Origin of the sequence: Roseibium salinum (genome assembly GCF_026240905.1) — a bacterium.
GTDB classification, from domain to species: domain Bacteria; phylum Pseudomonadota; class Alphaproteobacteria; order Rhizobiales; family Stappiaceae; genus Roseibium; species Roseibium salinum.
This window is the reverse complement of sequence record NZ_JAPEVI010000003.1, coordinates 2060614-2117462: the sequence shown is the minus strand read 5'-3', so window position 1 is coordinate 2117462 and position 56849 is coordinate 2060614. Positions and strand designations below refer to the sequence as shown.

Genomic DNA, 56849 nt, shown 5'->3' with positions numbered 1-56849 from the left:
CCCAGGGCATGCTTGCGCTGGAAATGGTGCTGGTGCGGGCCTTTTCCGACCAGCGCTTCGAAAAGGTGGCCAGCTATGGCCAGTTGGCCTCGCAGATGGGCGTCGTTCTCGGCCCTCTGACGGCGGCTTACCTGATGGCCATCTGGCCGTGGGAGGCAGTCGTGGTGGTGGCAACCGTGCTCTTCGTTCTGTCGGATGCCATGTTCATGCTGTGGCCGGGCAAGGCGCGGATGGAGGCGCTGCCCGCCAGGCGTGAGCACCGCCACCCGATCGCCGATCTCAGGCACGCGCTGCTGCTGGTCTGGACGTTGCCGGGCCTGATGCGGGCGATCCTGCAGGCGGCCGGCGTCAACCTGATCATCGGTGCGACGCTTGCCACCGCTGCCGCGATGGTGACCGGCCTGTTCGCCCAGAGCGAGCAGGTCTATGCCTGGCTGCAGGTGGGTGGAGCCCTCGCGACCCTTGCGGTACTGACGCTGACCGCGCATGTGCATCTGGGGCTGAACACGCTCGGCCGCACGGCTTACGGCCTCATCTGCCTGGGCGCGGTCCTCACCGGCCTCGGTGCCCATCCGCTCGTCTACGCTGCCGGTTTCCTGCTGATTGCCGGTTTCGACAAGATGTTCAACATCTATGTACGCACCCTGCGCAAGGAGATCATCCCGGCGGAGGAGTTCGGCAAGACCACCGGCGTGATCATCTGCCTCAACAATCTTTCCCAGCCGCTGGCCGGGCTGGTCGTGGCGCTGTTTGCCGCCGGTGACGACGCCAGGGGCGTGCTTCTCGGCCTTGCCGCGACAATGGCCGTGCTGGGAGTGGCAACGTTCCGGCGGGGCGCATTGGTCCTCGAGGCTGATTAAATCCAAGGATCCTCATTCGGAGGAAGCGCGAATCGTTGTCTCGAAGGATAGGCCACTGGCACCGAAAATGCCGCCCATGCTTCGAGACGGACCTTCGGTCCTCCTCAGCATGAGGGAGAGGCGAGGCGACGCCGTATCGGCCTGAAAGGCCGGCTCTCCACATGTCTAAAGTGTCGACGCCGGTTCTGACCGCAAAAACCGCGGGGCATTTTAGACCCGCACAGGCTGCCTATCGGTCTTCGCCGCCGCCCGCCGGACAATTTCCGAGATCTCGCGAAGCTGGCTCCCCAGCGGGCTCTTCTTCCGCCATACCATGCCGATCGTCCGGGTCGGTTCCGGAGCTTCGAACCGCGCGATTGCAACTGAGGCGGAGCGGGTCTCGACGGGAACCGCCATTTCCGGGATCAGGGTCACCCCCAATCCCGCACTGACCATCTGGACGAGGGTGGAGAGCGAACTGGCATCGAGCACTTCACGCGGCGGGGCGGATTGCAGGCTGCAGAACGAAAGCGCCTGATCTCGGAAACAGTGGCCTTCCTCCAGCAGCAGAAGCCGCATTTCCCTGAGACTTTCCGCGCTTGGCAACGGCGCATTCGCTTCCTTGGCCGAGCGCACGAGAACGAAGCGTTCGTCAAACAGCGGTGTTTCGGAAAGTGTACCTTCGGATACGGGAAGGGCGACGATGGCGGTGTCAAGACGGCCTTCGCCAAGCTCCTGGATCAGTTTCGGCGTGACCGTTTCGCGCACATGGATGTCGAGGCCCGGATAGGTTTCGGTCAGGTCGCCGATGACCCTCGGCAGGAGATACGGCGCGACCGTCGGGATGACGCCGATGCGCAGCCGGCCGACGAGCCGGTCCTGGGAGGCGCGGGCAAGATCGCCGAGTTCATCGGCCGCGCGCAGGATTTCCCGGGCGCGCTCCACGGCCACTTCGCCGAAATGGCTCAGCCGCAACTGGCGGGCGCTGCGTTCGAACAGCGTGACCCCCAGGGCCTCCTCCATCTCCCTGATCTGCATGGAGAGTGCCGGCTGGGAAATCGCACAGGCCTCGGCGGCTTTTCCGAAATGGCCGTGGCGGGCCAGAGCCTCGAAATAGCGAAGCTGTTTCAGGGTGATGTTGATCATAAGTATATCTTATCGAACTGATCAGAAAATTCAACTTCCTCTGATGGCTGTCCTTTGATAGCGTACGCCTGCAAAGACGGATTGTATCGACCTGCCATGTGCCGGGCGCGATACCGCACCTTCTTGCGCTACAGAATTTTTGGGGCCGAGAACCGCATTAGTCCGCGGGATGCCGATTTCCAGCAGAACAGGCCGAACGCCGGATTTCACGGACCTTTGACGCAGCCCGAATGACCGATCGTTTTGAGACGAAAGTGGAGAGAGTTATGGACGCAACAGCAACCGACAAAGCCGGCAAATGCCCGATCATGCACGGCAAACCCCTGGCGGCCAGGTTCGGGGTTCGCTCCAACCGCGACTGGTGGCCCAACCAGTTGAATCTCGGCATTCTGCGTCAGAACACCGCTCTGTCCAATCCGATGGGCGGGGCGTTCGACTATGCGGAAGAGTTCAGGAAACTTGACCTGAAGGTCGTCAAGGAAGACCTGACCGCGCTGATGACCGACAGCCAGGAATGGTGGCCGGCCGACTATGGCCATTATGGCGGCCTCTTCATCCGCATGGCGTGGCACAGTGCCGGAACGTACCGCACCGCGGACGGCCGCGGCGGCGCCTCCACTGGCACGCAGCGCTTCGCCCCGCTCAACAGCTGGCCCGACAACGGCAACCTGGACAAGGCCCGCCGACTGCTGTGGCCGATCAAGCAGAAATACGGCAACAAGATCTCCTGGGCCGACCTGATGATCCTGGCGGGCAACGTCGCTTTGGAATCCATGGGCTTCAAGACCTTCGGCTTCGGCGGCGGACGTGCGGACGTCTGGCATCCGGAAGAGGATATCTACTGGGGTTCGGAAACCGAGTGGCTGGCAACCAGCGACAAGCCGAACAGCCGCTATTCCGGCGACCGTGAACTGGCCAATCCGCTCGCAGCCGTGCAGATGGGCCTCATCTACGTGAACCCGGAAGGCCCGGACAGCAACCCCGATCCGCTCGCTTCCGGCCGTGACATCCGCGAAACCTTTGCCCGCATGGCCATGAACGACGAGGAAACCGTCGCCCTGACCGCCGGCGGCCACACCTTCGGCAAGACCCACGGCGCAGGCGACGCTGCCCATGTCGGTCCGGATCCGGAAGCCGCCCCGATGCAGGAGATGGGCTTCGGCTGGATCAGCACCCATGGCAGCGGCAAGGGCCGCGACACCATCACCTCCGGCATCGAGGGCGCCTGGACGCCGACGCCGACCCAGTGGGACATGAGCTATTTCGACGTCCTGTTCGGCTATGAATGGGAACTCGTCAAGAGCCCGGCAGGCGCCTGGCAGTGGACGCCGAAGGACCTGAAGGAAGAAGACATGGCGCCGGATCCGGAGGATCCGAGCAAGAAGGTGCCGATCATCATGACCACCGCCGACATGGCGATGCGCATGGACCCGATCTATGGCCCGATTTCCAAGCGCTTCCATGAAAACCCGGAAGAGTTCGCCGATGCCTTCGCCCGCGCATGGTTCAAGCTGACCCACCGCGACATGGGCCCCAAAGCCCTCTATCTCGGCCCGGAAGTGCCGGAAGAAGACCTGATCTGGCAGGACCCGGTCCCGGCTGTCGACCACGAGCTGGTGAGCGATGCGGATATCGCCGGCCTGAAGGCGAAGATCCTGGCATCGGGTCTGTCCGTTTCCGAACTCGTCTCCGTGGCGTGGGCGTCCGCGTCCACCTTCCGCGGGACCGACAAGCGCGGCGGCGCCAATGGTGCGCGCATCAGGCTTGCTCCGCAGAAGGACTGGGAGGTCAACAATCCGGCACAGGTCACGAAGGTCCTGACCGTCCTGGACGGCATTCGCGAGGAGTTCAACGCAAGCGCATCCGGCGGCAAGAAAGTCTCTCTGGCCGACCTGATCGTTCTGGGCGGCTCGGCTGCGGTCGAGCAGGCTGCGAAGAACGCGGGTTTCGACATTACGGTACCCTTCGCTCCGGGCCGCACGGATGCGACCCAGGAGCAGACCGATGCGGACTCCTTCGCACCGCTGGAGCCGGAAGCGGACGGCTTCCGCAACTACCGGAAGACCGAATACACGACGCCTGCCGAGGAATTGCTGGTCGACAAGGCTCAGCTGCTTGCCCTCTCGGCGCCGGAAATGACCGTTCTCGTCGGCGGAATGCGCATGCTGGGCACAAACTACGGCGGCTCCAAATACGGTGTCTTCACCGACAAGGCCGACACGCTCAGCACCGACTTCTTCGTCAACCTGCTGGACATGGGCACGGTCTGGAAGCCGACTTCGGAATCCGAATATGTCTTCGAAGGCCGCGACCGCAACACCGGCAACCTGAAATGGACCGCCACGCGCTTCGACCTGATCTTCGGTTCCAATTCCGAACTCAGGGCGCTGGCCGAGGTCTATGCCCAGGACGACAACAAGGAGAAGTTCGTCAAGGACTTCACTGCTGCCTGGACCAAAGTGATGAACGCGGATCGTTTCGACCTGAAATAGTCCGGTATCACAGGTCGGGTTGAATGAAAAAGGCGGCGCTTCAGTATTGGAGCGCCGCCGTTTTTTTTGCGGGGGGCAGGGAGCATCGCCGACAGAGTGCCAACCCTGCACAAATGTCATTCCGGGCGAACGAAGTGAGACCCGGAACCCACTCGTTTCCAGAGCGTTCCTGCCGGGAGCAGGGTGAACATATGTAAACCGGTCATTTGCTTTTGCAATCGGAGCGGCGAGTGGGCCCCGGCTCTGCGCTTCGCTGGGCCGGAGTGACACATGAGTGACCTACGCGAAAAATGAATTGGGGCGCCCGGGCCTCTCGGGCGCCCCCAGAGCCCCCTGGATTATTAGTGGAGTTAGGCTCTGATCCTGATGGATGTCCGGCGTCGAGAATGTTACTCAATTGCCGCAAGACATTTTGCCGAACACGCTGGTTTCGGCGATCAACTGGTGCATTGTGAAAATTTCCTACGCTAGAATAGCAAGAACGGCGGGCGCGGCAAGCCCATTGAAGAAATTGTTGGCGGCACCGAATGTTTGACTGGGCTTACAAACGACGCCTGAAAGACGACCTGGAGGCCTGGGTTGCAAAGGGCTGGGTCAGTTCCTTGGCGGCGACCGCGATCCTCAAGGAGCAGGAACGGGACGACGGCCAGTCCCGGTTGCCCATGGCGCTGGCCGGGATGGGGATGATTTGTGTTGCCCTGGCCGTTTTCGCCTTTATCGCCGCGAACTGGGGTGCGATCCCCAAGTCGCTCAAGCTTGGGGGCATCGCCGTTCTGGTTGCCGCCAGCCATTGGCTCGCGGCGCTTGCAGCCGCAAGGGGTCGAAGAGGCCTGCCGGATCTTGCGACCGGCTTCGCGACGCTGGTCTTCGTCGGCGGCATAGCCCTGGTTGGGCAGATCTTCCATCTGCCGTCGGACTGGGCGGGCGGGGCTTTTCTCGTCACGGTCGGCGGGCTTGCCGCCGCTTGGGTGACGGGCTCGCGGACTTCCTCGTGGTGGCCGCGGTTGCGGCCATTACTTGGCAGGTCGCCCGCTCGGAAATCGGCTCCTCGGGCCTGCTGGAGAATTTCATCGGCCTGACATTTCTGCTCGCGGTCCTTGCGCATGCCGTTTTCCATCCGGTTACGGTGTCGCGCTGGGCGGCCGTCTGCCTGCTCTGGGTGACCTATGGCAGATGGTTCGGCGACACCGCGGATCTCCTCAACGCCAGCGATGCTTTCCTGACCGCCATGGCGCTTGCCGGAGGCGGCGGTCTGGCCGCTGTCCTCGTTCAGATCGATCCAGTCGCGGACCTGTTCGTCAAATGGTCCAGCGCAAGGCCGGCCCGAAGTCACGGTCACTGGCTGATGGCGCGTTCCCTGCAGGATGCCGGATTTCTGACCCTTTGCGTGTTGATCGTGCTCGCGCTGATCCTGGTGCCGGAACTCTCCGATGATCCGGTCATGGGCGGACTGTTGGCCCTGCCGGCCCTGATACCTTTCGGGTTGGCAGTGATCCTGTGCGGCACCGGACTGCTGCTTTCCTTCAAGACCGTCAAGGCCCGGGCGTTTTTCGCAGCAACGGGATTGGCGCTTTTTGCCGTCCTTCTGCCGGTGCTCAGCGGCAATGTCCTGGTCCAGGCTGCTGTCAGCCTTGCCGCGCTCGTGGCTCTGTGCGCCCTCGGGACCTGGTACAACAACCGTTTCTGGATGCTGTGCGCCTATCTCGGCCTGACGGCGGTGTCGCTCTGGCTGCTGCAGGTCACGATCGGCTCGCTGCTCGGGCAATCCCTCTTCTTCCTGGTCGCAGGCGTCCTGCTGCTCGCCGTGGCCCTGTGGCTCGCAAGGCTGTTCAGGAAAGGGCCAGGCGATCCCGGCGTGCCTGCAGAAGGGCAGGAGATGCAGTCATGAGCGTTACCTCGAACGCTGACGCTCCAGGTACCGTCTCCGGTGCAAGATCCGTCTTTCGCCTGCCGTTCCTGCGCTGGGGCCTGGTTGCACTCCTTCAGCTCGGTCTGATCGCCATACCGCTCGCCGACCGGCTTCAGGTTCAGATGACCGGAACCGTCGTGCCGCTGGAACTCATCCCGGTCGATCCGCGGGACCTGCTGCGCGGGGACTATGTGATCATCAACCTTGCTATCGGACAGGTTCCGGCAAACCTGCCGGGAGGAGAGACGGTCGAAGCCGGTGACCAGGTTTTTGTCGGTCTGACGAGGGACGGAGACAAGCCTGCCGAGCCGGCAGTTCTGGCAAAAGCCAGGGAGCAAGCCGGATCGCTGGCCATCTCCGGTACGGTGCTCTCAAAAAGCGAGGAAGAGATTCGCATCGACTACGGCATCGACGCCTTCTTCCTTCCGGAAGGCGAGGGCAGGATCATAGAGCGGCTGGAGACGGCCCGCGTGCTCCTGGAAGTGTCGATCGCGGAAGACGGTCGCTCGCTGCCCGTCACGCTTCTCGTCGATGGAAAAGCGTTCCGGTCCGACAGCATCTTTTGACGGATGGCCTCTGTGGCGCTATGAGCGCTGCACGCTTTATCAATTCAAGGCCCGTCATGTCCGATCCCGCGCTGGAAACCCTGTTGCTGCCACTTGAAACCGGGGCCGTTGAGCTTCGTCCCGATGCTCAGGTGCTGTTCCTGCGCGCCCGGGCGGGACGCAGCCTGGAGGCGCTCGGGGAGTTTAACGTCCTGTGCGTCCAGAGCTTCGCGCCCGACAGGGACGCTCTGCAAAAGGCAGGTTTCAAGGTCGAGGCCGAAACGGAGACGTCGGGCTTCGACGCGGTTCTCGTCCTTCCCGGCCGCCAGCGCCAGGAAGCCCGGGCGCAGCTTGCAAACGCTGTCGCCAAGGCAAGAGAAGGCGGTCTCGTCATGGCCTGCGCGCCGAACACGGAGGGTGCAAAGACCCTCGAAAGCGATCTGGCCGAGCTTCTGGGCGGCGCCGGCAAGATGACCAAAAACAAGTGCCGCGTCGTCTGGGAGACGGTTCGCGCCGACGCGTTAGACCGCCAGCGGTTGTCCGACTGGCTGGCCCTTGATGCGCCGCGTCCGGTGCTGGACGGCACCTATGTCAGCCGGCCCGGTATCTTCGCCTGGGACCGGATCGACCCGGCCTCGAAACTGCTGGCCAGCTTGCTTCCTGAAACCCTGAAGGGCAGGAGCGCGGATCTGGGCGCCGGCTTCGGCTATCTGGCCCGGGCTGTCCTTGAAAAGGCGCCGAATGTTGCCGGCATGGATCTCTACGAGGCGGAAAAACGCGCGCTGGATCTGGCGGAACAGAACCTTGCCGCCTTCAAGGGCAAAAAGACCATGACCGGCATCTGGTCCGATGTGACCAAGGGGATTGAAGGCCCCTATGATTTCATCGTCTCCAACCCGCCTTTCCATCAGGCCGGCAAGGCCGACCGCACGGATGTCGGCCAGGGCTTCATCCGGGCCGCGGCCGCAGGCCTGCGGTCCGGTGGTGACTTCTACATGGTCGCCAACCGCCACCTGCCATATGAGCAGACGCTCACTGAAGTCTTTGCCCACGTCGTCCAACTGGCCGATGAAGGTGGCTACAAGGTGATCAAGGCCGTCAAGGCAAAGGGAGGGCGCTGAGATGCGGTTGGTGAAACTCCTGGCCAATCTGGGCTACGGCAGCCGGAAGGAAGTCCAGACGGCGATCCGCCATGGCTGGGTAACGGACAAAGAGGGCAATCGCCTGAAGGCGGACAGCAAGACCCCGCACGAAGATATCCTCTTCGACGACGAGCCCCTGGACCCGGCGCAAGGCGTGGTTCTGCTCATGCACAAGCCGCTCGGCTATACCTGCTCCCTGAAGGACCAGGGCCGTCTGGTCTATGACCTTCTGCCGGACCGGTTCCGCATGCGCAAACCGGTTCTTTCCACGATCGGCCGGCTCGACAAGGAAACCTCCGGTGCGCTGCTCTTCACCGATGACGGGACCTTTCTGCACAGGGTGATATCACCGAAGTCGGAGGTCCCGAAAGTCTACGAGGTGACGCTGGACCGGCCTCTGAAAGGTGACGAGGGCGCGCTGTTTGCGTCGGGTGAAATGATGCTGGAAAGCGAAGTCAAACCGCTGAAGCCGGCCGAACTGGAGGTGCTGGACGACACCCACGCCCGCCTGATCCTGCACGAGGGCCGCTATCACCAGGTCCGCCGCATGTTTGCGGCAGTCGGCAATCACGTGAACGAACTGCAGCGCAGCCGTATCGGCGGGCTCGGGCTTGACGGCCTCGAGGAAGGCGGTTGGAGGGTTCTCTCCGAGGACGACAAGGCGCTGATCTTCGCCGGGGAGTAACTACCTCGCCGCCCGCGCGGCCAGCGCGATGGCGATATAGCTCCAGCCGTTGATCAGCACGGAAATGCCGGCAACCAGGCCGAGTGCCCAGCCCGCGGAGCCCGGCAGTTCCAGCCAGATCATGACGCCGGCGGCAAGCGAGACGATGCCGGCGATCAGCACCCAGACCCAACCCTCGTGCGGACGCAGCTTGGAGGCGAGCAGCACTTGGCTGATACCCTGAGCAATGAAGATTGCCGCGATAACCAGGGTCAGCGCGAACGTCCCCGCAAGCGGGTTGGTGTAAATGAGAATGCCTCCGACAACGGCGATGATGCCGGCGACCAGATGCCAGAGGAAGCCTGAGGTGCCCGAGGTCTTGAAGGCGTTGTAGATCTGCACGAGCCCGCCGACAAACAGGACGAAAGCGATCAGGATCGTCACCGCTATGGATGTCGCCAGGGGCGCCGCGATCAGGATGACGCCGCCGAGGACGAGGGCGATGCCGAGCGCCAGGAACCAGCCCCAGTTTTCCTGGATCTTCAACTTCATGTCTTCCACTGCCTGAACCGCGTTTGCCATCTCGACTTCCCTCACGTTCCGGTTGCCGTATGCGACGGCACCTGCTTCGCGGACGCTAATGGGACTTGGTAATTTGCGCAAGTTCCTCTTGGGGATCGGCAACTTGACTTTCGGTGTGTATATGCACACATAGTGGCCCATGGAAGAAGACGATCTGTCGCTCTGCGTTCTCGACAATGCCCGCAAGGCCGCCCGCGCGGTCAGCCGCCACTATGACCGGCTGGCCCGGCAGGCGGGCATGACGGCCGGACAGTTTTCCGTGCTGGCCGCCATCAAGCGGGCACCGGAAAAAACGACCGGCGATTTGGCAGAGCGCTTGTCGATGGAGCGCACGACCCTTGTGCGCAACATCGCGCTTCTGGAGCGCAAGGGCTTGGTCTCGTCCTCCAATTCGGCGGCCGGCAGGGGAAAAAGCTATCGGCTGACCGGCAAGGGCGAGGACTTCCTGGAACAGGCAATGCCTCTTTGGCGCAGGGCACAAGGCGACGTGATGGCCCATTTGGGCGATGATGATTTCTTCAGGACTATCAATGTTTTGAAGAGGCTTTCGCAACTCTGACACTGCTTTTGGCGCGAAGGTGTGCACGTGGCAGCCCGCGCGAAGAGACCCTATGTGCCATGGCACATGATCGGACGCTAACTCAGGTGAAGGACAAGACATGCGGCGTGTAGTTGTAACTGGAATGGGGATCGTATCGCCCCTCGGCACCGGTCTGGAGGCCTTCTGGCAGCGCGTCACGGCAGGTGAAAACGGCATCCGCAGGATCACCCATTTCGACGCCGGCGAGCTTGCCTGCCAGATTGCCGGTGAAGTCCCGACAAGGGAAGAAGACGAGCATGGCTTTGACGTCGATGCGGTGATGGATGCGCGCGAGCAGCGGCGCACCGACCGGTTCATCCATTTCGCAATGGGGGCGGCGCAGGAAGCTCTCACCCATGCAGGCTGGGCACCTGCCACGGACGCGGAAAGGGAACGCACCGGAACGATCATCGCAACCGGTGTCGGCGGCTTTCCCGCCATGACCGCCGGAACCCGGCTCGTGGATGAAAAGGGTCCGCGACGGGCGTCGCCTTTCCTGGTGCCGTCCTTCCTTGCCAATCTCGCCGCCGGTCAGGTCTCCATCCGTCACGGCCTGAAGGGACCGATCGGTGCGCCGGTCACCGCCTGCGCCGCCAGCCTCCAGGCCCTTGGCGACGCCGCGCGCCTGATCCGCTGCGGCGAGGCCGATGTCATGGTGGCGGGGGATCCGAAGCCTGTATCGACAAGGTCTCCTATGCCGGCTTCTGCGCGGCCAAGGCCATGTCCTCCAGGCGCAACGACGATCCGGCCCACGCATCCCGCCCCTTCGATCAGGACCGCGACGGCTTCATCATGGGAGAGGGCGCCGGCGTTCTCGTCGTGGAGGAATACGAGCATGCAAAGGCGCGCGGCGCCAATATACTGGCTGAGCTCACCGGATACGGTACAGCCGCCGACGCCTATCATGTCACCGCTTCGCCTCCGGACGGGGAAGGCGGCCTGAGGGCCATGCGGCTGGCCTTGTCGACCGCCGGCCTGACCCCGGACGATATCGGCTATGTCAACGCCCACTCCACCTCCACTCCGGTTGGCGATGCTGCGGAAATCGCGGCGCTGACAACGCTCTTCGAAGGCCGCGGCAAGGACCTTGCCGTATCGTCGTCGAAATCCATGTTCGGCCACCTGCTCGGTGCGGCCGGTGCCGTTGAGGCGATCGTCTGCGTGAAGGCCCTGACGACCGGCCTGCTGCCGCCATCGCGCAATCTCGAGAAGCCAGACGAAGCCGTGAGCCGGTTCGAACTGATCCCCGGCAAGGCGATTGCCCGCGAGGTCGATCACATTCTGACCAACGGCTTCGGCTTTGGCGGCGTGAATGCCAGCGCGGTGTTCTCGAAAATCTGAGCCTGCCTGATTTTTCGGCTTGGCATTGCGCGGAATCTCATTTACGAGAAAATTCTCGAAAGTGAGATTTTGCATGCCGAACCTGGATGAAGATCTGGCCCGAAGGCTGACCGGGCTGCGCCGGGCCAGAAACTGGCCGCTGGAAGAGCTGGCCGAGAAAACCGGCATCAGCCGGGCGACCCTGTCGCGGATCGAGCGTGGCGACACGAGCCCGACCACAAGTGCCCTCGGCCGCCTGGCCAGCGCCTTCGGGCTATCCATGGCCGAGCTCTTCGGCGCCGCGTCCGGCACTGCCGAGCGCCACATTCCCAAAGAGGCGCAAGCCGTCTGGGAAGACCCGGAGACCGGTTTCATCCGCCGCGCTCTGACGCCGGCCGCCAGCGGATATCGTGGCGCGGTGATCGAAGGGCTGTTGCCCGCCGGCGCCACCATATCCTATGCAGTGCCTCCCATCCCGGATCTGGAACACCATCTGGTGCTTTTGAGCGGCACTTTGCGTGTCGCCCTCGGCTCCGACTTTCATGACCTCAGTCCCGGCGATGCGCTCCGCTTTCGCCTCAACACTCCCAACAGCTATCGGGCCACCGGTGACGAAGCGGCCCGCTACATCCTGACGGTAATCACACCATGACTGTCTCCGGCATTCTTTCCCCTGGCCTTACGGCATCCGGTTTCCGCCCCGAGGCACCCGTTTTTCTCCTGACGGCAGACGAGGCCCGCGGGGCGGTGCAGGAACTTGGATCGCTGTTGAGGGCCTGCGTCGAAGACGGCGCCGGCATCGGCTTCATCCTGCCGATGCCCCGGGAAAAGGCCGAAGCCTTCTGGGAGGGCCGGTTGCCGATGCTGGAAAGCGGTGAGGCGTTTCTGATGGCGGCGAAGGACGGCAACGAGATCGCAGGTGTCGTGATGCTGATGCTGGCGCCCCAGGACAATGGCCGGCATCGCGCCGAGGTCGCCAAGCTGATGGTTCATCCCGGGCACCGCCGCAAGGGGCTCGCCCGCAAACTGATGACTGCCATCGACGGCCTGGCGCTTTCTTTGGACCGCTGGCTGCTCGTCCTCGACACTGTCACCGGAGACCGGGCCGAAAAGCTCTACCCGACCTGTGGCTACAGCAAGGTCGGCGTCATTCCGGATTACGCCTATGGCAGCCACGGCCAGCTGGATTCGACCACCGTGTTTTACAAGGACCTGAGGTGAACGGGCGCCTTATGTCTGCGCAGGAGGCTGCTGCCATGGCGGCACTCAGCCTTCGCTCAGCATCTCCAGCTCAAGCCACTGTTCCTCGGCGGCTTCCTTTTCCTGAGTGAGATCAGTGATTTGCTGCGATAACTTGGCAAATTTGTCAGGATGCTTCGCATAAAGGTCCGGGTCGCTCATTTCCGCCTGAAGCGCTTCGAGCCTTGCTTCAAGTTTCTCGATCGTTCCGGGCAGGGTCTTAAGCTGATGCTGCTGCGTGAAGGTTAGCTTCGACTTCTGCTGCGGCTTTTGCGAAGAAGAGTCTGAGGGCGCAGGCTTTTCCTTCTTCGCCGGAGCCGCCTTTTCGATCCTGCGGGCCGTCACGCCTTCGCCGCGTTGGGCAAGCATGTCGGAGTAGCCGCCGGCATATTCGCGCCACAGGCCGTCGCCTTCCGACACGATCACCGACGTGGCGACGCGGTCGAGAAAGTCGCGGTCGTGGGAGACGATCAGCGCGGTGCCCGGATAGTCGGCAAGCAGTTCCTGCAGCAGGTCGAGCGTCTCCAGGTCGAGGTCGTTGGTCGGCTCGTCGAGCACCATCAGGTTTGATTTGTTGGCCAGCGCCCGGGCCAGCATGGCGCGGGCGCGCTCCCCGCCGGACAGGACGCCGACCGGCGTGCGGGCCTGCTCGGGCGAAAACAGGAAGTCCTTCATGTAGGACATCACGTGCTTCGTCTCGTCGCCGATGACGACCGTGTCGCCGCGCCCGCCGGTGAGGACGGAGGCGAGGCTGTCATCGAGATCGAGGTTTTCGCGTTTCTGATCGAGGGTGACCATTTCCAGGTTGGTCCCCAGCCTTGTAGTGCCGGTATCCGGCTCCAGTTCGCCGGTGAGCATCTTCAGCAGCGTCGTCTTGCCGGCGCCGTTCGGACCTACGAAGCCGACCCGGTCGCCGCGCTGGATGCGCGTGGAGAAATCCTTGACGATGTCCCGCTCGCCAAAGGTCTTGGAAATGCCCTTCGCCTCGATGACCAGCTTGCCGGAAACTTCCGCGTCCGTGGCACTCAGCCTGGCCGTTCCCTGCGGCCCGCGATGCTCGCGCTTCTGCTTGCGCAGGTCCGCCAGTTCGCGTACCCGGCGCATGTTGCGTTTGCGGCGTGCGGTCACGCCATAGGTCATCCAGTGCTCTTCGCGCTTGATCTTCTGGGCCAGCTTCTGCTGGTCGATCTCCTCCTGTTCGAACACCTCGTCACGCCAGGTCTCGAAGTGCGCGAGATCCCTTGTCCAGCCGCCGGGTAACGCCCCGGTCGATCCAGATGGTGGCGCGGGACAGATTTTCCAGGAACCGGCGGTCGTGGGAAATCAGGACGAGGGCCGACTTGAGGCTTTTCAGCTCTTCTTCCAGCCACTCGATGGCGGGCAGGTCCAGATGGTTGGTCGGCTCGTCCAGCAGCAGCACGTCCGGCTCCGGCGCCAGGGTGCGCGCAAGGGCGGCGCGGCGGCCCTCGCCGCCGGAAAGTGACTTCGGGTCTTCCTTGCCGTTGAGGCCCAGAACGTCGAGCAGATAGGCGCCGCGATACGGGTCGTCGCCCTCCGTCAGGCCCTCGTTGACGTAGTCGAGTGTCGTCTCGTAGGCGGAAAGATCGGGATCCTGCGGCAGATAGCGGACCGTGCGTCCCGGCTGGAAGAACCGTTCTCCCCTGTCCATCTCCACCATGCCGGCAGCGATCTTGAGCAGCGTCGACTTGCCGGACCCGTTGCGCCCGACGAGGCACAACCGTTCGCCATCGGAAACGGAAAGCTCCGCTCCATTCAGAAGCGGTGTGCCGCCGAATGTCAGATGAATGTCGCGCAGGATCAGTAGGGGCGGGGCCATGGATGCCTTTTGATGTGAGTGATTGCCGATTTGCAGGCCGGCGCCCGGTTTACTGGCGGGACCGGGGCGGCGCAAGCGTAATATGGGGCCGTACCCCAGGGCAGCCATGTAGGAAAATGGTGGGCCATTTTTGAGTCGGACCTCGAGATTTTCCATCTAAACTCGGCTATAATTCCTGAACGTGGACAGGGGCGCACCACCAGAGCGCAGCCATCGGGGCTGCCGGGAGAAGCACCATGCCTGATCTGACAAGACGGATTGAAAAGCGTTCAGCCTTTTTTCGGCGTATGACCAGTGGCCTGAAGTCCTGCGCGGTTGCCGCACTGCTCGTTGTCACGGCCGGCAGTCTCACCACTGTCAGCGGGACGGGGAGCGCCCGCGCGGACGGGATCTATTTCAGCGGCGGCGGTATCGGCTTCTCGTTCGGAACGGGCGGTTACCGGGCCTATCGCGGCTCGTACTTTTACGGTCCGCGCGGTTTCTACGGCCCGCCCTACAGGCCCTACGGCGCCCCCAACTACTACCACCCCTACGATATGCGGGCCTACCCGTACCGCTCCCGCGTTTACGTGAACCCGCCCCGGTCCCGGATCTACCTGAACCCGCCGCGCTACAGCTCGCAGCCTCAGCGGGTGCCTTATACGAAGACGGGCCTGGCTCCGTTCACGCCGCAATGGGTGGCCTATTGCTCCCGCAAGTTCAAATCGTTCAATCCGAATACGGGGACTTATCTGGCCTATAGCGGAAAATATCGTTTCTGCCGCTAGAAGTGAAAGAAAATTTCGTGCGCGGTTGGACAAATTTTGACTTCTCGGTCAAATTTTGGAAAAATATTCTCGAAAACCTATCGGGCAGGCAAAAACATAGCCTAATTTGAGCTGAGGTTGGAATATGCCGTTGGGGAATGCTTGATTGCGCGCATAGAGCGTGGAATCTTGTGACGCATCGTTCCTATTGCAACTATAACCCAAAGGGGAGAGCGATATGTTGAAGTCCATGCGTGTATCAGCGCTTGCGGCTGCTTTGATGGCTGCCACATCTCTAACCGCGTTTGCCGAGGTGGTGTATCACCGCGGCAATACGGCCGACCCGGAAACCCTCGACCAGCACAAGACCTCCACGGTCTATGAGGCCCATATCCTTCGCGACCTTTACGAAGGGCTGGTAACCTACGCGGCCGACGGGCAGATCATTCCCGGCGTCGCCGAAGACTGGACCATCTCCGACGACGGCACGGTCTACACGTTCACCCTGCGCGACAACGCCAAGTGGTCCAACGGCGACCCGGTGGTTGCCGGCGATTTCGAATATTCGCTCCGCCGAATCATGACCCCGGACACCGGCGCGAAATACGCGACCGTTCTTTATCCGATCATGAACGCGGAAAAGGTCAACAAGGGTGAGGCGAAGCCGGAAGAGCTCGGCGTGAAGGCGGTCGATGACAAGACGCTGGAGATAACGCTCGAAAGTCCCACCCCGTTTTTCGTCGACCTGCTGGGCCACCAGACGGGCCTTCCGGTTCATCCGGCGACAGTTGAAGAGCACGGCACCGACTTCGTGAAAGCGGAAAACTTCGTTTCCAACGGCGCCTACACGCTGACCGAGTTCGTTCCCAACGCCCATATCAAGGCCGTCAAGAACCCGCATTTCCACGATGCGGCCAATGTCCAGGTCGAGACCATCTTCTACCATCCGACCGAGGACCGCGGCGCGGCCCTCCGCCGTTTCCAGGCCGGTGAACTGCATACCAACAACGACGCGCCGACCGAGCAGGTCGACTTCATGCGGGAAAATCTCGGCGACCAGTTCCGCGTCGCGCCGTATCTCGGCACCTACTATTACGCCCTGAACCACGAAGACGAAAATCTCGCCAAGCCGGAGGTTCGCCAGGCGCTTTCCATGGCGATCGACCGAGAGTTTCTCGCCGACGAGATCTGGGGCTCGACCATGGTCGCGGGTTATTCCTTCGTTCCGCCGGGCATCGGCAACTATGGTGAACCGGCCTATGCGGACTACAAGGACATGTCCCAGATCGACCGCGAGGAAAAAGCGGCCGATTTGCTGGAAGCGGCCGGCTACGGTCCGGACAAGCCGCTCAAGCTGACGATCAACTACAACACGTCAGAAAATCACAAGAACACGGCCGTGGCGATTGCCGACATGTGGAGCCCGCTTGGTGTTGAAGTATCGCTGGTCAACACCGATACCAAGACCCATTACGCCATGCTGCGTGACCGTCAGGATTTTGACGTCGCCCGGGCCGGCTGGATCGGTGACTATTCCGACCCGCAGAACTTCCTGTTCATGGTTGAAAGCGACAATACCGGCTTCAACTATGCCCGCTACGAGAACCCGGAATACGATGCGCTGATGGACGAGGCTGCGGCCACCATCGACCTGGAGAAGCGTGCCGGGATCCTGAAGCAGGCTGAAGAGATCTTCATGCGCGACCTGCCGTTCATCCCGCTGATGTACTACGGGTCCATGAACCTGGTCTCCGACAAGGTCTCCGGTTTTGAAGACAACCTCCTCAACATCCACCCGACCCGCTGGATCAGCATCTCCGAATGAACCCGCAAACCACGAGACCGGCAGGGATTTCCCTGCCGGTTTTCGCAAGGCGGCAGCCATTTCGACCGTGTTTGATCATGTCTCACCTGTCAGAGCTCGAGCGCATTGCCGGCGCAGTGCGGGCCTGACAGGATGTGACCTTATTGGGCATGGCCGGCATCAAGTCCGCCATGAAAAACGACAAGGGCAGAGCTTATGCACCGGTACGTGCTCGGTCGATTGCTCGGGGCAATCCCGACCCTCTTTCTGATTGTAACGATGGCGTTCTTCCTGATCCGGATCGCTCCGGGCGGACCGTTTGATCTCGAGCGGCCGCTTGAAGCAAAGGTGATGGAGAACCTGAACAGGATCTACCATCTCGACGAGCCGCTGTGGAATCAGTACCTGCTCTATCTGAAGAGCATCGCGCAGCTCGATTTCGGGCCGAGTTTCTATTTCCGCGACTTCACGATCAACGAACTGTTCGCGAGAAGCCTGCCGATCTCCATGCAACTGGGTCTGTCGGCCCTGTGCCTGGCCCTGGTCGTCGGCGGGACGATGGGTGTCTTTGCGGCACTGCGCCAGAACCGGCCGCCCGATTACGCGGTCATGGCGGCCGCGACGCTGGGCGTGACGATACCGAACTTCGTCGTCGCGCCGATCCTGACGCTGATCCTCGGGGTCTGGCTCGGCTGGCTGCCGGTGGGCGGCTGGAACGGCGGCGCTTTCGTCAATGTCATCCTGCCTGTCGTGACGCTTGCCCTGCCGCAGGTTGCCGTTATCGCGCGCCTGACCCGCGGCTCGATGATCGAGGCGATGCGCTCAAATCACGTCCGCACGGCGAGGGCCTACGGCCTGACCAGCTACATGGTGATTGTCGTACATGCACTGAGGGGCGCGATCCTGCCGGTCGTGTCCTATCTCGGTCCGGCCGCGGCCGCCCTGCTGACGGGCTCCGTGGTGATCGAAACCATCTTCGGCATACCGGGCATCGGCCGCTATTTCGTGCAGGGTGCCCTGAACCGCGACTACACCCTCGTCATGGGAACGGTCGTGATCGTGGCCTGCTTCGTTATCCTGTTCAACCTCGTCGTGGATCTGCTTTACGCGCTGCTTGATCCGCGTGTGCGCTACGATTGAGGAGGAGCCTGACGTGACCATGACCGTGACAACCGGCGACGCACCGGCAAAGGGCCGTTCGCTCTGGGAGGATGCGCGCGACCGGCTGTTTGCCAACCGGGCCGCCGTCGCCTCCATGATCGTACTGGCGGCTATCGCGCTGATTTCGATCTTCGGGCCGATCCTGTCCCCCCACGATTACGACGCCGTCTACCAGAACTACGTGAAGGTTCCGGCGAGCCTGGAAGCCTATCCGCGGCCCGAGCAGGTGGAGCCGGGCCTGGAGTCCGCGCTGAAGCGTGCACGCATGACGGTCGAAAGCTACGAGCGGGACGGCGATACCGTCATTGCAAGGGTGTCCTCGAGCCGTGAAATCGATCCGCGCACCACGCGCTATGTCGACCGGAGCGATCTGTTCAGGAACGCTGAACTGACCGACATGTCGGCCGACAGGAAATCCGCGACCATGCGGGCCGAAATCAACCACATGCATTTCTATTTCGGCACGGACTCCAACGGCCGTGACATGATGACCCGGACCTTCATCGCCGGCCGCGTGTCGCTGACCATCGGTCTGCTGGCAACGATCGTGGCCATCTCGATCGGCGTCCTCTACGGGGCGACGTCCGGCTATCTCGGCGGGCGCGCCGACCAGTTGATGATGCGCGTCGTCGACATTCTCTATTCGCTGCCCTTCATCTTCTTCGTGATAATGCTGGTGGTGTTCTTCGGCCGCAATTTCATCCTGATGTTCATTGCCGTGGGTGCCGTGGAATGGCTGGACATGGCGCGCATCGTGCGTGGCCAGACGCTCACCATCAAACGCCAGGAATACGTGCAGGCGGCCGAGGCCATGGGCGTTAGCGACCGCGGCATCGTGCGCCGGCACATTATTCCCAATACGCTCGGACCCGTGGTGGTGTACATGACGCTGCTGGTCCCCAAGGTCATCCTGCTGGAGAGTTTCCTGTCCTTCCTGGGGCTCGGCATTCAGGAGCCGATGACCAGCTGGGGCGTTCTGATTTCCGAAGGCGCCCGCAACCTTCAGGGAGCCGCCTGGATGCTCATCTTCCCCTCCATCTTCCTGACATCGACCCTGTTCGCGCTGAACTTCATCGGCGACGGGCTGCGCGATGCCCTGGACCCGAAAGACCGGTAGGAGATGACCATGACCACGAAAAGCAACAAGACGGTCCTCTCCATCAAGGACCTGACGGTCAATTTCGACACGCCGACCGGCACGGTCGAGGCCGTGCGCGGCGTCGATATCCATGTCGAGGCGGGCGAGACCGTCGCCATCGTCGGGGAGAGCGGTTCGGGCAAGAGCCAGGCCATGATGGCCGCCATGGGGCTTCTGGCCTCCAACGGTCGCACCGGAGGCGAAGTGCTCTTTGAGGGGCGCAACATTCTCGGACTGCCCATCAGCGAGCTGAACGACATTCGCGGCGCCAAGATCACCATGATCTTCCAGGAGCCGATGACCTCGCTCGATCCGCTCTATACGATCGGTCGTCAGCTGGCCGAGCCGATGGTCGTGCATGGCGGGCTTTCCTGGAAGGCGGCCCGCGCCAAGGCCCTCGACCTGCTCAGGCTCGTGAACATTCCCGATCCGGAGCGCAAGATCAAATCCTATCCTTACGAGATGTCGGGCGGTCAGCGTCAGCGCGTGATGATCGCGATGGCGCTCGCCAACGATCCGGACGTGCTGATCGCCGATGAACCGACGACCGCGCTGGACGTGACCACCCAGGCCCAGATCCTGGATCTTCTGGCCGATCTTCAAAAGCGCCTCGGGATGTCGGTGATCTTCATTACCCATGACCTCGGCATCGTCCGGCGCATTGCCGACCGCGTCTACGTGATGAAGACCGGGGAGGTGGTCGAAAGCGGTGAGACCGACAAGATCTTCACCCTGCCCGAGCATCCCTACACAAAGATGCTCCTGGACGCCGAGCCGACCGGACACAAGAAGCCCGTTCCCGCCAGCGCGCCGGTCCTTCTGGAAGCGCAGAAGGTCAATGTCGAATTCGAACTCTCCTCCGGCTGGCTGAAACCGGCGCACATCCTGAGGGCTGTCGACGATATCAGTTTCTCCCTGCGCAAGGGCCAGACACTCGGTATTGTCGGCGAAAGCGGTTCGGGCAAGTCGACCCTCGGCCGCGCGGTTCTCAACCTGCTTCCGGCCAGCGGCCGCGTGGTCTTCCAGGGGCAGCAGATCTCGGGCAAGGACCGCGCCTCAATGCGCGGCCTGCGCAAGCACATGCAGCTGATCTTTCAGGACCCGTTCGGCTCCCTGAGCCCGCGCATGACGGTCGGCCAGATCATTTCCGAAGGTCTCCTGGTACACGAGCCGTCGCTGACGGCCAAGGACAGGGACGCCAGGGCGTGCCAGGCACTTGAGGAAGTTTCACTCGACCCTGCCACGCGCAACCGCTACCCGCACGAATTCTCGGGCGGACAGCGCCAGCGCATAGCGATTGCGCGCGCCATGGTGCTGAAGCCGCAGCTGGTGGTGCTGGACGAACCGACCTCTGCCCTGGACCGGACGATCCAGAAGCAGGTCGTCGAACTCCTGAGGGAATTGCAGAGGGCGCACGGCCTGACCTATCTGTTCATCAGCCACGATCTTGCCGTGGTGCGGGCCCTGTCCGACACGGTGATGGTCATGCAGCGCGGCAAGGTGGTCGAAGCCGGCACGACGGACGAGATCTTCGAAGCGCCGAAGAGTGGATATACGAAGGAACTGATCGCGGCGGCCATGCTGACCCAGCGGCAGATGATGGAAACCGCCTGACCGCGCCGTTCCGGCTGGTCCGGTTTTCCGGGAATATGCGTCAATATTGTCGGGAAATGCTCTAAATGCGGCGCGCTCCGCCCATCCCGAGGGGGACGTCATCATATTCGCCATTCAGATCGTCTAGATCCGTGCCGTAGAAATGCGGTGCCAGCAGCACGGCACTGGAAAGGATGTGCGCTTTCAGCGCAGCCAGGGTCCGCTGAACGTTCCTGGCTTCCAACGCCTCGATGATCACGCGGTGGCGGGTCACGGAAGGGTCCCTCCAGTCGGATTCCGACCGGCGTGTCGGCAGCATGACCCTTTGCACCATGGTGATGGTTCGAACCAGCATGGGTTCCAGAACCGGCATCCGGGCGATCCGGAAAAGCTTCAGGTGAAATGAGAGATCGATTTCCGCGCAGCCGAAAACGTCGCGGTTTGCATGGCATCTCTCAAACTGGCGGTCGAGCTCGCGCAGCTCCGCAAGGTCCTCGGGCGTAACGTTGCCGACTGCCTCGGCAATCCCGGTTGTTTCAATGTCGATGCGTAGTCTCAGCATCAGCCGGGCTTCAAGCTGGCTCGGGTTGGTGACGAAAGTTCCCTGATAGCCGAGACGGACAACCAGGCCGTATTCCTGGAGAAGCATCAGCGCTTCACGGATCGTGCTCTGGGAACAGCCGTAGTCCTGGGCCAGCGATTGTTCGGTGATCGGGCTCTCGGACGTCAGTTCGCCCGTCAGGACCTTCCGCCTGAGATCCTGAAATACCGCTTCGGACTTGCGCGCCCGCTTGCCGTCTGACGCGGAATTTCGCGGCGGAACCTTGTTCGCGGTTTGTTGCATATTCAGGTCGTTGCCCCCGATGGCATCGCGTTGGCAGGCAACGCCCGACGGGGCGTGCCTGCTGTCCGCAGCCGCCGGTCCCCGATTGTTGGCACTTTGCTCGCACCTGAACGCTGTTTAAAACCGAGGTTTAAGTTGCGCAATTAAGTACGATGCCGGACTTGGCAAATTGACGGCTGCAGGAATTAACTATGCATGCATTGTTTTCCGCCGGCCCGCTAAAATCAATTGTTCATTTGCGAGCGCTCGGTCACAAGTTTGCGAGTTCGTTTCTCTCGGAAAAAGGCACTGGGCCATACTCTACGCAGCCGACCTTTCCAGGGCGGACAGCCAGTTCTTGTAGGCGATTTTCTCCAGGACCTGCGCATTAAAGCCCCGCGCGTCCAGGGTTTCCATCAGCCGGCCCAGACCGGTCACATCGCCAAGGTCCGCAGGCAGGACACAGCCGTCGAAATCCGATCCGAGCGCAACGCAATCCTCGCCGAGCCGGTCCACCAGATAAGCGGCGTGATCGGCAATGGTATTAAGGGAAGTGTCCCGCGAATGACCTCCATCCGGACGCAGGAAGGCTACGTGGAAATTGATTCCGACCAGCCCGCCGCTTTCCCTGATGGCGTCCAGCTGCTTGTCTGTCAGGTTGCGGCTGTTCGGGCAGATGGAATGGACGTTGGAATGGCTCGCAACGATCGGCCGTTCGGTGATGCGGGCAACATCCCAGAAGCCCTTTTCGTTGAGATGCGAGACATCGAGCAGAATGCCGAGCTGGTTGCACGCCCTGACAAGGTCCCGTCCTGGGCCGGTTAATCCTGGCCCGATATCAGGAGATGCCGGATTGGCCATCGGCACCCCGTATCCGAAGGCGTTTTCCCGGCTCCAGACGAGGCCGAGGGACCGCAATCCGCGCTTGTGGAGTTCTTCGAGCGCATAGAACTGCGTATCGATCGCTTCGGCCCCTTCGATGTGAACGCTCAATGCCAGCTTCCCGGCTTCGATGGCGGCGCGGATCTCGTCCGGTGACCGGCAGATCGTGACAGCACCCGCCGAGTCCGCCGCAATCCGCTCTGCCCGCTCCAGAAGCCGGTAGGTGAAATCCAGTGCCTTCTTCTGGGGAACCGGCTGGAAGTTGACAGGATCGTTCGGGTTGAACGGTCTTGTGAAATCCTGGTCCGGATTGGAGGGCACGAACATGGCGAACAGCCCGCCGGCGAATCCCGCCTCCTGTGCTCTTGCAAGATCCAGGTGACCTGAGTTCGAGCGCTCGAAAAAGCTGTCTTCGATACCCTTGATGCTGCTGATTTCAAGCTTCAGGAGAGTATCGTTGTGACCGTCAAACACGGGAAAGGGCGATCTGACAGGGGCGTTCTGCACGGAATATCCTTGGGTGGTGGAGGGAGGGACGCAGGTGAACGGGCACCGGGCCGGGTGCAACGGTAATCTAATTGTTCCTTTGGAGAATGTAAGCCACTTTGATTGAAAGTGACTTGCAAGTGGCGAAAAGCTGCCTCAAAGAAGGGAACCGGATTTCTGGAGGTCCCATGAAGCGTCACTATTCGCCGCACGAACCCGCCCCTGCGCGCGAGCGCGGTCTGCTCGACCGCCGCACGCTGCTTGCGGGCGGGCTGTTTCTCGCCGCGGCGCCGCTGGCCGGCTGCCAAACCGTCGTTGGGCTGCCTGGCCAGCCGGCGCTGCCGGACGAGAGTTTTGACTACGCGACAGCCTATGCGGCGCTGCCTGACGGCGATTTCACCTGGCCGGCGATCAACTACAAGAGCTTCGACGAGAAATACTGGCGGCAGGTGGTCGAATACAAATCCCGTCAGACGCCCGGTACGGTCGTCGTGGACCCCTACAACAATTTCCTCTATTGGACCCTTTCCAGAGACAAGTGCCTCAGATACGGGATCGGCGTCGGCCAGGCTGGATTTGCATGGTCGGGAGAGGCGTTGATCCGCGTCAAACGCGAACATCCCCTCTGGCGCCCTCCGCGGGAAATGATCGCCCGCAAGCCGTCGCTGGAACGCTACTGGGTGGAAGGCTATCCGCCCGGCCTGAAAAATCCGCTCGGCGCACGGGCCATGGACCTGTGGCAAGGGTCCACGGACACGCTCTACCGCATTCACGGTACCAATCAGCCGTCCTCGATCGGCAAGAGTGTTTCCTCCGGCTGTATCCGCATGTGGCAGCAGGATGTGATCGACCTCTTCAACCGTGTTCCGCTCAGGACAAAGGTGGTCGTCCTCGACAAGGCCCCGCAAACCACAGCTTGAGCCCCCGGCACGCCGCCGGTCAGCTGCTACACGTTCTGCATCAGCGCGACGTCATGGAAGACGGCGCCGAAATGGCAGACCGCGGCGGCCAGGACAAAGGCGTGCCAGATGGCGTTCTGGAAGGGCAGGCGTTTCCAGGCATAAAAGAGCGTGCCGATCGTGTAGAGCAGTCCGCCTGCCAGGATCATGTAGAAACCGAAAGGCGTGGCCTTCTCGATGAGCGGTTTGGCTGCGAAGACGGCGACCCAGCCAAGAGCGAGATAGATCGGCACGGTCAGCCGTTCGAGGCCGGTCAGATGAACCAGCTTGATGATCGCCCCGGCCACGGCACCGGTCCAGACGAATGCCAGCAGGATCCCGCCCGTCCATCCGCCGATCATGATGGCGGCAAGGGGCGTGTAGGTTCCGGCGATCATCAGGAAGATGGCGGCGTGGTCCAGGCGCCGGAGAATGCCGGATCTATGCTCTCTTGCGAACATGTTGTAGAGCGCCGAACAGATCAGCATCGCCATCAGGCATCCGGCATAGATCATCACGGTCACCTGGCGCGCGGGATCGCCGGCATCCCAGAGCGTGACGGCCAGGACCAGGGTTGCCGTCAGTCCCAGGCAGATCCCGATCATATGGACGGCGCCGTCGGCAACGAATTCCGCCAGCGTCTGAGGTCTGGGCGTCTGCGTGGTCGGCATGGAATGTAACCTCGATGGTATTGAACACGTGAAGGCGGCAACGCGGCCTCTCGAAGACCAGTTATGCTGGCGAACTTGCTAAAATTTGGGCAAGGCAAGTCCGATCTGTGGATAGCTTTGCATGGCGCAATAGCGAACGAAAACTACGCATTTATCCTTCCCTTGCTCTGATGGCGCAGACTTGCTTTAAAAGTCTTCCCTTTTGAAACACGCCTTGCAAACGTTCGCAAATCCGGAACTTCTCAATGAGCAACCACCTGTTTGATGCCCTGACCGCCTATATTCCGGATCCGGACAAAATGTTCCTGGAAACCGCGGACGGCACCGGTCTCAGCTACCGGGAAATGCTCGCCCGCTCGGCGCAGTATGCAGGAGCCTTGCACAAGCTCGGCGTAAAACCGGGGGACCGGGTGGCCGCGCAGGTGGAGAAATCCCCCGACGCCCTGATGCTCTATCTCGGTACGATACGGGCAGGCGGGGTCTTCTTGCCGCTCAACACCGCGTATACGCCCGCCGAAGTCGGCTACTTCGTCGGAGACGCGGAACCCTCCGTCTTTGTCTGCGACCCTGCCAGGGCCGATGCGCTGGCCGGCGTCGCGCAGAAGGCGGGGGCGAAGCTGCAGACCCTCGATGCGGACGGCAGGGGCGGTTTGAGCGAGCTTGCCGACACAATGCCGGGCCAGTATGGCAACCGGGCGAGGGCGGCGGAGGACCTTGCCGCGATCCTCTACACCTCCGGTACGACCGGCCGGTCGAAGGGCGCCATGCTCAGCCATGACAATCTCGCCTCCAACCCCTATGACGGCGAGCGCCGCCCGGGAACCGTCGGCTTTGCACTGCCCGGCGTCGGCCTGCGCATCGTCGACTCCAGGACGGGCCGGGAAGTGCCCCGGGGCGAGGTCGGCATCATCGAAGTCAAGGGATCGAACGTCTTTCAGGGTTATTGGCGCATGCCTGAAAAGACGGCGCAGGAATTTCGCGTCGACGGCTATTTCATCACCGGCGACATGGGCCGCGTCGATGAGGACGGCTACGTTTCCATCGTCGGCCGGTCGAAAGACCTGATCATTTCCGGCGGATTCAACGTCTACCCCGCCGAAGTCGAAGCTCTGCTGGACGAGGTGCCGGGCGTTGCCGAAAGCGCTGTGATCGGCGTACCGCACGCCGATTTCGGCGAAGCTGTGGTGGCCGTCTTGGCGGCTAAACCCGGTGCGGCAATCGACGAGGAAACCGTCCAGGCATCCCTGGCGGACCGGCTCGCCAGGTTCAAGCAGCCGAAAAAGGTGCATGTGCTGGACACACTTCCCCGCAACGCCATGGGCAAGATCCAGAAGAACGTCCTGCGCGACCAGTTCAAGCATGATTTTGCCTGACCGCTGACGACGCCGGTCGGCCGTCCGGTCTCCTTCAGGAGCCGGAAGATCGCGTGCCGAAGGCAAGGGTGGACAGAGCACGGTCGGTCTTGCGGCTCCATGAGGCAAGTGCCGCGGCCAAGCGGGCGGACGGACTGCCGTCCGGGTCTGACGCCCGCCTCACGCACCACCAATCCATCGACACGCCTTCCTCGCTGATCGGCCGGGAGATGAGCGTGCCATCTGCAAGCTCCGGCTCGATCGCCCATTTGCTGAAGATGGCAACGCCGAAGCTGGCCCGGACCAGGTCGATCACGGCCTCGGGCGTCGGCATCGGAGTGAGCCGGCGGAACGGCTTGGAGGGCGCGCCAAGCAGGGTCGTCCAGTCGAAACCGGGTTCGGCGGTGAGCGGATAGATGAAGAAGCGCTCGTCGCCCATGTTCAGGCTGTTGACGACCGTCTCCGAAGCAAGCGGATGGTTCTTCGACAAAACGGCGACAATCGGGTTCGAGCCCAGCTTGATGCTGTGGAAGCGGGTCGACGCGGGTTCCCTGCCGAAGATCAGCGATACGTCGACCGAGCCGTCGAGAAGCGAGGCCAGGGGATGCGCGGTTGCCCTTCCCGACAGATCCACGGAAAGGCGCGGATCGGCCGTCTCCAGGTATTCGAGAAACGCCGGAAACCAGTGATAGCGGCTGTAGGTCGCCTGGCCGAGGCGCACGAGTATCCTGGCCTGGCGCGCGCGTTCCTCCAGTTCCTGCTCCAGCCGGAACAACTCGCCGAGAAACGTCTCACCCAGATGCCGCAGCCGCTCGCCCTCAGGCGTCAGCTCGAAGCCCGTCTCAATGCGCTGCACCAGGGGAAGGCCGATCCGGCGCTCGGCCTCGCGCAGCCTGTGCGAGGCGGCGGACTGGGTGACGCCGAGGCGCGCGGCGGAGGTGGTCATGCTGCCGGTCTCGGCAATCGCGGAGAGCAGGGTCAGATGATGGATGGCAAGGCGCGGTATCATGAGTGCATGAAAGCATTTCATGAAAAGAATGAAAACTAAGAATTTTATTTATGTAATTTGCGGCGTTATCGACGTTGCATGATGATTTCCACGCTTCCACGTCCGGCTCTCGGCCCAACAGGGGCAACCCTCGTCATTGCCGCCTGCGCGGCCTGCTTCGGCCTGGTTCCGTTGTTCGTGCGGGACTTGCAGGCGCTCGGAGCGGGTCCGGCGACGATTGCGCTCTACCGCTTCGGCTTTTCCGCGCTGTTCCTTCTGCCTTTCGTGCCGCTGGAGCGGCACAAGCGCGGCGGAGCACTTCTTCTGGCCGGAGCCGGGGCGGTGCTCGGCCTCAGCCTGATCGGCTATCTGGAAGCGATGACCCGGGCGCCCGTCGCTGCCGCTGGGGTCGTCTACATGTCCTATCCGGTGTTCGCGGCGCTGTTTGCCTGGGTGCTGTTGCGGCAGGCTCTCACATGGCGGTCGTTTCTCGCGGCAGGTCTCGTGCTTGGCGCAGCGGCGCTGTTGCTGGATCCGTCGTCCCTGTCATCGGAAATCCTTTCCGCGCTTCTCTGGGCCATCCCGGCACCGATTGCCTTCGGCTTTCTGCTGGTGGTGCTGAGCGGTCCGGCCGGACAGCTCAATTCGCTCGAGCGGACCGTATGCGGTCTTCTCGGCTCCGTTGCCGGGCTGCTGCCGCTGGCGCTTCAGGAAGGCCAGGGCACGGTCCTGCCATCCTCTCCGGAGCAATGGGGACTGATCGTGGCGATGGGTCTGATGACGGTGCTGATCCCGCAGGTGCTTTTCACAATCGCCTGCCAGCGGGTCGGTCCGGTTCGCACGGCCGCTGCCGGAAGTCTTGAACTGCCGGCCATGTTTCTTGTCGGCTGGCTGGTGTTCGGCGAAGAGGTCGGTCTGCGCGAAGCCGTGTCGGCTTTGCTGGTCCTGTCCGCAATCCTTGCCGCACCGGCTATCCGTGCAGGGCAGGGCCCGTCGAGCGTAGTCCTCAGGCCAGGATAATAACTTGATATAAAGTATCTTGACATAAAGATAATTGATCCTATCTCCATGCCATCAGTGGGCGAACGGCCCTCGTAGCGACATGGAGAAACCCGTATGACCGCCAGAACACCCGATCATCCCGTCCAGGATCTGTTTTTGAACCGCTGGTCGCCGCGCGCATTCGACGGCTCGGAAATGCCGGAAGCGGATCTGAAGACCATTCTGGAAGCGGCCCGCTGGTCGCCGTCGGCCTTCAACATTCAGCCCTGGCGGTTTGTCTATGCCCGGCGCGGCGACACGGACTGGCATCGCCTCGTCGAACTGCTCGATCCGTTCAATCAGGCATGGGCCCGGAATGCATCCGCGCTGGTCTATCTCTTTACCGACACGGAAATCGACGGCAGGGACGGCAAGCCCAACCGGGCGAACGGGACCCATTCCTTCGATGCCGGGTCGGCCTGGGCCCACGCGGCCCTGCAAGCCACCGCTCTCGGCTATCACACCCATGGCATGGCGGGGATATTGAAGGACAAGATCCACGAAGCGCTCGCCGTACCCGAGCGGTTCAGGCCGGAAATCGCCTTCGCGATCGGGTGCATCGGCGATGCATCGGAGTTGCCGGAGAGCCTCAGGGCCCGGGAAGTCCCGAGCGGGCGCAAACGCTTGAACGAGATCGCCTTTGCCGGCGGCTGGGGCGTGGCCCGTTGAAGGCGACCTACAGGTGCCCGGTCTTCCGCCAGACGCGGGCGCCATGCCTCGTAGTGATGACCTGCCGGCTTGCGGCCGGCAGGCGCAGCCAGGTGCCCTGATCGTATGTGCCGTCCTGGTCTTTAAAACTGCCTTCGACGACGAAATACTCCGCGCCGCCCGGAAATTCCTGTTCCCCGAAACTGGCGCCGTGCTCCCAGTCCAGCATGACGACTTCTTCGTCGGCACGAATGAGGAGCGGCAGAATATGCTCGCCGGAGCGGCCGTTCTGCCAACCGGAAGGATCCAGCGTATTGACCCGCACGAAAGCATCATCGTCCGGCTGCATCTGCCGCAGCTTCACCAGAATGACCGCCCCCGGTTCGCTGGAGGGCGTGTGGCGGGACCCGGGTGGATTGCGCACATACATGCCTTTCGGATAGTCGCCGCTCTCGTCGGAAAAGACCCCGTCCAGAACCAGGAACTCCTCGCCCAGCTCATGGCTATGCGCGGCAAAGGCCGAGCCCGGCGCGTAGCGGACCAGACTGGTGGCACGGGCCACCTCGTCGCCGTCCCTCTCCAGCATGCGCCGTTCGACGCCCGCCATGGGGGAGGAAACCCACTCCAGAGTGGCACTGTCGACAACGGCCCGCTCGCTCAGATCAGCGTGAATTTTCATCGAGATCCCCTCCCTTTCCGACGTCACTCCGAGAATGGCATCCCGGTTTGTCGGACATGGGATCACGAACCGGCAATTGAGGAAACAGGAATTGAAATCAACGTGATCGATTTGTGCCGGCCGGGCGGTGGAATTCTGGGAAAACCCCGGTTTCGAAGAGCTGCGGCTTTGCAAGAGGTGCGGAATCATGCTCACTACCGCCCTGCAGAATTCAACGGATGGAAGAATCCGCAGCGCGGCCGCGGCCGCGCTTGAAGTGGTCGCATGACGGTACAAATCGACATCGGAGAAATGACAGGCGGCGCGCGCGCCGGACTCGATCTGGAAGAGCTGCTGGCCACGCGCCTTTTGGTGCAGGGGAATTCCGGCTCGGGAAAATCGCATCTTCTGCGGCGTTTGCTGGAACAATCGGCGAGCTGGGTGCAGCAGGCGATCATCGATCCGGAGGGGGACTTCGCCTCGATCGCCGACAAGTTCGGCCATGTGGTCGTGGATGCCGTGGGCACCGAAAAGGACCTGCAGATGATTGCGGGCCGGGTGCGCCAGCACCGCGTTTCGGTCGTGCTCAACCTGGAGGGGCTCGATGCGGACCGCCAGATGAAGGCCGCGGCGACTTTTCTCGACGGACTCTTCGATGCCGACCGGGATCTCTGGTACCCTATGCTCGTGGTCGTCGACGAGGCGCAGCTTTTCGCGCCGGCCGCGGCCGGCGAAGTGACCGAGGAAGCCCGCCGCCGTTCGCTTGGCGCCATGACCAACCTGATGTGCCGGGGCCGCAAGCGCGGACTTGCCGGCATCATAGCCACACAGCGCCTCGCCAAGCTTGCCAAGAACGTGGCCGCGGAAGCCTCCAACTTCCTGATGGGCCGGACGTTTCTGGATATCGACATGGCCCGCGCGGCCGACCTTCTCGGCATGGAGCGCCGTCAGGCGGAAACCTTCCGCAATCTGGACCGGGGGCATTTCATCGCGCTCGGCCCTGCCTTGTCCCGCCGTCCGGTGCCGGTCAAGATCGGTCCCGTGGAAACCATTGGCCGCGGCGGCAGCCCGAAGCTGATGCCGTTGCCGGAACAGCCGAAGGAAGACGCCAAGGACCTGATTTTCACTCCTTCGGCCGGCGAGGTTCAGCCGGTTCGCTCGCGCTTTGCCGAGCCCGTCGCCTCGACGGGTGACGTCCTCAGCCAGATCTCCAGTGCCGAACGGGCAGGGGACGCGGAGGCAGCGCCGCCGGAAAGCCTTCTGGACTTCGGCAAGCGCGAGGAAAAGATCGCCGAAATCCTGTCCGGCATCCTGGAAGAGGAAGACGCCGCATTCCAGCCGATCGCCACGCTTTACCAGGATTTCCAGGTCCGCTGCCGGATCGCCAAGCTTCCCGGCGGCGCTCCCGACCTGCAGAGCTTCCGCGAGAAGCTCTCGGTCGCCAGGGCCGGCGTCGAGAAAGGCGAGATGGATGATGGCGCCTGGGCCCAGGCGGAGCTTATCGCGGCGGAGCTTCCCGAGGACATGCGCGGCGTCTATCTGCTGCTCGCCAAGGCCGCGCTCGCCAAGGCGCCATGCCCGGGAAACCTGGAGATCGCCACCGCCTACGGAACGCGCTCCCCGGGCCGCGCCCGCTGGCTGCTCAGCCACATGGAAGAACGCGGTTTTCTGGTCTGCGCAACTGACCTGCGCGGCAACCGCATCGTCACCCTGTCGGATCTCGGCTGGCAGACCGCTCCGGGAGATGAGGCGGCCGCCTGAGCGGCTTCTGCGGATCGGGCGAAGCTTCTGTTGTTGGATTGAGAGAGGTCACGGCGCTGCGTCACCGGGGCCCGCAAGCTCGGCAGGAACGAGATTCTCTTTCAGATAGCCGGCTGCCGTCCCTGCAAAGGCAAGAGCCTCGCCGCCTAGGCGCAAACCGAAGTGGCAAGATAGACAATTGCCGAGGCTCCATCATATCGCCGGTCGCATCCGCCGGCCGGCGGGCAGCGGCTGAGCGGCCGGTTCGGAAGCCAGAAGATAGTCCAGTTGCGACAGTTCCAGGGTGAGACCGTCGATAGTGCGGTCCAGCACGCTTTCCAGATAACTGCCGCCGGGAGAGCGATCGCGGATGTCGATGGCCCGGTCCCGCGCCTTGCGCAGGTAAAGCATCATCGTGCGCACTTCTTCCGGCGTGACATCGATGCGTGGTGTCTCCAGGCGCGGGGAAGACTGTACGACGGAGGAGCGTGTCGGGTTGGCCATTTGCATCGGTCGCCTCAAATGTTCCTGCTTTGTTCTCTTTCATACTCCACCGTGCGAAATTGATCAAGCCGGTCTTGCGCAAAACTTCGCCGTGGGCCGGTCTGGAAGGCGCGGGGGATTAAAAAAGGCCCGCGCAACGGCTTGCGCGGGCCCCACTTTTGATCTTTCGGGCGATTATGCCGCCCGCACACGTACCAGGAAGTCGGCAATCGTCGCCTGCAGCCCCTGAGCCTGTTGCGACACGGACTGCGAGACCGAAAGAACATCCGCAGCCGAACTGCTGGTTTCGTCCGCGGCCTGCATGACGTCGCCCACGCTGGTGCTCATGTCGTTGGTGCAGTTCGCGGCCTGCTGGACGTTGTGGCTGATCTCGTTGGTGGCATCGCCCTGTTGCGAGATCGCGGCGGCGATGGCTGCGGTGAACTGGTTCACCTCTTCCATCGTGCTGGCGATTTCCTGGATCGAGCCGACGGCATTGCGCGTCGACGACTGGATGCCGGTGACCTGGGCCGAGATCTCTTCCGTGGCCTTGGCGGTCTGTGTCGCCAGTTCCTTCACTTCCGCGGCAACCACCGCGAAGCCCTTGCCGGCTTCCCCGGCGCGGGCCGCTTCGATGGTCGCGTTCAGGGCGAGCAGGTTGGTCTGCTCGGCAATCGCCTGAATGAGGCTGAGGACTTCGCCGATCTTCTGGGCGGCGCTGTCGAGGCTGCCGACCTTGTCGTTGGACTCGTTTGCCGCGCGGGTGGCGCTGTTGACGACATCCTTGGTCTGCTCGATCTGGCGGCCGATTTCCGAAATCGATGCGGAAAGCTCCTCTGCCGCCGAGGCGACGGTCTGCACGCTGCCCTGGGCGACGTCGGAGGAGTTTGCGACGGAAGACACCTTTGCGGATGTGTCCCGCGCGATGGCGTCAAGGGCTGCGGCGGTGTGCTCCATCCGCTCGGTATCACCGCTGACCTGATCCAGAACGGCCTGGACTTCCCGTTCGAAGGATTCGATCAGCGTCTCGATCGTCTTCTGCCGCTCAAGCTGGCTCTGCTGCGCAAGCTCCGTATTGCTTTGCAGCGACCGGCGCTCGTTTTCGTTTGCGACAAAGACTTCCAGCGCCCCGGCCATCTGGCCGATTTCGTCCTTGCGGCCGGTATAGGCAACTGGCGTTTCCGCGTCGCCCGCAGCCAGTTCACGCATCCGCGCGGTCAGGGCCTGAACCGGACCGGCGATGGTGGAGCCGAGCATCCACATCAGGATGGTGCCTGCCACCAGCAGCGCGAGCGCAAGCAACAGGCTCATCTGCATGGTGGAATTGGCGCTGGCGAGCAGTTCGCTTTCATCGACCGCGACGATCACGAACCAGCGCTGGCCGGTTCCGTCCAGTTCGAACGCCTGAATGGATTCGGCAGTCCCCTCGCGGGTCGTGAAGGTCGCTTCGCCGCTCATGGCCTTGAGCCGCTCCACGATCTCGCTGTCGGCCTTCTGGCCGAGAAGGGCTTCGTCCGGATGGGAAACCCACACACCGGCCTCGCTCAACAGGCCGACATAACCGGTCTCATAGGTCTGACTGGCACTGACGGCCTCCTGCAGGCCCGTCAGGGAGACGTCGATCGTCGCACCGCCGATGCCGCGTCCGGATACATCCAGGATCGGCGAGGAGGCGGTCGCCATCAGAACGTCGACACCGTTGACAGGGTAGAGATAGGGCTCGGTCATGGTGTCGTGGCCAAGCTTTCTCGGCTTGTCGTACCAGTCTTCCGATCCGCTATCGCCGCCGAAAAGAAGCGGTTCCCAGGCGACCTTCGCGCCGTCATTGTAGAAATAGGGAATGAACCGGCCTTTTTCGTCCGAGAAATTGGCACCCGCATTGTCCGCGTCACGTCCTGCCATGTCCGGCTCCAGGATCGCGCCACCACCGACGAAATGTTTGTTCCGGCTGATCTGCTGCTGCATGACTGCGCCATAGGCATTGCGGTCGGCAATACCCGCGTGCTGCAGGCCTTCCAGGGCATCGGCTGCCGCGCGCGCGGCCAGTTGGGCCTCGGCGAGCGTCTTGCCCGCGTCAAGAGCGAGCGCTTCGGCCGTCTTGCGGATGAGATCTTCACCGGATTTTTGCGAGGTTCCCTGCGCCATGAAGGTTACGGCCAATATCAGGGCCAGGAATCCGACCAGGAAAACGCCGCTAGAGGCGAAAAAGATTCGATTTCTAAGGGACATGGAATGCTCCAGTGGTGGGTCTGGCGGCAAGCCTAGGCCAAGTACGTAAAGTAAAACTTACGGCATGACCTGGAATCTGAGGTTGCGGCGCTCCGCCGCAACACAGCCGGCCGGGTCTCTTGATCCGGATCGAAATATTGGTTACATCTGTAACTAATATCACCTCTGTACCGGGAGGACATCATGGATCAGAGAACAGACAGCAAGCCGGCATCTGCAACTGGCGGCGGCAATCGATCAGAACTTGAGTATATGCCTGGCTTCGGAAATGACTTTGAAACGGAAGCCCTTCCTGGATCCCTGCCGCAAGGCATGAACAGCCCGCAGAAATGCGCCTATGGTCTTTATGGAGAGCAGCTTTCCGGCACGGCCTTCACCGCGCCCAGCCACCAGAACGAGCGCACCTGGTGCTACCGCATCCGTCCGTCCGTCAAGCACACGAACCGGTTCCGGAAAATCGATGTTCCCTACTGGAAATCCGCGCCGAACATCCTGCCGGACGTCATCTCGCTGGGGCAGTATCGCTGGGACCCGGTGCCCCATGCCGGCGAGGCGCTGAACTGGATCAGCGGCATGCGTACCATGACCACGGCCGGGGACGTCAACACGCAGGTCGGCATGGCGAGCCACATCTACCTGGTGACCAAATCCATGGTGGATGAGTATTTCTTCTCCGCGGACAGCGAGCTCTTGATCGTGCCGCAGGAAGGGCGGCTGCGCTTCGCCACCGAACTGGGCATCATCGACCTGGAGCCGAAGGAGATCGCAATTATTCCGCGCGGCCTCGTCTACCGTGTGGAACTGATCGACGGGCCGGCGCGGGGCTTTGTCTGTGAGAATTACGGTCAGAAATTCGAACTGCCGGGCAGGGGGCCGATCGGCGCCAACTGCATGGCCAACCGCAGGGATTTCAAGACGCCTGTCGCCCATTTCGAGGATCGCGAGACGCCGTCGACGCTGACGGTGAAATGGTGCGGCCAGTTCCACGAGACCAGCATCGGCCATTCGCCGCTGGATGTGGTCGCATGGCACGGCAACTACGCGCCCTGCAAATACGACCTGAGCAACTACTGCCCCATCGGCGCCATCCTGTTCGACCATCCGGACCCGTCGATCTTCACCGTGCTGACGGCGCCGTCAGGCGTGCCCGGCACGGCCAATATCGATTTCGTACTCTTCCGCGAACGCTGGATGGTGGCCGAAAACACCTTCCGCCCGCCCTGGTATCACAAGAACATCATGTCGGAGCTGATGGGCAACATCTACGGCCAGTACGACGCCAAGCCGCAGGGCTTCGTTCCCGGCGGCATGTCGCTCCACAACATGATGCTGCCGCACGGGCCGGACAACAATGCTTTCGAGGGCGCGTCCAACGCCGATCTCAAGGCGGAAAAGCTCGACAACACCATGTCTTTCATGTTCGAAACCAGGTTCCCGCAGCAGCTGAGCGAATTCGCCGCCAAGGAGGCGCCCCTGCAGGATGATTACATTGACTGCTGGGACTCTCTGGAGAAAAAATTCGACGGTACGCCAGAAGGAACCTGGAACAAATAATGAGTGAAACGAAATCGCCGGCACCTGAAGACCGTCTGGTCATCCTCGGTTCCAAGGGCGGTCCGGCCATCCGGCCCGGTGGCCCGTCGCCGACCAGTTCGCTGATCGAGATCGGCGGGCGGCGCTGTGTGGTGGACTGCGGCCTCGGCGTTACCCGTGGACTGGTGGAAGCGGGCGTGGTGCTCAAGGACCTAGACCTTGTCTTCGTCACCCACATGCATTCCGATCACGTCCTGGAACTGGGGCCGCTCCTGCACACCGCCTGGACGACGGGGCTCGCCCGCCCGGTGAAGGTCTACGGGCCCGCTGACCTTGCGCAATACTGGGACGGGTTCCTGAAATCCATGCGCTACGACATTGACCTGCGCATCGAAGACGAAGGCCGTCCGGACCTGCGCAGCCTTGTCGAGATCCATCTGCTGGGGGAAGGAAACGTGCCGCTTGGAGACGACACGCTGACCGTCCGGGCCTTGCGCGTCGACCACCCGCCGGTGACCGACTGTTTTGCCCTGCGGTTCGAGACCGCCGACTGGTCCGTCGTCTTCTCGTCCGACACGGCCTATTTTCCCCCGCTTGCGGAGTTCGCAAAGGGTTGCGATCTTCTGATCCACGAGGCCATGCTGGAACGTGGCGTCGACAGGATCGTTGAGATAACCGGCAACGGCGAGCGCCTGCGCGAACACCTGCTGGCGAGCCACACGATGGCGCCCGACGCGGCAAGGATCGCAACGGCGGCAGGCACGAAAATGCTCGTGCTCAATCATCTCATCCCGGCGGATCTGCCGGGCTTTGAAAAAGAAGAATGGCTGGAGGCGACAAAGGCCTTCGCGGGAGAAACCATCGTCAGCCGGGACGGACTGGCGATCAAAAGGAGCTGAAACCTCATGAAACTGGCATCGCTCAGGGACGGCAGCCGCGACGGCAAGCTGGTGGTGGTCAACGACCGGCTCACCTATTGTACGGAGGCAGGCCACATCGCGCCGACCTTGCAGGCGGCGCTGGACGATTGGGATCGTGTCGCGCCGGAACTGAAGCTCCTGGCCGAAAGCCTCTCTCATGAAGCGGTGCCGATGATCCGCTTTCACGAGCACGACGCCCTGTCGCCGCTGCCGCGCGCCTATCAGTGGGCCGACGGCTCGGCCTATGTCAATCACGTCGAACTGGTGCGCAAGGCCCGCGGCGCCAAGATGCCGGAGACCTTCTGGACCGATCCGCTGATGTACCAGGGCGGTTCCGACACCTTCCTTGCTCCGCGCGATCCGATCAGGATGCGCGATGAAGCCTGGGGCATCGACATGGAGGGCGAGGTCGGCGTGATCACCGGCGACGTCCCGATGGGCATTTCCGCGGAGGACGCCCGCGAAACGATCCGGCTCATTGTGCTGGTCAACGATGTTTCCCTGCGCGGTCTCATTCCGGGGGAACTCGGCAAGGGTTTCGGCTTCTTCCAGTCCAAACCCTCCTCGGCCTTCTCCCCGGTCGCGGTGACGCCCGACATATTGGGGGATGCCTGGAAGGGCGGCAAGCTGCACCTGCCGCTGCATGTGGACCTGAACGGAAAGCCGTTCGGCCGCGCCAATGCGGGCGTCGACATGACCTTCGACTTCGGCCGGCTGATCGCCCACGCTGCGAAAACCCGCTCCCTGTGTGCGGGCACCATCATCGGCTCGGGCACGGTCTCCAACAAGCTTGAGGGCGGACCGGGCAAGCCGGTTGCCGAGGGCGGCGTGGGCTATTCCTGCATCGCGGAACTACGCATGATCGAGACGATCAACTCGGGCGAAGCCAAGACGCCGTTCCTGAAATTCGGCGATTCCGTCCGCATCGAGATGCTGGACGGGGAAGGCCATTCGATTTTCGGAGCGATCGAGCAGACGGTGGAAAAGGCTTGAAACCGTTGTTCTCCATAAGTGTGCCAGCACCGAACGCCGATCCGCAGTCCAGTCGAAACGAAGGAGAAAGACCATGACCAAACAATTCGCATCCGCCGGCGACATGAGCGAAAAGGAAATCTCCTTCACCGAGATCGGCCGGGACCTCTGGGCCTTTACCGCAGAGGGCGATCCGAATTCCGGTGTCATCATCGGTGATGACAGCGTGATGATCATCGAGGCGCAGGCGACCCCGCGCCTGGCGAACAAGGTGATCGAGAAGGTGCGGTCCGTCACCGACAAGCCGATCACGCACCTGGCGCTGACCCATTACCACGCCGTGCGCGTGCTCGGCGCCTCCGCCTATGGCGCCCCGACAATCATCATGAGCGAAAAGGCCCGGTCGATGGTTGCCGAACGCGGGCAGGAGGACTGGGAGAGTGAATTCGCCAGGTTCCCGCGCCTGTTCCAGGGCCACGAGAGTATTCCGGGCCTGACCTGGCCGACCACCACTTTCACCGACCGCATGACGGTCTATCTCGGCAAGCGCCGCGTGGACCTGATGTTCCTGGGCCGGGCCCATACGGCGGGCGACATGGTCATTCATGTCCCCGACGCCAACGTCATGTTCACCGGCGATATCGTCGAGTATCACTCCGCCTGCTATTGCGGCGACGGGCATTTCGGCGACTGGCCGCGCACGCTGGAGCGCATCCGCGATTTCGACCTCGACGCCATCGCGCCGGGCCGCGGCGATGCGCTGGTCGGCACCAAGATGGTCAATGCGGCGCTGGACGCCACCGGCGATTTCGTCCGCTCTACTTATCTTCCCGTCGCCGGGGTCGCCAAGCGGGGCGGATCGCTCAAGGAAGCCTGGGACGCCTGCCGGGCCGTCTGCGATCCGAAATTCTCCGACTATGCGATCTATGAGCACTGCCTGCCGTTCAACGTCGCCCGGGCCTATGACGAAGCGCTCGACATCGACACGCCGCGCATCTGGACCGCCGAACGCGATGCGAAGATGTGGTCGGATCTGCAGGGGTGAGCGATGACCACAGCCATTGAATATCTCCGCCTGATGGCCCGCAACAATGCCTACGCGAATGAGCTGCTGTACGAAGCCTGCTGCAAGCTCGACCAGGCGGCCTTCGAGGCAGAACGGGTCAGTTTCTTTCCCTCGATCCGGGAAACGCTCAACCACACCTTCGAAGTGGACCGCTACTATCTCGATTCCCTGAAGGAGACGGGCAAGGGGCTTTCGGTCTTCGACGTTCCGCATCTGAAAACGGCAGCGGACCTGAAAGACGCGCAGGCGCACGTTGACCGCGAACTCATGGCGTTCTGTGATGGGTTGGGTCCGGACGACCTCGACCGGAAAATCGCGCAGGACAGGGGCGAGGAAGGCAACCGGTTCGAGACGATCGGCAACACGCTGCTGCACCTGTTCCAGCATCAGATCCATCACCGCGGTCAGGTGCATGCCATGCTCGCGGGAACGGATGTGGCCCCGCCGCAGCTGGACGAATTCTTTCTGGAGTTCGACCGCCATCCGGTGGCCGGCCGGCTGAGGAGTGCGGGTTAGGATGCGGCCTTGTCAGTCCGCGAGGGATCGCGTCGGCGGGAAAGCGTCAGCATCCCGAGCCAGGCCAGTCCGCCGAAAAGAACAAGTATCTCGGCTGCGACCACGCTTATGCCGATCATGCTCCAGTTGTCGGCCCAGACCGTGAGCGGACCGAAGACCATGAGGGCGAGCGCGACTCCGGACAGAACCGCGGTCAGAACCCGGAACGTCCAGCGGCGGCCTGACGTGAGCAGGCCTTTTCGTGTGAAAAAGTTCATGTCGCACCTCTTGGAGTTTGCAGAAAGTCAACGCGGAGAGGCCAGAACGGGTTCCCTTAAGGGGCCTATGCGTTGCCCGGAGCGGGCAGATGGGAGGAGACCCAGTGACCAAACTGTTTGAAGCGCCGCTTTATCCGTACAAATGGTCCCCGGACCAGGGAGCCGACAATCCGGTCCGCCATCCGGTGGTCGTCATCGGTGCCGGCCCGGTCGGCCTCGCAACGGCGATCGATCTGGCCCAGGCGGACATTCCGGTTGTCGTTCTGGACGACAACGACAAGGTCAGTGTTGGCTCACGGGCAATCTGCTTTTCCAAACGGTCTCTGGAGATCTTCGACCGGCTCGGGTGCGGCGATGAAATGGTCCGCAAGGGAGTTGTGTGGAATGTCGGCAAGGTCTTCTTCGGCGACCGCCAGGTCTACGACTTCAACCTGCTGCCGGAAGAAGGGCACAAGCGCCCGGCCTTCATCAATCTGCAGCAATATTATTGCGAGCTCTATCTGGTCGAACGCCTGCGCTCCCTGCAGGCGGAAGGCAAGCCGGTGGAAATCCGGGGCGGCAACAAGGTCACCGGCCTGGAACGCAAGGAAGACCATACCCTTGTGTCCATACACACCGAGGATGGCGATTATTTCCTTGAGGCCGACTGGCTGATTGCCTGCGATGGTGCCGGTTCGCCGGCCCGCGCGATGCTGGGACTGGATTTCGTCGGCCGCGTGTTCGAAGACAACTTCCTGATCGCCGACGTGATCATGAAGGCCGAGTTCCCGACCGAGCGCTGGTTCTGGTTCGACCCGCCTTTCAACAAGGGCCAGTCGGCCCTCCTGCACAAGCAGCCGGACGGGGTCTGGAGGATCGATCTGCAACTCGGCTGGAACATCGACAAGGCGCAGGAAAAGAAACCGGAAAACGTCATTCCCCGGCTGAAGCACATGCTGGGCGAGGATGTCGAATTCGATCTAGAATGGGTGTCGATCTACACGTTCCAGTGCCGCCGCATGGAAAAATTCCGTCATGGCCGGGTAATCTTCGCCGGCGACAGCGCGCACCAGGTCTCGCCCTTCGGCGCACGCGGCGCCAATTCCGGGTTTCAGGACATCGACAATCTCGGCTGGAAGCTGAAACTGGTCCTCACGGGCAAGGCGCCGGAAACGCTCCTGGATTCCTATCGCTTCGAACGGGAAATGGCGGCAGACGAGAACATTCTGCAAAGCACGCGCTCGACGGATTTCATTACGCCGAAAACCGAGATGAGCCGCATCTTCCGGGACGCGGCCCTGGATCTGTCCGAGCATCATGCCTTTGCCCGTCCGCTGGTGAATTCCGGCCGGTTGTCGGTTCCCTGCCATTACGATGGTTCGCCGCTGAACGGCCCGGATGCCGATGGACTGCCGGCCCGCACCCGGCCCGGAAGTCCGGCATCCGACGCTCCGGTTGGCCGCTCCTGGCTGCTTGACAAGATCGGCGGCGATTTCGCGCTGTTGGGACTGGGCGTCGACGTCCCTCCAGAAAGCGACGTCCATGGCCTTTCCGTCAAGGGCATAACCGTTCCGCTGAAGGATATCGGTGCGGAGCTGAAGGCCCGTTATCTGGGGGACGTCGGCCAGGCTGTCTATCTGATCCGCCCGGATCAGCATGTGGCAGCGCGCTGGACGATGCTCGACCGGCAGGAAATCTCGAACGCGCTGGCAATCGCGCTCGGCAAGGAAGGAACAGGCACATGAGCGAACTGGTCACCACCGCGAACCTGACGGAGCCGGACGCCTTCTACGCCGATCTTCTGGCGGCGCATGAGGGGCTCGGCAAGCCGGAAAGCGATGCCTATAACGCCAGGCTGATCCTGCTGATGGCCAACCAGATCGGCGACCGGGATGTCCTCAGGAAACTGCTCGATGCGGCACACGCCAAACGCGACGACGCATAGGGCGAACCACCTGAGAATGTCAAAAAACGCCGGGCGGCAGAACGTCCTGGACCTTTTTTGGCGTAGCCGGATTTATTTCGGCAGAAAATTCTTCTATTGGCAACGACCTTCAACCTGTTGCCGGCAAAGAGAAAAACGAGCCTGAATTATTTTGCCTGTAGAAAAGACAACAGCAGTGCTCAATCTTTCACCAATTGTTTAGCCGAACACCCCCTTCATTTCACCCATGTGCTGGGGGAAATGATGTCCAAGCTGCTTACACCTTTGAAGAACATTCGTCTGTCGGCCAAGGTCGGCGGCGGTTTCGTGGCGATGGTTTTTGTGGCCGCGGCTGTCGGTGCCGTCGGCACGGTCGCGATCCTCGGTTTGCGGGCCCAGTCGGACATCAGCGCCAGGACGACGGCGGCCATGGCGGGCCTGCAGCAGGTTGCACAGGCGCAGGAGTCCTATCTTGCCGGCCGAAGCCCTGAATTGGCTGAAGCTGCCAGACTTCAGATCGGTCGGCTGGAATCGGCTCTGGTCGCGCTCGATGACGTGTCCGGACAAGGCGGCGGCCACGAGCAGACGGTGGAAGCCATTTCGCTTGTCGGTCAGTTGGGCAGCGAGTTCGATGGCGTGGTGGAGGCGGTAGACCACCGTCAGGCACAGGTTGCGACGCTGCTGCGGTCGGCGGCCGGACTGCAATCCATCGCCGCGCAGATCAACGACCGGATGAACAAGATACAGCGCGACGCGAGCAGCGCGGCCAAGACGGCGAGCGGAACGCGCAACCGCGCCGACAAGGTCGGCCGCATGCTCTCCGACATGGAAGACCTGACGGCGGACCTGAACGCAAAGATCGCTGATGCCGGTGAAGGAAACTCACTTGTGCCTGAAACGGCGATGGCCGTTACCGAAGGAACGCAAAGCCTCGCCAGGATGGCTGCGAAAGCCGGCAAGCTCAAGGTGGACGGCGTCGAGCCCGCCAAGGTAAAGGCCCTGGCCGATATGGCCGGCGCACTTTCCGAAAAGCTTCCGAAGCCGGAAGGTGAGGGGGCCGCGGACGCGTCCGTGCCGGCCGCCCTTGCGGCGGAAGTCGCCTCCGGGCTGTCCCAGCTTCACGGTCAAGCCTCCGCCCTGCGCAAGGTCGTCTATGCCGCAACCGACGATGCCAAGGCCATTGCCGGCAAGGCGACATCGCAGCTTGGCATTGTCGATCTCGTGAACGTGAACGTGAACAAGTTTCAGAATGCGTCCATGGACATCCGGTCGGCGACCATGGAGTTCTTCGCCGGGTTTGAAACCATGGGGGCGGATGAAGTCACCAACAGGATCGAGACCCTGCGCTACCTTGCCAATCTCTTGAAGGCGGACAGTGCCGTCTTTCCGGAAATCCAGGATGCGGTGGCCTCGATCGAAACAGAGGTCAATTCCTACGAGGCCGAATTCGCCGCCATGGTGAGCGCGAAGGAAGCCTTTGACGCCAGTCGCGAAGATCTGGTGGCCGTGTCCGACAAGGTGCGCAGCGTGATTACCGGCCTGACCGAAGCGCAGTCCGCCAGCGCCTACGCGCGAGCGAACACCGCGCTCGGCCTGATCGCGGCGGCTCTGGTCGCCGCCATCGTGGCCGGCGGTCTGCTTGCTTTCGTGCTCTCGCTGGTCATCACCCGTCCGACGCGCGCCCTGACTGAAGCCATGGGCCGGTTGGCCGAAGGGGACACGGATGTGGTGATCCCCTCCACCGACCAGCGGGACGAAATCGGCGACATGAGCCGCACCGTACGGGTCTTCCAGGAAAATGCCCGCGAGCGCATCCGCCTGGAAAACGAGGCCAATTCCCATCGTGAAGCCCAGTACGCCCGCCAGCATGAGATCGAGGATCTGATCGTCGGCTTTCGCGAGGAAATCAAGGGTCTTCTCGGTGCCCTGGACGAGACGGCTGCCGGCATGTCCAGCACGGCAATGGCGCTCGGCGGCATTGCCGAGACCAGCGCCAAACAGGCAGGCGATACGGCCAAGGTCAGTGAAGATGCCAGCATGAGCGTGGAAAATGTTGCCGGCGCGGCGGAGGAACTGTCCACGTCCATCGACGAAATCGCCGAGCAGGTGCGCCGCTCTTCCGACATCGTCACGTCGGCAACGGGCGCCGTTCACGAAACCAACGGCAAGGTTCAGGGCCTGGCGGAGGCGGCCACGAAGATCGGTGAGGTTGTCAGTCTCATTCAGGCGATCGCGGAGCAGACCAATCTCCTGGCGCTGAATGCCACAATCGAGGCGGCTCGCGCAGGCGATGCCGGCAAGGGATTTGCGGTCGTCGCGGCGGAAGTCAAGGAACTGGCGACCCAGACTTCCAAGGCGACCGAGGAGATCTCCTCGCAGATCCAGACGATCCAGGAATCCACCAGGTCGGCCGTTTCCGCGATTGGAGAAATTTCCAGTACGATGGAAGAGGTCAACGGCTATACGCAAGGGATCTCTGCCGCGGTTACCCAGCAGGGGTCTGCCACCAACGAGATTTCCGGAAACGTGCAACGGGCGGCCGAGAGCACCATGGCCGTGACTTCCAACATGGCGAGCCTCGCCCGGTCGGTTGCCGAAACCAAGGAGGCTTCCGGCGAAGTCCTGGCTGCCTCGGACACGCTCAGCGCCCGCAGCAGGGCGCTGAAAGAGGGAATCGAGAGCTTCCTCAACCGAGTGACAGCGGCCTAATCTGCGTTATCGCATGTCTTCATCGGGGTGGCAGGTTTCAACCTGCCGCCCTTTTTCGTTCAGCTGCAGGTCGCCGCGGACCCGATGGACGCAGCCGCCCCGGGCTCTCTGCCGCAAGATCGGTGGAACAACTTCCTTCGCGGAACGGTTTTCGTTTCAATAGGGAGTGTCGAACACTCCGATGGGAATCCGCCCTTTCGTCTCGGTGCCGTGCCGGAAGGCTGAGAGCAATCATGAGGGAGTTGGCCATGCACATATCAGCACTCACGCGCGCGCTTCTCGTGTTGGGAGTCAGCATTGGCCCTGCAGGCCACGGCTGGGCGCAGCAGGAACAGAACCAGGGCGAGCAGCAGCAGGCCGGCCCGCCGGAGGTGACCGACCTTGAGGCATGGAACTACGATGATCTCTATGCCGATGGCTGGAGCGTTGATGCCATGCTCCACGACACCGACGTGCGCGGCCCGGACGGCGACGAAATCGGTGCTATCGAGAATATCATCATCAGCGAGAGCAACAGGATCGTCGCCGTGATCGCCGAAGTCGGCGGCTTCTGGGATATCGGCGACACGCACGTTTCGGTTCCGTGGGACGAGGTTAAGGTCGGACCCGCGTTCGATTACATCGAGATTCCGGTCAGAGAGGACAGTGTTGGCGACTACGACCCGTTGGGAGACAAATCCCTCCTGAGCAGGGACGAAGTCAAGAATACGCAGGTCATCGACAGCGATCTTTTGGCCGGTCCACGGCTTTGGAAGGCCACTGACGTCATCGGCGATACCGCCTTGCTGAGCGACAACACGGGTTACGGCTATGTGGACGACCTGATCGCCGGCAAGGACGGGGAAATAAAGGCCGTCGTGGTCAACACGACCGCCAACTACGGGACCGGGGAATTTGCCTTTCCGTTCTACGGCTACGACCACGGTTTCCGCCCGGGCGCTCCGTATTATGCGCTTCCTTACCAGACGGACGATGCCGCCAATCTCGAGGCCTTCCACAGGGCCCGGCTCGGGCAACGATAGGCCCTCTCGAAACCGGTCGGGACGACGCAGTCGGCAAATATCGAGCCGTTGGTCGCGGGCAGAACAACGGACCTTGGAACTTTTGTTCAGTCGAATTCTTTCCAGCAAAAACCGGCTTTTCGGTACGAGCGGATCTACGGGCTCGGCGGTTTCGCCGTTCCCTGCCGGTCGTGATGCTGATGTGACCGGTTTTGATATTGCAACTCATTTGCAACTAGCTTGACAATTGCGAATGAGTTGCAATATCACTTGCAGGAGTTTAATCCATAAGGGTAATGATGATGCTGAAAAAACTGGTCCTGACGGCTTCCCTGGCGATGTTTGGCGCAGGCCTTGCGACAAGCTCTCTCGCCGGCGAGAAGATGAAGGTGGCGACGACCTTCACCGTGATTGCGGACATCGCGCAGAATGTGGCCGGAGATGCCGCGGAAGTGGTTTCGATCACCAAGCCCGGAGCGGAGATCCATGGCTACGAGCCGACGCCGCAGGACATCGTCCGGGCCTCCGATGCGGATCTGATCCTGTGGAACGGCATGAACCTGGAGCTCTGGTTCGAGCAATTTCTCTCCAACACGGGCGACATCCCATCGGTGACGCTCACGGACGGCGTTGAGCCGATCCCGATCGCCGCTGGTTCCTATGAAGGCAAGCCGAACCCCCACGCCTGGATGGGGCTTGATAACGCCCTGATCTACATCGACAATATCGTGAAGGCTTTTTCCGAGCATGATCCCGACAACGCGGAGATCTATGCCAGGAACGCCGAAATCTACAAAGACAAGCTGCGCGCGACAATTGAACCGCTGCGCGAGGAGATCGCGAAGATACCCGAGGACCGGCGCTGGCTGGTTACCTGCGAGGGCGCTTTCAGTTACCTGGCGCGTGATTTCGGCATGAAGGAGCTGTATCTTTGGCCGATGAACGCGGACCAGGTCGGCACACCGCAGCAGGTGCGGGCCGTGATCGACGGGGTCCGGGAGCACAACATCCCGGTCGTGTTCTGCGAAAGCACGGTCAATACCGCACCGGCCGAGCAGGTGGCCCGCGAAACCGGTGCAAAATACGGTGGCGTGCTTTATGTGGATTCCTTGAGCGAGGCTGACGGCGAGGTGCCGACGTATCTCGACCTCCTGCAAGTCACCTCGAGCACGGTTGCCGAAGGGCTGAAAGCCGCGAAGGATTGAATGCCTGTTGCCGAGAGCGGACCTGGAATGAATGTGAGATCTGCGGCGGTGGCGCCGCAGGCACCTGTTTGCAAAGAGTGAAACTGGAATGGCCCCATGCTGAATGTCATCGAGGACCCGGACGTGAACCAGCGGCCTGAAGTGGCGGACGGCGGGATCTCCGCGGAAGACGTCACGGTCACCTACCGGAGCGGACACACCGCGTTGTGGGATGCCAGCTTTCAGATCCCGCGCGGCACGGTGACGGCGCTCGTGGGGGTCAACGGCGCGGGCAAGTCGACGCTGTTCAAGGCTCTCATGGGCTTCGTGCCGGTTGCCAGGGGAAAGATCCGGATCCTTGGCATGACCGTTCGCGAGGCCTTGCGCAAGAACCTGGTCGCCTATGTGCCACAGGCGGAAGAGGTCGACTGGTCTTTTCCGGTGCTCGTGGAAGATGTCGTCATGATGGGCCGCTACGGCCACATGGGCTTTTTGCGGCGCCCGAAACCGGCTGACCACGAAGCGGTTGAAGAGGCGCTCAAACGTGTGGGCATGCAGGAGTTCCGTCACCGGCAGATCGGCGAACTGTCGGGCGGTCAGCGCAAGCGCGTCTTCCTGGCGCGTGCGCTTGCCCAGGACGGGCAGGTGATCCTGCTCGACGAGCCTTTCACCGGGGTCGACGTCAAGACCGAGGACCAGATCGTCGCGCTGTTGCGGGAATTGCGGGACGAGGGCAGGGTGATGCTTGTGTCCACCCACAATCTCGGTTCCGTTCCCGAGTTCTGCGACAGGACGGTGCTGATGAAGGGCACCGTGCTGGCCTACGGTCCGACGGAGACGACCTTCAACCGCAAGAACCTGGAACTGGCATTCGGCGGCGTTCTGCGCCACTTCACCATCAGCGGCCAGACGCTGCACACCGACAGCGATCAGCGCAAGGTGACCATTCTGACCGATGACGAACGGCCCTTCGTTCAATATGGCGACGAGGTTCAGACCAGCGAGGTTCGCAAGTGATGGACCTGTTGCTGGAGCCGTTCACCTACAGCTACATGACCAACGCCATGTGGGTCTCGGCTCTGGTCGGCGGCGTCTGCGCCTTCCTGTCCGCCTATCTGATGCTGAAGGGCTGGTCGCTGATCGGCGATGCCCTGTCCCATTCGGTGGTGCCCGGCGTTGCCGGTGCCTATATCATCGGCCTGCCGTTTTCCCTCGGCGCCTTTATCGCCGGCGGACTTGCGGCCGGCGCCATGCTGTTCCTGTCGGAACGGTCCGGATTGAAGGTCGATGTGATCATCGGCCTGATTTTCACGTCATTCTTCGGTCTCGGTCTGTTCATCGTTTCCGTCAATCCCATGTCCGTCTCCATCCAGACCATCACCATGGGCAACATCCTGGCGATCACGCCGGAGGACACGCTGCAACTGGCCATCATCGGTTTCGTCTCGCTGGCGGTCCTGCTCGCCAAGTGGAAGGACCTGATGGTCACCTTCTTCGACGAGAACCACGCCCGAACCATCGGCCTTCGTCCTGGCCTCTTGAAGGCGGTCTTCTTCGTGCTCCTGTCCGCATCCGTGGTCGCGGCGATGCAGACAGTGGGCGCCTTTCTGGTGATCGCGATGGTGGTCACCCCGGGGGCCACGGCCTATCTTCTGTGCGACCGCTTTCCGCGGCTCATCATGCTGTCCGTCGCGATCGGTGCGCTGACCAGTTTCACGGGGGCTTACGCCAGCTATTTCCTCGATGGCGCGACCGGCGGCATCATCGTCACGCTGCAGACGCTGATATTCCTCGTCGCTTTCCTGCTGGCGCCCAAACACGGGCTTCTGGCCGCGCGCCGCAAGGCGGCCGCCGCCCTGCGCAGAAGCCCTCCTGAGACGGCTGCACCTGTCGAAGCCGGGTCGTCCCGGCCGGCCGGACCCGGGGAGATGCTGTGATGGACTTCGACACGCTGTTGCTGCCGTTCAACTTCGGCTTCATGCAGAATGCCTTCCTGATCTGCGTGATCGTGTCGGTCCCGACCGCGCTTCTGTCCTGCTTTCTGGTCATGAAGGGCTGGGCCCTGATGGGCGATGCGGTCAGCCACGCGGTGCTACCTGGCATCGTGCTCGCCTATATCCTGGGAATTCCGCTGCTCGTCGGCGCCTTCGCCGCCGGCATGGTCTGCGCGCTGCTGACCGGATTCCTGTCCGGCAACAGCCGCGTCAAGCAGGACACGGTCATGGGCGTGGTGTTTTCCGGCATGTTCGGCATCGGCATCGTGCTCTATGTCTCGATCGAGACCAATGCCCATCTGGATCACATCCTCTTCGGCAACATGCTGGGCGTCGAGCCGGACGAGCTTCTGACCTCCGGCATCATCGCGCTGGTCGTCGGCAGCGCTCTGGTGCTCAAGTGGAAGGACCTTGTCCTGCACAGCTTCGACCCCGCCCAGGCGCAGGCCTCGGGCTTGCCCGTCAACCTGCTGCACTACGGCGTCCTGGCCGCCCTCTCGCTCACCATCGTCGCCACCCTGTCCGCCGCCGGGCTGATCCTGGCAATCGGCCTGCTGATCGCTCCCGGAGCGATTGCCTTCCTGCTGGTGCGTACCTTCGCGGCGATGCTGTGGGTCTCGGTTCTCGTCTGCATGGCCGCGATGCTGGCCGGCACCTATGCCAGTTTCTTCCTCGACAGCGCCCCGGCACCGACGATCATCCTGATCCTCACTGCCGGCTTCATCATCGCCTTCATCCGCCGCCAGGTCGTGACACGGCAAAATTCGATGCGGCGCGTGGAGGCGGAGAAGCTGGCCGAGTGACCTTCGGTTCCCTTCCTGCCGCCTGGAAGAGCCGGCATCCGGGCCGGCCCATCAAAATGTTCCGGCCGGCCCCCGCTGCGCTTACAATTTGGTACACTATATAGATTGTTGAAACCGGGGATCTGCCGTAGAGACCTGAGGCAGGAAATCCTTTTAAGCGTTATCGGCTCGCAAAAGCCGGGTGGAGTGTTCTTTGTCGCTTTGGAAACAGTTCGTGCTGACCCTTGTGGCAGTTGCGGTCGCAGCGGGGCTGTGGGTTCGCTATTATCCGGGAGCCGGGACGCTCCTGGCGCAATGGGGCGTCGACTGGCTGCCGATTTCGGTCGCCAACGTCAGCCCGCAGGATGCCGGGCGGCCGGGAGGCGGGCGCGGCGGACCCCAGGCCACGGTGGTGACGACGCCGGTGGTGGACATCACCATCAACGACCGCCTTTCCGCAATCGGCACCAGCACCGCGCTGCAGTCCGTCGCGGTGACGCCCTTTACCAGCGGCCGGATGACCGAGGTGCTGGTCAAATCCGGCGCCACCGTGAAGGCCGGCGACATCATCGCGCGCCTTGATGCCGACGCCGAGCAGATTGCCGTCGAGCGGGCCTCCAATGCTCTCAAGGATGCCGAGGCGCGGCTGCAGCGCATGCAGGCGTTGCGCAAGACCAATACCGCCACGACGGTCCAGGTCACCGACGCCGAACTGGCGGTCGACAATGCGCGCCTCCAGCTTCGCGAAGCCGAACTGGCCCTGTCGCGCCGGTCCGTCGAGACGCCGATCGGCGGCATTGTCGGCATCCTGCCGATTACGGCGGGCAACTATGTCTCTCCCCAGACGGTCATTGCCACGATCGACGACCGCAGCGAGATCCTGGTCGACTTCTGGGTGCCCGAGCGCTATGCCTCCTCGATCAAGGTCGGCTCGCCGCTGACGGCGTCATCGGTCGCGCGGCCGGGCGAGACCTTCGAAGGCGTGATCAGCGCTGTCGACAACCGGGTCGACAGCGACAGCAGGACGCTTCAGGTGCGCGCGCGCTTTGCCAACGATGCCGACAAGCTGCGGGCCGGAATGTCCTTCCAGGTATCCATGACGTTCCCGGGCGACCATTATCCGGGTGTCGATCCGCTTGCCGTGCAATGGGGCTCGGACGGTGCATTCGTCTGGGCCGTGCGCGAGGGGCGGGGCGTACGGGTCCCGGTAAACATCATCCAGCGCAACACAGACAGCGTGCTCGTCGATGCCGAGCTGACGCCGGAGGACGAGGTGGTGACCGAGGGCATTCACCTCGTTCGCCATGGTGCCGACGTGGCGGTTGCCGGCCGCAAGCAGGCGCCGGCCTCCGACGAACCGCTGAAAACCTCTTCCACCGGAAGCGGGTCGTGAGGCGCCGATGAAAATGGACCGCCTCAAGGATCTCGGCTTCACCGGCCTGTTCGTCCGCCGTCCCGTGCTGGCCTTCGTGATCAACATGCTGACCGTCGTCGCCGGCATCGCGGCGATCTTCGGCGTTGAGGTCCGTGAACTGCCGGACGTGGACCGGCCGGTCATCTCCGTGCGCACCGACTATCCCGCTGCCGCGGCCGAGACCATCGACCGCGAGGTGACCGGGATCATCGAGGGGGCGGTCTCCCGCGTTTCCGGCGTCAAGTCCATCTCGTCTTCCTCGTCCTTCGGCCAGAGCCGCGTCACGGTGGAATTCTCCGACGATGTCGATCTCGACGTCGCCGCCTCCGACATGCGCGATGCGCTCGGCCGCATCACCAACGACCTGCCGGAGGATGCGGAGGCATCGCGCATCGTCAAGGCGGACGCCAATGCGCAGGCAGTCGTGCGACTCGGCCTGACATCCGACCGCATGTCGGTCGAAGACATGACCGTTCTCGTGGAGGAGGAGATCGCCGACACGCTGGCCTCCGTCGCCGGCGTCGCCGATGTCCAGGTCTACGGCGACCGGGACAAGATCTTCCGCATCGATATCGACCAGGCCAAGCTGGCGAGCCTCAACCTCACCATTGCCGATGTCGCCAGCGCCCTGTCGTCCATGGCCTTCGACACGCCGGCCGGATCGCTGACCAGCAACAACCAGGACCTGATCGTGCGCGCAACCGCCGCGATCAGCACGCCGGAAGCGTTCGAGAACATCATCGTCAACAGCCGGGCCCGGCTGCGGGACTTCGCCACGGTGACGCTCGGGCCGGATACCGGCCAGACCCAGCTTCGCGCCAACGGGCAGGCGGGCATCGGCCTCGGCATCATCCGCGCCGCGCAGTCGAACACGCTGGAAATCTCCGAAGGCGTCCGCGCCATGGCGGCCAGGATCCAGGAAAACCTGCCCGACGGCACGACCATCGAGATCACCAGCGACGACGCGACCTTCATCAACGGCGCCATTCACGAGGTGGAGATCGCGCTTGCCATCGCGGTCAGCATCGTTCTCCTGATCATCTTCATCTTCCTGTGGGACTGGCGCGCCACGATCATTCCCGGCGTCTCGCTGCCGGTGGCCCTCATCGGCACATTGGCGGCCATTTACCTTGCCGGCTTCTCCATCAACATCCTGACCCTTCTGGCGCTCGTGCTGGCGACCGGGCTGGTCGTGGATGACGCCATCGTGGTTCTGGAGAATATCGTCCGGAGGCGCAACGAGGGGATGGGCCCGCGCGCGGCCGCCGTGCTGGGCACGGAAGAGGTCTTCTTCGCCGTTCTGGCGACCACCGCGACGCTGATCGCCGTCTTCGTTCCCCTGTCGTTTCTTCCCGGTCAGACGGGCGGGCTGTTCCGCGAGTTCGGCTTCGTGCTGGCCATTGCCGTGTTCCTGTCGTCCATCGTCGCCCTGTCCCTGTGCCCGATGCTCGCATCGCGTATCCTGAAGACCGGCGAGGATCAGGGCGGTGACGGCAAGGGCAACGGCCACAGCGGCCCCGTCGGGGCCGTGGGACGCTTCCTGACCGCTCTCTACCGGCGGACCCTCCATGCCTGCCTGGATGCGCCGGTCGTCGTCGTGGCGGTCTCGCTGCTCTTTGCGGCCTCGGCGGGCATCCTGTTCGGGACGATCAAGTCTGAGCTGACCCCCACGGAAGACCGCTCCATCGCCTTCATGCGCGTCTCGGCGCCGCAAGGCGTCAGCCTGGACTATCTCACCCAGAAGATGCGGGAGATCGAAGTTCTGCTGGAGCCTTATCGCGACGCCGGCGAGATCACCAGCACGTTCTCCATCGCCGGAACGGGCGGCTCCAAGAACAGCGGCTTCATGGTGATGCGCCTCGCCCCCTGGGACGAGCGGATCCGCTCGCAGCAGGACATCCTGTCGGAGGTGAGCGCACTCGTCCGCGAGGTTCCGGGCGTGCGCGCCTTTGCCTTCCAGCCCAACAGCCTGGGGATCCGCGGCGCTGGTTCGGGCCTTCAGTTCGCGGTCGCCGGCAGCAACTACGCGCAACTGGGCGAGGCCGCGGAGCGGATCATCGCGGCGATGGAAGAAGAACCCCGCTTCCGCCAGGCGCGCCGGTCGACCGAGGCCACGCAGCCGCAGCTTTCCGTGTCGATCGACCGCGAGCGCGCCTCGGATCTGGGCATCGACATCAACGGTCTCGGCGCGGCCATGCAGGCCATGCTCGACGGGCGCAAGATCGGCCAGGTGTTCATCAACGACCGGGCCTTCGACGTGAAGTTCGTTTCCACCACCAATCCGATCAACGACCCGACGGATATGGAAAACATCTTCATCAAGACCGGGGACGGCCGGTTCGTCCCGGTCTCGACCATCGCCACTCTGGTGGAAAAGGCGGTTCCGCCGTCGCTAGAGCGGGAACAGCAGCTCCGCGCCGTCGCCATCACGACAAGCCTTGCGCCGGACTTCGCCCTTGGCGATGCCTATGAGCGGGCGCTGGAAATCGCCGGGCCGCTTCTGCCGCCCGGGGCGCGCATCATCCCGCTTGCCGAAACGGCGACCCTCGGCGAACAGTCGTCCTCCATGGGCCGCACATTCGGCTTTGCCATCATCATCATTCTTCTGGTGCTGGCGGCCCAGTTCGAAAGCTTCGTCAGCGCGATCATCATCATGGCGACCGTGCCCCTTGGCCTTGCCTGCGCCGTGTTCGCCATGCTGCTGACCGGCACGACGCTGAACGTCTATTCCCAGATCGGCCTCGTGCTTCTGGTGGGGATCATGGCCAAGAACGGCATCCTGATCGTCGAATTCGCCAACCAGTTGCGCGACCGCGGGCAGGGGGTGCGCGAGGCGATCGAGAATGCCGCGAACATCCGCCTCAGGCCGGTGATGATGACCATGATCTGCACGATCGTCGGCGGCCTGCCGCTGATCATGGCCAGCGGCGCCGGCGCGGAAGCCCGCATCGCGCTCGGCTATGTCATCGTCGGCGGCCTCGGCCTTGCAACGCTGTCGACGCTGTTCCTGACGCCGGTCGCCTATCTGCTCCTCGGCCGCTTCATCACCCCCGCCGTCAAGGAGGAGGAACGCCTCCACCGGGAAATCGACGCGGCACAATCCCTCGGCCGCACACCGGGGGAATAGCGGGACGGGAACGTTTGAAACAAGAAGCCGCCTCCCGCTCGCCTACCTCCCCATCGTCATCCCGGCCAAGCGCCAGCGCGAGCCGGGATCGGAGAGGCACAGGCATTCGCGTTCCACCCGACAGACCTCGGCGAACTCCACTTCACTACTCCCGTGAAGACAACCCGGCAGTCCGCCCTCAGTCCACGCCGCCCTTGCGGCCCTTGCGCACGACGTCGTCCAGATCGACGCCGTTCAGGGCGCCGACATGGTCGCTCAGCATCGGCACGTAGTCTTCCTCGTGCCCGGTGGCGACGGCCTGGGTGTAGTAGTGCTTTGCCGCCCCGGCCATGATGTTCACGACATTCGCGTTGGCGGCCATGTCGTTCAGGTAGCGGATGTCCTTGGCGGCATTGGCGATGGAGAACTTGTGGGCGTCCCGGTTGCGGTCGACCGCGTAGGACATGAACGTGTCGAAGAAGCCGCAGCCCATGCGGCTGGGGGCGATCACGTCCCGGATGGTCTGCGGCGAAATCCCCACCCTGGCGCCGAGCACGAGGGCCTCGGAGTAGAGGGCCCCGTAGGACAGGCTGATGAAATTCATCAGGAGTTTCATCTTGTGGCCGGCGCCCGCCGGCCCGATGTGGTTGACGGTGCCGGCCCAGCACTCGATGACCGGGCGAATTCTTTCCAGGATGTCGTCATCGCACCCCACCATCGCAATCAGCTGCCCCGCCTCGGCCTGCACGGGCGTGCCGCCCAGGGGCGCGTCGACGAAATGCCCGCCCTTCTCGCCAAGCTCCGCCGCCAGTGCCTCTGTCGAGGCCGGGTCGGCGGTCGAGGTGTCGATGACGATCAGGCCGGGCCGGGCGCCGGCGAGGATGCCGTCCGGGCCGCGCATGGTCGCTTCGATCTGCGGCGAGTTCGACAGGCACAGGTGAATGATATCGCATTTTTCCGCCATTTCGCGGGGACTGGCGGCCTCCTGCGCACCCTGCGACACCAGGCTTTCCACCGGCGCGCGGTTGCGGCGGCCCTTGACCCACAGGTCGTAGCCGCCCTTGCGGATATTGCTTGCCATGCCGAGGCCCATGAAGCCGAGGCCGATGAAGCCGATAACGTCGCTCATATGTCTCATCCCTTGTTCTGAAATCGTGCCAGCCAGGACATGTCCGGGTCCGGGTCGCCGGCCGGCAGGTATTCGGCGCCGATGGGCCGCTCCCAGCCGAGTTCGGCCAGCCGGGACAGGACACTAGCGTAGTCCAGTTCGCCGTGGTCCGGAATTCCGCGGTCCGGGACCGAGGCAATCTGGATATGGCCGATGACCGGCAAGAGGGTCTCCAGGCGCCGGATCACATCGCCCTCGATGATCTCGACATGATAGCAGTCGAACATCAGCCGCAGGTTCGGCTGGTCCACATCGTGGATAATCTCCGCCGCCAGGGCGGTGCCGTTCAGGAAATAGCCGGGCGCATCGCGGGGGTTCAAGGGCTCGATCAGGATCATGATGCCGTCCGGCGCGGCCTTCTCGCATGCATAGGCGAGATTGACCTCGAACGTCGTGCGCGCGCACGGATCCTTCGTGTTTCCGGCCATGACATGCACGGCGCCGGTCTTGGTTTCCCGCGCATAGGCCAGCGCCTCGTCGATGGCCGCCCGGGCCTCCTCCTGCCGGTCGGGCAGCGCGGCAAGGCCGTTGTCGCCGGCCGTGACGTCGCCGCGCCTGGTGTTCAGCCCGAGCATGGCAAGGCCCGTCTCCTCCAGCGCGGCGCGTGTCTCGGCCGCCGGATCGCCATAGGGAAAGTGACACTCGACGGCGTCGAAACCGGCGGCCTTCGCCGCCCGGATCGCATCGGGCAGCGAGCGGTCGGCCCACAGAAAACCGAGATTGGCAGAAAATTTCATGTGTCCCCCCGATCCTGAAACGAAGCCCCGGCGCGAAACCTGGCCTCCCTGGCCATCCGGGGCCCCAAGCCTCGGGTGTTAACCCTCCAAGTGAAACAGAACTTTGCTCCCGGGTCCATCCGCCATGGTGCCTCACGGCCCATGCCGGCTTTCCGGAACAAGGGATTTCGGCGGCCAGCCGGGCGGGGGAGAGGGGCGGGAGGGGAATAAGTTTTGCCTCGTGCAAGCAAGCCGCGCCGCAACGAACCGTCGCCGCGAGACCTGCCGCGTGCACGGGCCGCAGCCGTGCGGATTTCCGCTGACCGCAACGGACGTGAAAAGTCACGAAAACAAAAGGGAATTGTGCAAAGTGGAAAATGGTCGGAGTGAGAGGATTCGAACCTCCGACCCCCTCGTCCCGAACGAGGTGCGCTACCAGGCTGCGCTACACTCCGACTAGATCTATGGGTTCAAGCCGAACCCAACGGGAACAGCGGGCAACGCCGCGCCGTGTGGAGGGTCATGTAGCAAAGCTGACCTGTTCTCGCAAGAGCTTTGGCCGGCGCTGCCGCATTTTTTTGAAACGGCGAACGACATCAGCGGAACAAGCCGCACAGGGGCTGGTTTTGGGCTCGGTTTGGGTCCGGTTTGAAGCCGGTTTTGCGCGCCGGGGCGGCCGCCTCATGGCGCAACCGGCGCCGAAGGCCGGCGGTTCCGCGAAGGCCCCCGAAGCAACTGGGGAAAACCGGTCTGAGCCGTCAAAAGATTGCGCGGGGCAAGACTTGCGCTTCCCAAAAGGGACCGCTATACAGCGTTCCCACGGCCTTGGGGTGTAGCCAAGCGGTAAGGCAGCGGTTTTTGGTACCGCCATGCGCAGGTTCGAATCCTGCCACCCCAGCCAGTTCCATTTCTTTTCCGAAAATTTGGTTCTTTTCAACGGCTTATGCTGTGCGTAATGTACAGTATGGAAGGTTTCCTAAGAGGGAAGTAGCCACTTTATGACTTTGATCCTAACCATTCAAACTAGGGGGTCAATTTGGTTGGTCGCAGACAGACGGCTTTCCTTTGAACGTGGACCACCGAAAGATGATGCGGTTAAAGCGACGGTTGTCGATGTCTTCGATGGGATTGCGATAATTGGCTATGCTGGGCTCGGAGCAACTGTTTTAGAAAATCAGCCGTCGCAATGGATTAGCAATGTTCTACGTGGCCGGCATCATCCAATTGAGCAGATGCTAGATGTGATTGCAGACGCGATGAAGCGAGAGTTTCCGCCACACCTCAACAGTTTTCGCGATGTGAGGGATCGACAGCACAGATTTTTGATAGCTGCATTCGTGGGCGATAGACCGTGCGCTTACACCATTGATCTTGTCTACTCTCAGACCGGCTACGTTTTTCGCCGTGGCAACCACATCATGGGGGAGACTCTTCAACCGTTGAGAATCCCACCTCCTGTGGGACTTGCGGGATCGGGAGCCGCTTGCCTGGAGAGACAAACAGACTGGGTGCGTCCAACTCTCAGTCTTGTAAATGCTTACAATAAAAAGAAAATTTCTGCTGTCACTGTGGCGGATCAATTAGCGCGAGTTGCCTACTTCTCACACACAGAAGAAAGGAAAACCGTTGGGCCGGGCAGCATTGTCATATGGCGAAACAGCAAGAAGGGCTTGCAGAAGGGCGGAGGAAGCCAACTGTACTATGCCAACAATAAAAGTGCTTCTGCCTCTTCGAACGTACCGTCCATAATGAGGGGATGGGATATGTCCGCAACGTCAGATGTCCTTATGCGGCACGTGACACCCCACCTAAAAAAGATGTTAGAGGCGGCACAAAAGGGAGCACCCAAACCCAATCTCGATGGCTTGGAGGAGGATATTAATAAGGAGCTTTCACAACTTCCATCTGATCCTGATGACAAGCTGTGTTGAC

Annotated in this window: 48 protein-coding genes, 2 tRNA genes and 2 pseudogenes (1 of these 52 running past the window's edge); 38 read left to right on the top strand and 14 right to left on the bottom strand. The window is 62.5% G+C overall.

What is annotated here, in order from left to right; all coding sequences use genetic code 11:
- On the top strand, nucleotides 1-860 hold the 3' portion of the coding sequence (locus tag ON753_RS14375; RefSeq protein WP_265963316.1) for an MFS transporter. It extends 328 nt beyond the left edge of the window; only the last 860 of its 1188 coding nucleotides appear in the window; its start codon lies off the left edge, out of view; its stop codon occupies nucleotides 858-860.
- A 210-nt stretch (nucleotides 861-1070) separates the two neighbouring features.
- On the opposite strand, the gene ON753_RS14370 is transcribed toward ON753_RS14375, so the two are convergent.
- Entirely contained in the window at nucleotides 1071-1985 is a 915-nt protein-coding gene (locus ON753_RS14370) for a LysR substrate-binding domain-containing protein (protein ID WP_265963315.1), read from the bottom strand.
- Nucleotides 1986-2251: 266 nt separating this feature from the next.
- On the opposite strand from ON753_RS14370, the gene katG reads away from it, so the two are divergent.
- From katG to ON753_RS14340, 6 genes are all read left to right on the top strand, one after another.
- Complete coding sequence (katG, locus tag ON753_RS14365; protein WP_265963314.1) at nucleotides 2252-4477, top strand: catalase/peroxidase HPI; 2226 nt, start codon at nucleotides 2252-2254, stop codon at nucleotides 4475-4477.
- 527 nt (nucleotides 4478-5004) lie between these two features.
- Complete coding sequence (locus ON753_RS14360; protein ID WP_265963313.1) at nucleotides 5005-5556, top strand: DUF2157 domain-containing protein; 552 nt, start codon at nucleotides 5005-5007, stop codon at nucleotides 5554-5556.
- Nucleotides 5469-6365: a hypothetical protein gene (locus tag ON753_RS14355; protein WP_265963312.1), complete on the top strand. Its 897-nt coding sequence runs from the start codon at nucleotides 5469-5471 to the stop codon at nucleotides 6363-6365. The genes ON753_RS14360 and ON753_RS14355 overlap by 88 nt, the downstream gene beginning before the upstream one ends.
- Nucleotides 6362-6952 carry a GDYXXLXY domain-containing protein gene (locus tag ON753_RS14350; protein WP_265963311.1) on the top strand — a complete coding sequence of 197 codons (591 nt, stop codon included), beginning with the start codon at nucleotides 6362-6364 and terminating at the stop codon, nucleotides 6950-6952. The genes ON753_RS14355 and ON753_RS14350 overlap by 4 nt, the downstream gene beginning before the upstream one ends.
- Nucleotides 6953-7008: 56 nt before the next feature.
- Entirely contained in the window at nucleotides 7009-8052 is a 1044-nt protein-coding gene (locus ON753_RS14345; RefSeq protein ID WP_265963310.1) for a class I SAM-dependent methyltransferase, read from the top strand.
- Between the two features lies 1 nt (nucleotide 8053).
- Nucleotides 8054-8758, top strand: coding sequence for a pseudouridine synthase (locus tag ON753_RS14340; RefSeq protein ID WP_265963309.1), 705 nt, complete (start codon nucleotides 8054-8056; stop codon nucleotides 8756-8758).
- Here ON753_RS14340 and ON753_RS14335 read toward each other — a convergent pair whose 3' ends face one another.
- On the bottom strand, nucleotides 8759-9319 hold the full coding sequence (locus tag ON753_RS14335) for an HdeD family acid-resistance protein (RefSeq protein WP_265963308.1): 561 nt from the start codon (nucleotides 9317-9319) through the stop codon (nucleotides 8759-8761).
- 139 nt (nucleotides 9320-9458) lie between these two features.
- Between ON753_RS14335 and ON753_RS14330 the strand changes: the two genes are divergently transcribed.
- The 4 genes and pseudogenes from ON753_RS14330 (at nucleotide 9459) to ON753_RS14315 (ending at nucleotide 12440) form a co-directional block, all read left to right on the top strand.
- Nucleotides 9459-9878, top strand: coding sequence for a MarR family winged helix-turn-helix transcriptional regulator (locus ON753_RS14330; protein ID WP_265963307.1), 420 nt, complete (start codon nucleotides 9459-9461; stop codon nucleotides 9876-9878).
- 100 nt (nucleotides 9879-9978) lie between these two features.
- A pseudogene (gene fabF, locus ON753_RS14325) lies at nucleotides 9979-11240 on the top strand (beta-ketoacyl-ACP synthase II).
- 73 nt (nucleotides 11241-11313) lie between these two features.
- On the top strand, nucleotides 11314-11871 hold the full coding sequence (locus ON753_RS14320) for a helix-turn-helix domain-containing protein (RefSeq protein ID WP_265963306.1): 558 nt from the start codon (nucleotides 11314-11316) through the stop codon (nucleotides 11869-11871).
- Nucleotides 11868-12440, top strand: coding sequence for a GNAT family N-acetyltransferase (locus tag ON753_RS14315; protein ID WP_265963305.1), 573 nt, complete (start codon nucleotides 11868-11870; stop codon nucleotides 12438-12440). The genes ON753_RS14320 and ON753_RS14315 overlap by 4 nt, the downstream gene beginning before the upstream one ends.
- Before the next feature lie 45 nt (nucleotides 12441-12485).
- Here the strand turns inward: ON753_RS14315 and ON753_RS14310 are convergent.
- Nucleotides 12486-14295 (bottom strand): annotated as a pseudogene (locus ON753_RS14310) (ATP-binding cassette domain-containing protein).
- Nucleotides 14296-14531: 236 nt separating this feature from the next.
- Between ON753_RS14310 and ON753_RS14305 the strand changes: the two are divergent.
- The 5 genes from ON753_RS14305 to ON753_RS14285 all read left to right on the top strand — a co-directional run bounded on the left by ON753_RS14305 (nucleotide 14532) and on the right by ON753_RS14285 (nucleotide 20758).
- Nucleotides 14532-15062 (top strand): BA14K family protein, encoded by a 531-nt coding sequence (locus ON753_RS14305; RefSeq protein ID WP_265963304.1) that lies wholly within the window; start codon nucleotides 14532-14534, stop codon nucleotides 15060-15062.
- Nucleotides 15063-15279: 217 nt separating this feature from the next.
- Nucleotides 15280-16866: a peptide ABC transporter substrate-binding protein gene (locus ON753_RS14300; protein WP_265963303.1), complete on the top strand. Its 1587-nt coding sequence runs from the start codon at nucleotides 15280-15282 to the stop codon at nucleotides 16864-16866.
- A 195-nt stretch (nucleotides 16867-17061) separates the two neighbouring features.
- On the top strand, nucleotides 17062-17985 hold the full coding sequence (oppB, locus tag ON753_RS14295; protein WP_265963302.1) for an oligopeptide ABC transporter permease OppB: 924 nt from the start codon (nucleotides 17062-17064) through the stop codon (nucleotides 17983-17985).
- 19 nt (nucleotides 17986-18004) lie between these two features.
- Nucleotides 18005-19123 (top strand): ABC transporter permease subunit, encoded by a 1119-nt coding sequence (locus tag ON753_RS14290; RefSeq protein WP_265963301.1) that lies wholly within the window; start codon nucleotides 18005-18007, stop codon nucleotides 19121-19123.
- Between the two features lie 9 nt (nucleotides 19124-19132).
- Nucleotides 19133-20758 (top strand): ABC transporter ATP-binding protein, encoded by a 1626-nt coding sequence (locus ON753_RS14285; protein WP_265963300.1) that lies wholly within the window; start codon nucleotides 19133-19135, stop codon nucleotides 20756-20758.
- 61 nt (nucleotides 20759-20819) lie between these two features.
- On the opposite strand, the gene ON753_RS14280 is transcribed toward ON753_RS14285, so the two are convergent.
- Both ON753_RS14280 and ON753_RS14275 read right to left on the bottom strand, forming a co-directional pair.
- Entirely contained in the window at nucleotides 20820-21581 is a 762-nt protein-coding gene (locus ON753_RS14280; protein ID WP_265963299.1) for a GntR family transcriptional regulator, read from the bottom strand.
- Nucleotides 21582-21881: 300 nt separating this feature from the next.
- On the bottom strand, nucleotides 21882-22949 hold the full coding sequence (locus ON753_RS14275) for a dipeptidase (RefSeq protein ID WP_265963298.1): 1068 nt from the start codon (nucleotides 22947-22949) through the stop codon (nucleotides 21882-21884).
- 167 nt (nucleotides 22950-23116) lie between these two features.
- On the opposite strand from ON753_RS14275, the gene ON753_RS14270 reads away from it, so the two are divergent.
- Nucleotides 23117-23848: a L,D-transpeptidase gene (locus tag ON753_RS14270; protein ID WP_265963297.1), complete on the top strand. Its 732-nt coding sequence runs from the start codon at nucleotides 23117-23119 to the stop codon at nucleotides 23846-23848.
- Between the two features lie 26 nt (nucleotides 23849-23874).
- On the opposite strand, the gene trhA is transcribed toward ON753_RS14270, so the two are convergent.
- Nucleotides 23875-24537, bottom strand: coding sequence for a PAQR family membrane homeostasis protein TrhA (gene trhA / locus ON753_RS14265; RefSeq protein WP_265963296.1), 663 nt, complete (start codon nucleotides 24535-24537; stop codon nucleotides 23875-23877).
- A gap of 245 nt (nucleotides 24538-24782) precedes the next feature.
- Here trhA and ON753_RS14260 point away from each other — a divergent pair, with 245 nt between their 5' ends.
- Nucleotides 24783-25910: an AMP-binding protein gene (locus ON753_RS14260; protein ID WP_265963295.1), complete on the top strand. Its 1128-nt coding sequence runs from the start codon at nucleotides 24783-24785 to the stop codon at nucleotides 25908-25910.
- Nucleotides 25911-25944: 34 nt separating this feature from the next.
- On the opposite strand, the gene ON753_RS14255 is transcribed toward ON753_RS14260, so the two are convergent.
- Nucleotides 25945-26898, bottom strand: a complete 954-nt coding sequence (locus ON753_RS14255; RefSeq protein WP_265963294.1) for a LysR family transcriptional regulator — start codon at nucleotides 26896-26898, stop codon at nucleotides 25945-25947.
- Between the two features lie 78 nt (nucleotides 26899-26976).
- Between ON753_RS14255 and ON753_RS14250 the strand changes: the two genes are divergently transcribed.
- Both ON753_RS14250 and ON753_RS14245 read left to right on the top strand, forming a co-directional pair.
- Complete coding sequence (locus ON753_RS14250) at nucleotides 26977-27897, top strand: DMT family transporter (RefSeq protein WP_265963293.1); 921 nt, start codon at nucleotides 26977-26979, stop codon at nucleotides 27895-27897.
- A gap of 96 nt (nucleotides 27898-27993) precedes the next feature.
- Nucleotides 27994-28587 carry a nitroreductase family protein gene (locus ON753_RS14245; protein ID WP_265963292.1) on the top strand — a complete coding sequence of 198 codons (594 nt, stop codon included), beginning with the start codon at nucleotides 27994-27996 and terminating at the stop codon, nucleotides 28585-28587.
- Between the two features lie 7 nt (nucleotides 28588-28594).
- Here ON753_RS14245 and ON753_RS14240 read toward each other — a convergent pair whose 3' ends face one another.
- Nucleotides 28595-29245: a cupin domain-containing protein gene (locus tag ON753_RS14240; protein WP_265963291.1), complete on the bottom strand. Its 651-nt coding sequence runs from the start codon at nucleotides 29243-29245 to the stop codon at nucleotides 28595-28597.
- Nucleotides 29246-29509: 264 nt separating this feature from the next.
- Here ON753_RS14240 and ON753_RS14235 point away from each other — a divergent pair, with 264 nt between their 5' ends.
- On the top strand, nucleotides 29510-30985 hold the full coding sequence (locus tag ON753_RS14235) for a helicase HerA domain-containing protein (RefSeq protein WP_265963290.1): 1476 nt from the start codon (nucleotides 29510-29512) through the stop codon (nucleotides 30983-30985).
- Nucleotides 30986-31177: 192 nt separating this feature from the next.
- On the opposite strand, the gene ON753_RS14230 is transcribed toward ON753_RS14235, so the two are convergent.
- Nucleotides 31178-31468 (bottom strand): hypothetical protein, encoded by a 291-nt coding sequence (locus ON753_RS14230; protein WP_265963289.1) that lies wholly within the window; start codon nucleotides 31466-31468, stop codon nucleotides 31178-31180.
- Between the two features lie 174 nt (nucleotides 31469-31642).
- Nucleotides 31643-33676, bottom strand: a complete 2034-nt coding sequence (locus ON753_RS14225; RefSeq protein ID WP_265963288.1) for a methyl-accepting chemotaxis protein — start codon at nucleotides 33674-33676, stop codon at nucleotides 31643-31645.
- 183 nt (nucleotides 33677-33859) lie between these two features.
- Between ON753_RS14225 and hmgA the strand changes: the two genes are divergently transcribed.
- From hmgA to ON753_RS14200, 5 genes are all read left to right on the top strand, one after another.
- Nucleotides 33860-35230, top strand: coding sequence for a homogentisate 1,2-dioxygenase (gene hmgA / locus ON753_RS14220; RefSeq protein WP_265963287.1), 1371 nt, complete (start codon nucleotides 33860-33862; stop codon nucleotides 35228-35230).
- Nucleotides 35230-36108 (top strand): MBL fold metallo-hydrolase, encoded by an 879-nt coding sequence (locus tag ON753_RS14215; RefSeq protein WP_265963286.1) that lies wholly within the window; start codon nucleotides 35230-35232, stop codon nucleotides 36106-36108. Before hmgA ends, ON753_RS14215 begins: the two co-directional genes overlap by 1 nt.
- Nucleotides 36109-36114: 6 nt before the next feature.
- Nucleotides 36115-37122, top strand: coding sequence for a fumarylacetoacetate hydrolase family protein (locus tag ON753_RS14210; RefSeq protein WP_265963285.1), 1008 nt, complete (start codon nucleotides 36115-36117; stop codon nucleotides 37120-37122).
- A 73-nt stretch (nucleotides 37123-37195) separates the two neighbouring features.
- A complete protein-coding gene (locus ON753_RS14205; protein ID WP_265963284.1) occupies nucleotides 37196-38146 on the top strand; it encodes an MBL fold metallo-hydrolase in 951 nt (316 codons plus the stop codon).
- A gap of 3 nt (nucleotides 38147-38149) precedes the next feature.
- Nucleotides 38150-38683, top strand: coding sequence for a DinB family protein (locus ON753_RS14200; RefSeq protein ID WP_265963283.1), 534 nt, complete (start codon nucleotides 38150-38152; stop codon nucleotides 38681-38683).
- Here ON753_RS14200 and ON753_RS14195 read toward each other — a convergent pair.
- Nucleotides 38680-38940: a hypothetical protein gene (locus ON753_RS14195; RefSeq protein ID WP_265963282.1), complete on the bottom strand. Its 261-nt coding sequence runs from the start codon at nucleotides 38938-38940 to the stop codon at nucleotides 38680-38682. The two genes, ON753_RS14200 and ON753_RS14195, sit on opposite strands and share 4 nt — an antisense overlap.
- Nucleotides 38941-39029: 89 nt before the next feature.
- Between ON753_RS14195 and ON753_RS14190 the strand changes: the two genes are divergently transcribed.
- The 10 genes from ON753_RS14190 to ON753_RS14145 all read left to right on the top strand — a co-directional run bounded on the left by ON753_RS14190 (nucleotide 39030) and on the right by ON753_RS14145 (nucleotide 53054).
- The gene (locus ON753_RS14190) at nucleotides 39030-40664 is read left to right on the top strand and encodes an FAD-dependent oxidoreductase (protein ID WP_265963281.1); all 1635 of its coding nucleotides are present in this window, start codon (nucleotides 39030-39032) and stop codon (nucleotides 40662-40664) included.
- Complete coding sequence (locus tag ON753_RS14185; protein ID WP_265963280.1) at nucleotides 40661-40864, top strand: DUF2783 domain-containing protein; 204 nt, start codon at nucleotides 40661-40663, stop codon at nucleotides 40862-40864. Before ON753_RS14190 ends, ON753_RS14185 begins: the two co-directional genes overlap by 4 nt.
- Nucleotides 40865-41107: 243 nt before the next feature.
- The gene (locus ON753_RS14180; protein WP_265963279.1) at nucleotides 41108-43552 is read left to right on the top strand and encodes a methyl-accepting chemotaxis protein; all 2445 of its coding nucleotides are present in this window, start codon (nucleotides 41108-41110) and stop codon (nucleotides 43550-43552) included.
- 248 nt (nucleotides 43553-43800) lie between these two features.
- The gene (locus ON753_RS14175) at nucleotides 43801-44574 is read left to right on the top strand and encodes a PRC-barrel domain-containing protein (RefSeq protein WP_265963278.1); all 774 of its coding nucleotides are present in this window, start codon (nucleotides 43801-43803) and stop codon (nucleotides 44572-44574) included.
- A 275-nt stretch (nucleotides 44575-44849) separates the two neighbouring features.
- Entirely contained in the window at nucleotides 44850-45758 is a 909-nt protein-coding gene (locus tag ON753_RS14170; protein ID WP_265963277.1) for a metal ABC transporter substrate-binding protein, read from the top strand.
- A gap of 96 nt (nucleotides 45759-45854) precedes the next feature.
- The gene (locus ON753_RS14165; RefSeq protein ID WP_323054735.1) at nucleotides 45855-46754 is read left to right on the top strand and encodes a manganese/iron ABC transporter ATP-binding protein; all 900 of its coding nucleotides are present in this window, start codon (nucleotides 45855-45857) and stop codon (nucleotides 46752-46754) included.
- A complete protein-coding gene (locus tag ON753_RS14160; RefSeq protein ID WP_265967161.1) occupies nucleotides 46754-47674 on the top strand; it encodes a metal ABC transporter permease in 921 nt (306 codons plus the stop codon). Before ON753_RS14165 ends, ON753_RS14160 begins: the two co-directional genes overlap by 1 nt.
- Nucleotides 47674-48534 (top strand): metal ABC transporter permease, encoded by an 861-nt coding sequence (locus ON753_RS14155; protein WP_265963276.1) that lies wholly within the window; start codon nucleotides 47674-47676, stop codon nucleotides 48532-48534. The genes ON753_RS14160 and ON753_RS14155 overlap by 1 nt, the downstream gene beginning before the upstream one ends.
- A gap of 193 nt (nucleotides 48535-48727) precedes the next feature.
- Nucleotides 48728-49906, top strand: coding sequence for an efflux RND transporter periplasmic adaptor subunit (locus tag ON753_RS14150; protein ID WP_265963275.1), 1179 nt, complete (start codon nucleotides 48728-48730; stop codon nucleotides 49904-49906).
- Nucleotides 49907-49913: 7 nt separating this feature from the next.
- Nucleotides 49914-53054: an efflux RND transporter permease subunit gene (locus ON753_RS14145; RefSeq protein WP_265963274.1), complete on the top strand. Its 3141-nt coding sequence runs from the start codon at nucleotides 49914-49916 to the stop codon at nucleotides 53052-53054.
- Nucleotides 53055-53232: 178 nt separating this feature from the next.
- On the opposite strand, the gene ON753_RS14140 is transcribed toward ON753_RS14145, so the two are convergent.
- From ON753_RS14140 to ON753_RS14130, 3 genes are all read right to left on the bottom strand, one after another.
- The gene (locus ON753_RS14140; RefSeq protein WP_265963273.1) at nucleotides 53233-54162 is read right to left on the bottom strand and encodes an NAD(P)-dependent oxidoreductase; all 930 of its coding nucleotides are present in this window, start codon (nucleotides 54160-54162) and stop codon (nucleotides 53233-53235) included.
- Nucleotides 54163-54167: 5 nt separating this feature from the next.
- Complete coding sequence (locus ON753_RS14135) at nucleotides 54168-54938, bottom strand: hydroxypyruvate isomerase family protein (RefSeq protein ID WP_265963272.1); 771 nt, start codon at nucleotides 54936-54938, stop codon at nucleotides 54168-54170.
- A gap of 357 nt (nucleotides 54939-55295) precedes the next feature.
- Nucleotides 55296-55372, bottom strand: a tRNA-Pro gene (locus ON753_RS14130).
- Between the two features lie 371 nt (nucleotides 55373-55743).
- Between ON753_RS14130 and ON753_RS14125 the strand changes: the two genes are divergently transcribed.
- Together ON753_RS14125 and ON753_RS14120 are read left to right on the top strand one after the other, a co-directional pair.
- A tRNA-Gln gene (locus ON753_RS14125) sits at nucleotides 55744-55818 on the top strand.
- 139 nt (nucleotides 55819-55957) lie between these two features.
- The gene (locus ON753_RS14120) at nucleotides 55958-56848 is read left to right on the top strand and encodes a hypothetical protein (protein ID WP_265963271.1); all 891 of its coding nucleotides are present in this window, start codon (nucleotides 55958-55960) and stop codon (nucleotides 56846-56848) included.
- Nucleotide 56849: the final 1 nt, after the last annotated feature.

What these genes read in the sequence shown, in the direction of transcription:
- ON753_RS14370 (WP_265963315.1), bottom strand. Translation starts at nt 1,985, where the DNA reads ATGATCAACATCACCCTGAAACAGCTTCGCTATTTCGAGGCTCTGGCC.
- ON753_RS14140 (WP_265963273.1), bottom strand. Translation starts at nt 54,162, where the DNA reads ATGAGCGACGTTATCGGCTTCATCGGCCTCGGCTTCATGGGCCTCGGC.
- ON753_RS14280 (WP_265963299.1), bottom strand. Translation starts at nt 21,581, where the DNA reads ATGCAACAAACCGCGAACAAGGTTCCGCCGCGAAATTCCGCGTCAGAC.
- ON753_RS14335 (WP_265963308.1), bottom strand. Translation starts at nt 9,319, where the DNA reads ATGGCAAACGCGGTTCAGGCAGTGGAAGACATGAAGTTGAAGATCCAG.
- ON753_RS14315 (WP_265963305.1), top strand. Translation starts at nt 11,868, where the DNA reads ATGACTGTCTCCGGCATTCTTTCCCCTGGCCTTACGGCATCCGGTTTC.
- ON753_RS14270 (WP_265963297.1), top strand. Translation starts at nt 23,117, where the DNA reads ATGAAGCGTCACTATTCGCCGCACGAACCCGCCCCTGCGCGCGAGCGC.
- ON753_RS14245 (WP_265963292.1), top strand. Translation starts at nt 27,994, where the DNA reads ATGACCGCCAGAACACCCGATCATCCCGTCCAGGATCTGTTTTTGAAC.
- trhA (WP_265963296.1), bottom strand. Translation starts at nt 24,537, where the DNA reads ATGCCGACCACGCAGACGCCCAGACCTCAGACGCTGGCGGAATTCGTT.
- ON753_RS14305 (WP_265963304.1), top strand. Translation starts at nt 14,532, where the DNA reads ATGCCTGATCTGACAAGACGGATTGAAAAGCGTTCAGCCTTTTTTCGG.
- ON753_RS14215 (WP_265963286.1), top strand. Translation starts at nt 35,230, where the DNA reads ATGAGTGAAACGAAATCGCCGGCACCTGAAGACCGTCTGGTCATCCTC.
- ON753_RS14285 (WP_265963300.1), top strand. Translation starts at nt 19,133, where the DNA reads ATGACCACGAAAAGCAACAAGACGGTCCTCTCCATCAAGGACCTGACG.
- ON753_RS14330 (WP_265963307.1), top strand. Translation starts at nt 9,459, where the DNA reads ATGGAAGAAGACGATCTGTCGCTCTGCGTTCTCGACAATGCCCGCAAG.
- ON753_RS14160 (WP_265967161.1), top strand. Translation starts at nt 46,754, where the DNA reads ATGGACCTGTTGCTGGAGCCGTTCACCTACAGCTACATGACCAACGCC.
- ON753_RS14190 (WP_265963281.1), top strand. Translation starts at nt 39,030, where the DNA reads ATGGGAGGAGACCCAGTGACCAAACTGTTTGAAGCGCCGCTTTATCCG.
- ON753_RS14175 (WP_265963278.1), top strand. Translation starts at nt 43,801, where the DNA reads ATGCACATATCAGCACTCACGCGCGCGCTTCTCGTGTTGGGAGTCAGC.
- ON753_RS14135 (WP_265963272.1), bottom strand. Translation starts at nt 54,938, where the DNA reads ATGAAATTTTCTGCCAATCTCGGTTTTCTGTGGGCCGACCGCTCGCTG.
- ON753_RS14345 (WP_265963310.1), top strand. Translation starts at nt 7,009, where the DNA reads ATGTCCGATCCCGCGCTGGAAACCCTGTTGCTGCCACTTGAAACCGGG.
- ON753_RS14230 (WP_265963289.1), bottom strand. Translation starts at nt 31,468, where the DNA reads ATGGCCAACCCGACACGCTCCTCCGTCGTACAGTCTTCCCCGCGCCTG.
- ON753_RS14235 (WP_265963290.1), top strand. Translation starts at nt 29,510, where the DNA reads ATGACGGTACAAATCGACATCGGAGAAATGACAGGCGGCGCGCGCGCC.
- ON753_RS14225 (WP_265963288.1), bottom strand. Translation starts at nt 33,676, where the DNA reads ATGTCCCTTAGAAATCGAATCTTTTTCGCCTCTAGCGGCGTTTTCCTG.
- ON753_RS14155 (WP_265963276.1), top strand. Translation starts at nt 47,674, where the DNA reads ATGGACTTCGACACGCTGTTGCTGCCGTTCAACTTCGGCTTCATGCAG.
- ON753_RS14210 (WP_265963285.1), top strand. Translation starts at nt 36,115, where the DNA reads ATGAAACTGGCATCGCTCAGGGACGGCAGCCGCGACGGCAAGCTGGTG.
- ON753_RS14360 (WP_265963313.1), top strand. Translation starts at nt 5,005, where the DNA reads ATGTTTGACTGGGCTTACAAACGACGCCTGAAAGACGACCTGGAGGCC.
- ON753_RS14255 (WP_265963294.1), bottom strand. Translation starts at nt 26,898, where the DNA reads ATGATACCGCGCCTTGCCATCCATCATCTGACCCTGCTCTCCGCGATT.
- hmgA (WP_265963287.1), top strand. Translation starts at nt 33,860, where the DNA reads ATGGATCAGAGAACAGACAGCAAGCCGGCATCTGCAACTGGCGGCGGC.
- ON753_RS14290 (WP_265963301.1), top strand. Translation starts at nt 18,005, where the DNA reads ATGACCGTGACAACCGGCGACGCACCGGCAAAGGGCCGTTCGCTCTGG.
- ON753_RS14320 (WP_265963306.1), top strand. Translation starts at nt 11,314, where the DNA reads ATGCCGAACCTGGATGAAGATCTGGCCCGAAGGCTGACCGGGCTGCGC.
- ON753_RS14145 (WP_265963274.1), top strand. Translation starts at nt 49,914, where the DNA reads ATGAAAATGGACCGCCTCAAGGATCTCGGCTTCACCGGCCTGTTCGTC.
- ON753_RS14205 (WP_265963284.1), top strand. Translation starts at nt 37,196, where the DNA reads ATGACCAAACAATTCGCATCCGCCGGCGACATGAGCGAAAAGGAAATC.
- ON753_RS14170 (WP_265963277.1), top strand. Translation starts at nt 44,850, where the DNA reads ATGATGATGCTGAAAAAACTGGTCCTGACGGCTTCCCTGGCGATGTTT.
- katG (WP_265963314.1), top strand. Translation starts at nt 2,252, where the DNA reads ATGGACGCAACAGCAACCGACAAAGCCGGCAAATGCCCGATCATGCAC.
- ON753_RS14300 (WP_265963303.1), top strand. Translation starts at nt 15,280, where the DNA reads ATGTTGAAGTCCATGCGTGTATCAGCGCTTGCGGCTGCTTTGATGGCT.
- ON753_RS14180 (WP_265963279.1), top strand. Translation starts at nt 41,108, where the DNA reads ATGTCCAAGCTGCTTACACCTTTGAAGAACATTCGTCTGTCGGCCAAG.
- ON753_RS14340 (WP_265963309.1), top strand. Translation starts at nt 8,054, where the DNA reads ATGCGGTTGGTGAAACTCCTGGCCAATCTGGGCTACGGCAGCCGGAAG.
- ON753_RS14350 (WP_265963311.1), top strand. Translation starts at nt 6,362, where the DNA reads ATGAGCGTTACCTCGAACGCTGACGCTCCAGGTACCGTCTCCGGTGCA.
- ON753_RS14240 (WP_265963291.1), bottom strand. Translation starts at nt 29,245, where the DNA reads ATGAAAATTCACGCTGATCTGAGCGAGCGGGCCGTTGTCGACAGTGCC.
- oppB (WP_265963302.1), top strand. Translation starts at nt 17,062, where the DNA reads ATGCACCGGTACGTGCTCGGTCGATTGCTCGGGGCAATCCCGACCCTC.
- ON753_RS14200 (WP_265963283.1), top strand. Translation starts at nt 38,150, where the DNA reads ATGACCACAGCCATTGAATATCTCCGCCTGATGGCCCGCAACAATGCC.
- ON753_RS14195 (WP_265963282.1), bottom strand. Translation starts at nt 38,940, where the DNA reads ATGAACTTTTTCACACGAAAAGGCCTGCTCACGTCAGGCCGCCGCTGG.
- ON753_RS14185 (WP_265963280.1), top strand. Translation starts at nt 40,661, where the DNA reads ATGAGCGAACTGGTCACCACCGCGAACCTGACGGAGCCGGACGCCTTC.
- ON753_RS14165 (WP_323054735.1), top strand. Translation starts at nt 45,855, where the DNA reads ATGCTGAATGTCATCGAGGACCCGGACGTGAACCAGCGGCCTGAAGTG.
- ON753_RS14250 (WP_265963293.1), top strand. Translation starts at nt 26,977, where the DNA reads ATGATGATTTCCACGCTTCCACGTCCGGCTCTCGGCCCAACAGGGGCA.
- ON753_RS14260 (WP_265963295.1), top strand. Translation starts at nt 24,783, where the DNA reads ATGAGCAACCACCTGTTTGATGCCCTGACCGCCTATATTCCGGATCCG.